53 protein-coding genes and 1 other RNA gene (2 of these 54 cut by a window edge) are annotated in these 57,029 nt (G+C 64.5%); 27 read left to right on the forward strand and 27 right to left on the reverse strand.

The features are described from left to right. The 4 genes from cysW to HV711_RS08705 all read left to right on the forward strand — a co-directional run. Positions 1-951, forward strand: the 3' portion of a protein-coding gene (gene cysW / locus HV711_RS08690) for a sulfate ABC transporter permease subunit CysW (protein ID WP_035482428.1). 72 nt of this gene lie to the left of the window's left edge; the window shows 951 of its 1,023 coding nt (coding positions 73-1,023); its start codon lies off the left edge, out of view; it ends in the stop codon at positions 949-951. Next, on the forward strand, positions 951-2,009 hold the full coding sequence (locus HV711_RS08695; RefSeq protein WP_035482431.1) for a sulfate/molybdate ABC transporter ATP-binding protein: 1,059 nt from the start codon (positions 951-953) through the stop codon (positions 2,007-2,009). The genes cysW and HV711_RS08695 overlap by 1 nt, the downstream gene beginning before the upstream one ends. Positions 2,010-2,092: 83 nt before the next feature. After that, positions 2,093-3,019, forward strand: coding sequence for a CysB family HTH-type transcriptional regulator (locus HV711_RS08700; protein WP_028363247.1), 927 nt, complete (start codon positions 2,093-2,095; stop codon positions 3,017-3,019). An 84-nt stretch (positions 3,020-3,103) separates the two neighbouring features. Beyond that, positions 3,104-4,135, forward strand: coding sequence for an asparaginase (locus HV711_RS08705; RefSeq protein WP_035482432.1), 1,032 nt, complete (start codon positions 3,104-3,106; stop codon positions 4,133-4,135). Positions 4,136-4,271: 136 nt separating this feature from the next. Here HV711_RS08705 and lysM read toward each other — a convergent pair whose 3' ends face one another. The 4 genes from lysM to gcl all read right to left on the reverse strand — a co-directional run bounded on the left by lysM (position 4,272) and on the right by gcl (position 9,072). After that, complete coding sequence (lysM, locus tag HV711_RS08710) at positions 4,272-4,769, reverse strand: peptidoglycan-binding protein LysM (protein ID WP_013588511.1); 498 nt, start codon at positions 4,767-4,769, stop codon at positions 4,272-4,274. 606 nt (positions 4,770-5,375) lie between these two features. Next, the gene (locus tag HV711_RS08715; protein ID WP_013588510.1) at positions 5,376-6,284 is read right to left on the reverse strand and encodes a 2-hydroxy-3-oxopropionate reductase; all 909 of its coding nucleotides are present in this window, start codon (positions 6,282-6,284) and stop codon (positions 5,376-5,378) included. 96 nt (positions 6,285-6,380) lie between these two features. Continuing rightward, positions 6,381-7,190 (reverse strand): hydroxypyruvate isomerase, encoded by an 810-nt coding sequence (gene hyi, locus HV711_RS08720; protein WP_035482434.1) that lies wholly within the window; start codon positions 7,188-7,190, stop codon positions 6,381-6,383. A gap of 106 nt (positions 7,191-7,296) precedes the next feature. After that, positions 7,297-9,072: a glyoxylate carboligase gene (gene gcl, locus HV711_RS08725; RefSeq protein WP_035482436.1), complete on the reverse strand. Its 1,776-nt coding sequence runs from the start codon at positions 9,070-9,072 to the stop codon at positions 7,297-7,299. A 165-nt stretch (positions 9,073-9,237) separates the two neighbouring features. Between gcl and HV711_RS08730 the strand changes: the two genes are divergently transcribed. The 10 genes from HV711_RS08730 (at position 9,238) to HV711_RS08775 (ending at position 17,693) form a co-directional block, all read left to right on the forward strand. Continuing rightward, positions 9,238-10,152 carry a LysR family transcriptional regulator gene (locus HV711_RS08730; protein WP_013588507.1) on the forward strand — a complete coding sequence of 305 codons (915 nt, stop codon included), beginning with the start codon at positions 9,238-9,240 and terminating at the stop codon, positions 10,150-10,152. A 135-nt stretch (positions 10,153-10,287) separates the two neighbouring features. Continuing rightward, positions 10,288-11,133, forward strand: coding sequence for an RNA polymerase sigma factor (locus HV711_RS08735; protein ID WP_035482437.1), 846 nt, complete (start codon positions 10,288-10,290; stop codon positions 11,131-11,133). Continuing rightward, positions 11,123-12,313 carry an anti-sigma factor family protein gene (locus tag HV711_RS08740; protein ID WP_035482439.1) on the forward strand — a complete coding sequence of 397 codons (1,191 nt, stop codon included), beginning with the start codon at positions 11,123-11,125 and terminating at the stop codon, positions 12,311-12,313. Before HV711_RS08735 ends, HV711_RS08740 begins: the two co-directional genes overlap by 11 nt. A gap of 191 nt (positions 12,314-12,504) precedes the next feature. Further along, on the forward strand, positions 12,505-12,879 hold the full coding sequence (gene rpsF / locus HV711_RS08745) for a 30S ribosomal protein S6 (protein ID WP_006048823.1): 375 nt from the start codon (positions 12,505-12,507) through the stop codon (positions 12,877-12,879). 62 nt (positions 12,880-12,941) lie between these two features. Beyond that, complete coding sequence (gene priB / locus HV711_RS08750; protein ID WP_035482440.1) at positions 12,942-13,241, forward strand: primosomal replication protein N; 300 nt, start codon at positions 12,942-12,944, stop codon at positions 13,239-13,241. Between the two features lie 2 nt (positions 13,242-13,243). Beyond that, positions 13,244-13,519, forward strand: a complete 276-nt coding sequence (gene rpsR, locus HV711_RS08755; RefSeq protein WP_013588504.1) for a 30S ribosomal protein S18 — start codon at positions 13,244-13,246, stop codon at positions 13,517-13,519. A 27-nt stretch (positions 13,520-13,546) separates the two neighbouring features. Continuing rightward, positions 13,547-13,999 (forward strand): 50S ribosomal protein L9, encoded by a 453-nt coding sequence (gene rplI, locus HV711_RS08760; protein ID WP_013339085.1) that lies wholly within the window; start codon positions 13,547-13,549, stop codon positions 13,997-13,999. Between the two features lie 144 nt (positions 14,000-14,143). After that, positions 14,144-15,529 carry a replicative DNA helicase gene (locus HV711_RS08765; RefSeq protein WP_013339086.1) on the forward strand — a complete coding sequence of 462 codons (1,386 nt, stop codon included), beginning with the start codon at positions 14,144-14,146 and terminating at the stop codon, positions 15,527-15,529. Between the two features lie 527 nt (positions 15,530-16,056). Continuing rightward, entirely contained in the window at positions 16,057-16,683 is a 627-nt protein-coding gene (locus HV711_RS08770) for a DUF47 domain-containing protein (protein WP_013588503.1), read from the forward strand. Then, entirely contained in the window at positions 16,683-17,693 is a 1,011-nt protein-coding gene (locus HV711_RS08775; RefSeq protein WP_013588502.1) for an inorganic phosphate transporter, read from the forward strand. Before HV711_RS08770 ends, HV711_RS08775 begins: the two co-directional genes overlap by 1 nt. Before the next feature lie 121 nt (positions 17,694-17,814). Here HV711_RS08775 and HV711_RS08780 read toward each other — a convergent pair whose 3' ends face one another. After that, positions 17,815-18,621, reverse strand: a complete 807-nt coding sequence (locus HV711_RS08780; protein ID WP_035482441.1) for an SDR family oxidoreductase — start codon at positions 18,619-18,621, stop codon at positions 17,815-17,817. Positions 18,622-18,911: 290 nt separating this feature from the next. On the opposite strand from HV711_RS08780, the gene rfaE1 reads away from it, so the two are divergent. After that, a complete protein-coding gene (rfaE1, locus tag HV711_RS08785; protein ID WP_013588500.1) occupies positions 18,912-19,838 on the forward strand; it encodes a D-glycero-beta-D-manno-heptose-7-phosphate kinase in 927 nt (308 codons plus the stop codon). 70 nt (positions 19,839-19,908) lie between these two features. Here rfaE1 and HV711_RS08790 read toward each other — a convergent pair whose 3' ends face one another. The 11 genes from HV711_RS08790 to HV711_RS08840 all read right to left on the reverse strand — a co-directional run bounded on the left by HV711_RS08790 (position 19,909) and on the right by HV711_RS08840 (position 32,267). Then, positions 19,909-21,147, reverse strand: a complete 1,239-nt coding sequence (locus HV711_RS08790; protein ID WP_035482443.1) for an NlpC/P60 family protein — start codon at positions 21,145-21,147, stop codon at positions 19,909-19,911. A gap of 214 nt (positions 21,148-21,361) precedes the next feature. Then, positions 21,362-23,227, reverse strand: a complete 1,866-nt coding sequence (locus HV711_RS08795) for a PhoH family protein (protein ID WP_035482445.1) — start codon at positions 23,225-23,227, stop codon at positions 21,362-21,364. A gap of 355 nt (positions 23,228-23,582) precedes the next feature. Then, positions 23,583-24,044 (reverse strand): peroxiredoxin, encoded by a 462-nt coding sequence (locus tag HV711_RS08800; RefSeq protein ID WP_035482448.1) that lies wholly within the window; start codon positions 24,042-24,044, stop codon positions 23,583-23,585. Positions 24,045-24,232: 188 nt separating this feature from the next. After that, positions 24,233-25,126 (reverse strand): polysaccharide deacetylase family protein, encoded by an 894-nt coding sequence (locus HV711_RS08805; protein ID WP_035482450.1) that lies wholly within the window; start codon positions 25,124-25,126, stop codon positions 24,233-24,235. 10 nt (positions 25,127-25,136) lie between these two features. After that, positions 25,137-26,183 carry a bifunctional UDP-4-keto-pentose/UDP-xylose synthase gene (locus HV711_RS08810; RefSeq protein ID WP_013588495.1) on the reverse strand — a complete coding sequence of 349 codons (1,047 nt, stop codon included), beginning with the start codon at positions 26,181-26,183 and terminating at the stop codon, positions 25,137-25,139. Next, entirely contained in the window at positions 26,180-27,115 is a 936-nt protein-coding gene (locus HV711_RS08815; protein ID WP_035482453.1) for a formyltransferase, read from the reverse strand. The genes HV711_RS08810 and HV711_RS08815 overlap by 4 nt, the downstream gene beginning before the upstream one ends. Continuing rightward, positions 27,112-28,164 carry a glycosyltransferase gene (locus HV711_RS08820; protein WP_035482456.1) on the reverse strand — a complete coding sequence of 351 codons (1,053 nt, stop codon included), beginning with the start codon at positions 28,162-28,164 and terminating at the stop codon, positions 27,112-27,114. Before HV711_RS08820 ends, HV711_RS08815 begins: the two co-directional genes overlap by 4 nt. A gap of 6 nt (positions 28,165-28,170) precedes the next feature. Then, on the reverse strand, positions 28,171-29,331 hold the full coding sequence (locus tag HV711_RS08825) for a DegT/DnrJ/EryC1/StrS family aminotransferase (RefSeq protein WP_035482459.1): 1,161 nt from the start codon (positions 29,329-29,331) through the stop codon (positions 28,171-28,173). Between the two features lie 186 nt (positions 29,332-29,517). Next, a complete protein-coding gene (locus HV711_RS08830) occupies positions 29,518-29,889 on the reverse strand; it encodes an SMR family transporter (protein WP_013588491.1) in 372 nt (123 codons plus the stop codon). A 25-nt stretch (positions 29,890-29,914) separates the two neighbouring features. Continuing rightward, positions 29,915-31,708, reverse strand: a complete 1,794-nt coding sequence (locus tag HV711_RS08835) for an ArnT family glycosyltransferase (RefSeq protein ID WP_035482461.1) — start codon at positions 31,706-31,708, stop codon at positions 29,915-29,917. 184 nt (positions 31,709-31,892) lie between these two features. After that, a complete protein-coding gene (locus HV711_RS08840; protein ID WP_013588489.1) occupies positions 31,893-32,267 on the reverse strand; it encodes an Mth938-like domain-containing protein in 375 nt (124 codons plus the stop codon). 420 nt (positions 32,268-32,687) lie between these two features. Here HV711_RS08840 and HV711_RS08845 point away from each other — a divergent pair, with 420 nt between their 5' ends. The 6 genes from HV711_RS08845 (at position 32,688) to moaE (ending at position 39,157) form a co-directional block, all read left to right on the forward strand. Next, on the forward strand, positions 32,688-33,956 hold the full coding sequence (locus HV711_RS08845) for a pyridoxal phosphate-dependent aminotransferase (RefSeq protein WP_013588488.1): 1,269 nt from the start codon (positions 32,688-32,690) through the stop codon (positions 33,954-33,956). 95 nt (positions 33,957-34,051) lie between these two features. Beyond that, positions 34,052-35,383 (forward strand): homoserine dehydrogenase, encoded by a 1,332-nt coding sequence (locus tag HV711_RS08850; RefSeq protein WP_013588487.1) that lies wholly within the window; start codon positions 34,052-34,054, stop codon positions 35,381-35,383. Positions 35,384-35,391: 8 nt separating this feature from the next. Then, on the forward strand, positions 35,392-36,843 hold the full coding sequence (gene thrC, locus HV711_RS08855; protein WP_035482463.1) for a threonine synthase: 1,452 nt from the start codon (positions 35,392-35,394) through the stop codon (positions 36,841-36,843). A 267-nt stretch (positions 36,844-37,110) separates the two neighbouring features. Then, positions 37,111-38,355, forward strand: coding sequence for a molybdopterin molybdotransferase MoeA (locus HV711_RS08860; RefSeq protein ID WP_028363230.1), 1,245 nt, complete (start codon positions 37,111-37,113; stop codon positions 38,353-38,355). Between the two features lie 23 nt (positions 38,356-38,378). Then, a complete protein-coding gene (moaD, locus tag HV711_RS08865) occupies positions 38,379-38,636 on the forward strand; it encodes a molybdopterin converting factor subunit 1 (RefSeq protein ID WP_013588483.1) in 258 nt (85 codons plus the stop codon). A 44-nt stretch (positions 38,637-38,680) separates the two neighbouring features. Then, complete coding sequence (gene moaE, locus HV711_RS08870; RefSeq protein WP_028363229.1) at positions 38,681-39,157, forward strand: molybdopterin synthase catalytic subunit MoaE; 477 nt, start codon at positions 38,681-38,683, stop codon at positions 39,155-39,157. Positions 39,158-39,215: 58 nt separating this feature from the next. Here moaE and HV711_RS08875 read toward each other — a convergent pair whose 3' ends face one another. Beyond that, positions 39,216-39,758 carry a group III truncated hemoglobin gene (locus HV711_RS08875; RefSeq protein WP_035482465.1) on the reverse strand — a complete coding sequence of 181 codons (543 nt, stop codon included), beginning with the start codon at positions 39,756-39,758 and terminating at the stop codon, positions 39,216-39,218. 302 nt (positions 39,759-40,060) lie between these two features. Between HV711_RS08875 and HV711_RS08880 the strand changes: the two genes are divergently transcribed. Together HV711_RS08880 and clpB are read left to right on the forward strand one after the other, a co-directional pair. After that, entirely contained in the window at positions 40,061-40,561 is a 501-nt protein-coding gene (locus tag HV711_RS08880) for an Rrf2 family transcriptional regulator (protein ID WP_028363227.1), read from the forward strand. A gap of 132 nt (positions 40,562-40,693) precedes the next feature. Then, a complete protein-coding gene (gene clpB, locus HV711_RS08885) occupies positions 40,694-43,291 on the forward strand; it encodes an ATP-dependent chaperone ClpB (protein ID WP_013588479.1) in 2,598 nt (865 codons plus the stop codon). A gap of 124 nt (positions 43,292-43,415) precedes the next feature. Here clpB and HV711_RS08890 read toward each other — a convergent pair whose 3' ends face one another. Beyond that, on the reverse strand, positions 43,416-43,844 hold the full coding sequence (locus HV711_RS08890; RefSeq protein WP_035482467.1) for a YidB family protein: 429 nt from the start codon (positions 43,842-43,844) through the stop codon (positions 43,416-43,418). 220 nt (positions 43,845-44,064) lie between these two features. Continuing rightward, positions 44,065-44,670: a ComEA family DNA-binding protein gene (locus HV711_RS08895; RefSeq protein ID WP_035482468.1), complete on the reverse strand. Its 606-nt coding sequence runs from the start codon at positions 44,668-44,670 to the stop codon at positions 44,065-44,067. Between the two features lie 294 nt (positions 44,671-44,964). Here HV711_RS08895 and HV711_RS08900 point away from each other — a divergent pair, with 294 nt between their 5' ends. Together HV711_RS08900 and HV711_RS08905 are read left to right on the forward strand one after the other, a co-directional pair. Beyond that, complete coding sequence (locus HV711_RS08900; RefSeq protein WP_175145052.1) at positions 44,965-45,495, forward strand: MerR family transcriptional regulator; 531 nt, start codon at positions 44,965-44,967, stop codon at positions 45,493-45,495. Further along, positions 45,447-45,884 (forward strand): carboxymuconolactone decarboxylase family protein, encoded by a 438-nt coding sequence (locus HV711_RS08905; protein ID WP_028363224.1) that lies wholly within the window; start codon positions 45,447-45,449, stop codon positions 45,882-45,884. Before HV711_RS08900 ends, HV711_RS08905 begins: the two co-directional genes overlap by 49 nt. A 134-nt stretch (positions 45,885-46,018) precedes the next feature. On the opposite strand, the gene HV711_RS08910 is transcribed toward HV711_RS08905, so the two are convergent. From HV711_RS08910 to trxA, 8 genes are all read right to left on the reverse strand, one after another. Beyond that, positions 46,019-47,398: an MATE family efflux transporter gene (locus HV711_RS08910; protein WP_035485459.1), complete on the reverse strand. Its 1,380-nt coding sequence runs from the start codon at positions 47,396-47,398 to the stop codon at positions 46,019-46,021. A 6-nt stretch (positions 47,399-47,404) separates the two neighbouring features. Continuing rightward, the gene (locus HV711_RS08915) at positions 47,405-49,162 is read right to left on the reverse strand and encodes an ArnT family glycosyltransferase (RefSeq protein WP_035485456.1); all 1,758 of its coding nucleotides are present in this window, start codon (positions 49,160-49,162) and stop codon (positions 47,405-47,407) included. Positions 49,163-49,438: 276 nt separating this feature from the next. Beyond that, positions 49,439-49,705, reverse strand: coding sequence for a type B 50S ribosomal protein L31 (locus HV711_RS08920; RefSeq protein WP_013588472.1), 267 nt, complete (start codon positions 49,703-49,705; stop codon positions 49,439-49,441). 114 nt (positions 49,706-49,819) lie between these two features. Beyond that, complete coding sequence (locus HV711_RS08925; RefSeq protein ID WP_035485453.1) at positions 49,820-50,665, reverse strand: M90 family metallopeptidase; 846 nt, start codon at positions 50,663-50,665, stop codon at positions 49,820-49,822. Between the two features lie 14 nt (positions 50,666-50,679). Then, entirely contained in the window at positions 50,680-52,236 is a 1,557-nt protein-coding gene (locus tag HV711_RS08930; RefSeq protein ID WP_035485452.1) for an MFS transporter, read from the reverse strand. Continuing rightward, positions 52,233-52,727 carry a MerR family transcriptional regulator gene (locus HV711_RS08935; RefSeq protein WP_082201609.1) on the reverse strand — a complete coding sequence of 165 codons (495 nt, stop codon included), beginning with the start codon at positions 52,725-52,727 and terminating at the stop codon, positions 52,233-52,235. The genes HV711_RS08930 and HV711_RS08935 overlap by 4 nt, the downstream gene beginning before the upstream one ends. Before the next feature lie 181 nt (positions 52,728-52,908). Next, a complete protein-coding gene (gene rho, locus HV711_RS08940) occupies positions 52,909-54,177 on the reverse strand; it encodes a transcription termination factor Rho (protein ID WP_006048863.1) in 1,269 nt (422 codons plus the stop codon). A 270-nt stretch (positions 54,178-54,447) separates the two neighbouring features. Beyond that, positions 54,448-54,774 carry a thioredoxin TrxA gene (gene trxA, locus HV711_RS08945; protein ID WP_006048864.1) on the reverse strand — a complete coding sequence of 109 codons (327 nt, stop codon included), beginning with the start codon at positions 54,772-54,774 and terminating at the stop codon, positions 54,448-54,450. A gap of 441 nt (positions 54,775-55,215) precedes the next feature. On the opposite strand from trxA, the gene ffs reads away from it, so the two are divergent. Beyond that, positions 55,216-55,314: signal recognition particle sRNA small type (gene ffs, locus HV711_RS08950), an RNA gene on the forward strand. Positions 55,315-55,647: 333 nt separating this feature from the next. Next, the coding region annotated (dnaX, locus tag HV711_RS08955) for a DNA polymerase III subunit gamma/tau (protein WP_175145054.1) crosses the window boundary (this coding region is incomplete at its 3' end): on the forward strand, positions 55,648-57,029 show 1,382 of its 2,063 nt. The annotated region continues 681 nt past the right edge of the window.

The following is a 57,029-nucleotide window of genomic DNA, read 5'->3' on the forward strand; positions in this document are numbered from 1 at the left end:
CCGCTCAATGCCGCTCGCCGCCCGGATCCGGTCAGCGAGCCGCCCGCGGTGCGCTGGATCCTGACCGGCGTCGCGCTGCTGTTTCTCGCGCTGTTTCTGGTGGTGCCGCTCGTCGCCGTGTTTTATCAGGCGCTCAGCAAGGGGCTCGGTTTCTACCTGGAGTCGCTCGCGGACCCGGACGCGCTCGCCGCCATCAAGCTCACGGCGACCACGGCGGCGATCGCGGTGCCGCTCAACCTCGGTTTCGGGCTCGCGGCTTCGTGGTGCATCGCCAAGTTCGAGTTTCGCGGCAAGGCTTTGCTGACCACGCTGATCGACCTGCCGTTTTCGGTGTCGCCGGTGATCTCGGGCCTCATCTACGTGTTGATGTTCGGCGCGCAAGGCTGGTTCGGGCCGTGGCTGCAGGCGCATAACGTGCAGATCATTTTTGCGGTGCCGGGCATCGTGCTCGCCACCATCTTCGTGACGTTTCCGTTCGTCGCGCGGGAGCTGATTCCGTTGATGCAGGCGCAAGGCAACGACGAAGAAGAGGCCGCGCACGTGCTCGGCGCGTCCGGCTGGCAGATTTTTCGCCGCGTCACGCTGCCCAACGTCAAATGGGGGCTGCTGTACGGCGTGATTCTGTGCAACGCACGGGCGATGGGCGAGTTCGGCGCGGTGTCCGTGGTGTCGGGCCATATTCGCGGGCAGACCGACACCATGCCGCTGCACGTCGAGATTCTCTATAACGAATACAACTTCTCGGCGGCATTCGCCGTGGCCTCGGTGCTGGCCTTGCTGGCACTCGTGACGCTCGCGCTCAAGCTGCTCGCCGAGCGCCACCTGTCGGCGGAACTGTCGGACGCGCACGCCGTGCCCGCGCACGCCGGTCCGGCAGCGCTGCCCACCGCGGCACTGCCGCTTAACACACCGGTCTCGCAGCAACACCCGCTCAAGCAAGGAGAGCTGTAATGGGTATCACCGTACGTAACCTGCAAAAGCGCTTCGGCGATTTCGTCGCGCTCGACAACGTCTCGCTCGATTTTCCGCCGGGCGAACTGGTTGCGCTGCTCGGGCCCTCGGGTTGTGGCAAGACCACTTTGCTGCGCGTGATCGCAGGCCTCGAATACGCGGACGGCGGCCAGGTCGTGCTGCAAGGCCAGGACGTGGCGACGGTGGGCGCGCGCGAGCGCGAAGTTGGCTTCGTGTTCCAGCACTACGCGCTGTTCCGCCATATGACGGTGTTCGAGAACGTGGCGTTCGGGCTGCGCGTGAAGCCGCGAAAGGAGCGGCCCTCGGAAGCCGTGATCCGCGAGAAAGTGCACGAGTTGCTGAAGCTCGTGCAACTCGACTGGCTCGCGCAACGCTATCCGTCTGAATTGTCGGGCGGCCAGCGCCAGCGTATCGCGCTCGCACGCGCGCTCGCCGTCGAGCCGAAAGTGCTGCTGCTCGACGAACCGTTCGGCGCGCTCGACGCCAAGGTGCGCAAGGAGCTGCGCAGCTGGCTGCGGCGCCTGCACGACGACCTGCATATCTCGACGATCTTCGTCACGCACGACCAGGAAGAGGCGCTCGAGGTCGCGGATCGCATCGTCGTGCTCAACCGCGGACACGTGGAGCAGGTCGGCAGTCCGCAGGACGTGTACGACCATCCGCAAACGTCGTTCGTGTATGAGTTTCTCGGCGCGGCGAACCGTCTGCACGGCAAGGTGGACGCTAGCGGTTTCGTGGTGGACGGCGCGGCGTTGCCGGTGGCGATCAGCAGCGATTTCAGCGGCCCCGCTTTCGCCTATGTGCGGCCGCACGACCTGCAGCTGTATCCGCAGTCGGCGGGACGCCGCGAGGGTATCGTCGTCGATGTGCGGCGTGTCGTCACGCTCGGCGGCTCGGTGCGCGTCGAACTGGCGGGCCGCGAGGGCAATCTGCTCGAAGCCGAACTCGATCGCGAAGCATGGCGCGAGCTGCAGCTTGCAGTCGGCGACGGCGCGACTGCCGTGCCGCGCGCGCTGCGCGTGTTTCCGGCGCAGTGACCGCGCAAGCGGCAGACGCGCGCGCTTCGATCCCACGCGACCTATTCCAATAATTCAACTTTCGCTGAACCGGACACTTCAAGATGAATTTCCAGCAATTGCGCTTTGTGCGCGAGGCCGTGCGTCAGAACATGAACCTGACCGAAGTGGCGAACGTGCTGTACACATCGCAGTCGGGCGTGTCGAAACAGATCAAGGACCTCGAAGACGAACTCGGCGTCGACATCTTCATTCGACGCGGCAAGCGGCTCACGGGCCTCACGGAGCCGGGCAAGGCGGTGCATCAGCTGATCGAGCGGATGCTGCTCGATGCTGAGAATCTGCGCCGCGTCGCGCGTCAGTTCGCGGATCAGGACAGCGGCCACCTGGTGGTCGCGACGACGCACACGCAGGCCCGCTATGCGCTGCCCAAGGTGATCCGCCAGTTCACCGAAGTGTTCCCGAAGGTGCACCTCGCGCTGCGCCAGGGCAGCCCGCAGCAGATCGCGCAGATGATCATCAACGGCGAGGCGGATATCGGCATTTCCACCGAAGCGCTCGACCGCTTCCCGGACATCGTCACCTTCCCGTGCTATTCGTGGCATCACGTCGTGGTGGTGCCGAAGAATCATCCGCTCGTCGGCCGGCCGAATCTGACGCTCGACGAAATCGCCGAATTCCCGATTGTCACGTATGACCAGGACTTCACGGGCCGCTCGCACATCGACCAGGCCTTCGCGAAAGCCGGCGCCTTGCCCGACGTGGTGCTGACCGCGATCGACGCCGACGTGATCAAAACCTACGTCGAGCTCGGCATGGGCATCGGCGTGGTGGCGGCGATGGCCTACGACCCCAAGCGCGACAGCGAACTCGTCGCGCTCGACACGCAGCATCTGTTCGAGGCGAGCACCACGCGGGTCGGCTTGCGCAAAGGCGCGTTTCTGCGCGCGTATGCGTACCGTCTGATCGAGATGTTCGCGCCGCAATTGACCGAGGCGGAAATCGCCGCGCAGCTGCGCGAAGCCGTGTAAGGGCTTGACGGTCGGAACAGACGAGGGTTTGTGGGGAGCGCCAGGGCGCGCGACGGCGGGGCGTCATCGCTTACAATCGCCGCCATGAACACACAGACTTCCTTTTCCTCCTCCCGCGCGGCGGCGCCGCTGCCGCGCATCGCCGTGCTCGCGACCGGCGGCACGATTGCCGGCGCGGCTGCCGATGCCACCAACACCGCCGGCTATCAGGCCGGCGTGGTCGGCGTCGAACAATTGCTGTCGGTCGTGCCGGCCTTGTCCACGGTGGCGCACGTCGTGCCCGAGCAGACTGCGAGTATCGACAGCAAAGACATGTCGATGCCGCTGTGGACCACGCTCGCGCGACGCGTCAACGCGCTCGTTGCCGCCGACGACATCGACGGCGTCGTCATCACGCACGGCACGGACACGCTCGAAGAAACCGCCTATCTGCTGCATCTGACCGTCAAGTCGGACAAACCGATCGTGCTGACGGCCGCCATGCGCCCGGCGTCGGCGTTGTCGGCGGACGGTCCGCTGAATCTGCTGAACGCGGTCACGGTGGCGGCAAATGCGGCGGCGCGCGGGCAGGGCGTGCTGGTCGCGTTCAACAACAAGATTCACAGCGCGCGCGATGTCGTCAAGACGAGCACGTACGCCGTCGATGCGTTCCAGTCGCCGGAAATCGGCGCGCTTGGCTGGGTGCAGGACGGGCGGGTGGAGTTCCAGCGCAGCGTCGTGCGTGCGCACACGCGCGCGACCGAGTTCGTGATCGGCGCGAACTGGCCGCATGTGGAAATCGTGGCGAGCTATGCGGGGGTGTCGCGCATCGCCGTCGATGCGCTCGTGACGGCCGGCGTGCGCGGCATTGTCGTGGCGGGCACGGGCAACGGTTCGATTCACGCGTCGCTCGGGCAGGCATTGGCGGACGCGGCGTCGCAGGGCGTCGCCGTGGTGCGTTCGTCACGCGTGGGTTCAGGGCATGTGATGCGCAACGGCGCGGCCGCCGACGATGCGCTCGGCTTTGTCAGCGCCGGCTCGCTGAACCCGTACAAGGCGCGCGTGCTGCTGATGCTCGCCCTGGCCGCGGGCGCTACAGGGCCGGTCGCGCTGCAAAGGGCGTTCGATATGTATTGACGCTGTGCAGCGTCGACACATGCATTGAATAAAAAACGCGGCGCCCGAGTGAGTGACTCGGGCGCCGCGTTGTCGTTTGGCACCGTCTATGCGTACGCGCGCCGCAAGCGCCCGCAAAAGCAGCGCCTGCAATCGCTCATTGCACCGGCGGAATCACCAGCACCTGGCCCGGATAGATCTTGTCCGGGCTCTTGAGCATCGGCGTGTTGGCCTCAAAAATGACGCCGTTCTTCGCGCCGCTGCCGTAGTACTTCTCGGCGATCTTCCACAGATTGTCGCCCGCCACGACCGTATGAAACTGCGTGGGCGCCGCGGCGGGCGCGGTGACGCTCAGTTGATCGTCGACCTTGTCGACGTTCTGCACATTGCCCGCTGCGACGAGAATCCTGTCCTTGGTCGGCTGATCCGCAGCTTCGCCGGAGACGGTCACGGTGTGGCTCGCGCCGTCGTACGAGACTTGCAGGTTCGTTGCCTCGAGACCCTGGCTGCGGATGTACGTGGCAATCGCATCGCCCGCAGTTTTGTTGAGCGCGGCAAGATCGGGCGCCGCCGGCGCCGCCTCGGCGTTGGCGGGCGTGGACGCCGCGCTGAACAGTTTTTCGCCGGCTTCCTTGATGAAGCTGAGAATACCCATCGATCACACTCCTCGTGTTGGTACGCAAGCATGCTGTGCGTACGGTTAAGCAGTCGTCGTTGCTCGCGCGCAAAAGAAGGGCGCACGCATGCAACGGACTCACGAGTGTAGGAGAAACCAGTCCGGCGAACTGTCAAGAAAGGTTGGGAAACGGGCACGAAGTTGCAAGCAAATGCAAACGGGCGTGCAAACCGGCGGTGTAGGGGGAAGCCACACAGAAAGCCGCTGAGGAGGCTGCCGGGAATGCTGCCGCGCATGAGCGAGCGGCATAAAAAGCGGATGATGAATCCGACAGACGGACACCCGACGACGACGTCTGACCGACCAAGGCTTCCCCGGCGCCGCCGGGTGCCGCTGCGGACCCCACTTTGCCGCTCTCAGCCCAGAGCGGCTCGATTTGCCCGATCCGCCGCGATGCCGCGCGACGAACCGGGCGCCCCACCTGCGATTGCCGTGACGTGCGCGAAGCGGCGTCAGCGGCAATCGGTGAACTGTCAGTGCGACTGCGCACGGGGCGCCTCTCGACGCATCGCGCCGATCCTCACGCCCACCACCGTGCCCCGGCAGGCGCTGCGAATCCGCGAGCCGCGAAGAAGCGCCGCCGCCTCACGCTGCTTTCGCTTCGCTCCCGGGCGCCTGCGCGACTTCGTAGTTCGCCATGATTTCGAGCGCGCGGACCATTGCCGAGTGATCCCATGCCTTGCCGCCGTTCGCCGCGCACACGCTGAACAATTGCTGCGCGCTCGCGGTATGCGGCAGCGCGATGCCGAGCTTGCGGGCGCCGTCGAGTGCGAGGTTCAGATCCTTCTGATGCAACTCGATACGGAAGCCCGGATTGAACGTGCGCTTCGTCATCCGCTCGCCGTGCACTTCCAGAATGCGCGACGACGCGAAGCCGCCCATCAACGCCTTGCGCACACGTTCGGGGTCGGCGCCCGAGCGCGAGGCGAACAGCAGCGCCTCGGCTACCGCCTCGATATTCAGCGCGACGATGATCTGGTTCGCGACCTTGCAGGTCTGACCCGCGCCGTTCTCGCCGATCAGCGAGATGTTCTTGCCCATCAGTTCGAAGAGCGGCTTCGCTTCTGCGAAGGCTTTTTCGGGGCCGCCCACCATGATCGTGAGCGTGGCCTCGCGCGCGCCGACTTCGCCGCCGGACACCGGCGCATCGAGATAGTCGACGCCGAGCGCGTTGATCTTCTTCGCGAACGCCTGCGTGTCGAGCGGCGAGATCGAGCTCATGTCGATCACGAGCTTGCCCGCGCTGAGGCCGGCCGCGACGCCGTCGTCGGCGAACAGAACGTTGGCCACGTCAGGCGTGTCCGGCACCATGATGATGACGATATCGGCGGCTTGCGCGACGGCGGTCGAATCGGCTACCACGTTCGTGCTCTTGCCCAGGTCTTCCGGCACCGGATACGCGCCGTTCACGAACAGTGTGTGGCCGCCCTTGAGGAGGTTGCGCGCCATGTGCGCACCCATGATGCCGAGCCCGATGAAACCGATCTTTGCCATGTGTCTGAATCTCCAGTGTTGTTTGCGGTCCCGCGAGGGACGTGGTTCGCAGGCGCATTGCGCCCGCTTCGAGCGACGTGCTGCCGGGCGCCTCGCTCAGGCCGCCGCGTGCGCGGCGCCGCGCGTTTGCCCGGCCACGCTTTGCACCCACACGAGTCCGGCCGTGGTGGTGGTGCGCGGCTTGTATTCGCAGCCGACCCAGCCGTCGTAACCGATCGAGTCGAGCAGATCGAACAGGAACGGGTAGTTGATTTCACCGGTGCCGGGTTCGTTGCGCCCCGGGTTGTCGGCGAGTTGAATGTGGGCGATCTGCGGCAGATGCTTTTTGATCGTCGCGGCGAGTTCGCCTTCCATCCGTTGCATGTGATAGATGTCGTACTGCAGGAACAGGTTGTCCGAACCCACCGCGCGGATCACGTCGAGGCCCTCGCTCGAACGGTTCAGCGCGAAGCCGGGAATGTCGTAGGCATTGCACGGCTCGACGAGCAGGCGGATGCCGGCCTTCTTCAACTCGGCGGCCGCAAAACGCAGGTTATCGACGATGGTCGAGCGGGCCTCGTCCGCGTCCACGCCGGCAGTCGGAATGCCGACGAGGCAGTTCAGTTGCGGCACCTTCAGCGCGCTCGCATATTCGATCGCACGGCCGACGCCTTCCTGGAACTCGGTGACGCGATCGGGCAGGCACGCAATGCCGCGCTCGCCGGCTTCCCAGTTGCCCGCGGGCAGGTTGTGCAGCACCAGCTTGAGCCGGTTTTGCTGAAGACGCTCGCTCAACTCGGCGACCTTGTACGGATACGGAAACATGAATTCGACGGCATGAAAGCCCGCGTCCGCCGCCGCCGCAAAGCGGTCGAGGAACGGGACTTCGTTAAAGAGCATGGTGAGATTCGCTGCGAATTTCGGCATGGTGCGTAGGTCTCGCTGGTCGGTCAGTGAATTGGCGTGTGCCCGTCACGCGTGCGCCACGCGGCTGCGGGGCGTAGTCGCGTGACCGCGGTCGTCGGGTCAGTCCTCAGTCGGCGATGCTGATCGCGGTCGGCGCGTCCTCGCGCGTCACAGCCAGTTCCTCGAACTCATTGATCGCGTCGATTTCCGTGCCCATCGAAATATTGGTGACGCGCTCCAGAATCACCTCGACGATCACGGGCACGTTGAACTCGGAAAGCATCGACTGCGCTTGTTGCAGCGCCGGCTTGAGCTCCTCCGGCTTGAACACGCGAATCGCCTTGCAGCCGAGACCTTCGGCCACCGCGACGTGGTCCACGCCGTAGCCGTTGGTTTCCGGCGAATTGATGTTCTCGAAGCCGAGCTGCACGCAAAAGTCCATGTCGAAGGCGCGCTGTGCCTGGCGGATCAGGCCGAGATACGAGTTGTTCACGACCACATGCACGTACGGCAGCTTGAATTGCGCGCCGGCCGCGAGTTCCTCGATCATGAACTGGAAGTCGTAGTCGCCCGAGAGTGCGACGATGGGCCGCTGAGGATCAGCCGCGCGCACGCCGAGCGCCGCCGGAATCGTCCAGCCGAGCGGGCCCGCCTGGCCGCAGTTGATCCAGTTGCGCGCCTTGTAGACGTGCAGGAATTGCGCGCCGGCGATCTGCGACAAACCGATGGTGCTCACGTAGCACGTGTCGCGGCCGAAGACCTGATTCATCTCTTCGTATACGCGCTGCGGCTTCATCGGCACGTTGTCGAAGTGCGTCTTGCGATGCAGCGTCTGCTTGCGCTGCTGGCAATCGGCGACCCAGGCGCTGCGGTCCTTCAGCTTGCCGGCGGCTTTCCATTCGCTCGCGACTTCCACGAAGAGTTCGAGCGCGGCCTTCGCGTCCGACACGATGCCGAGGTCCGGGCCGAATACGCGGCCGATCTGCGTGGGCTCGATGTCGACGTGCACGAACTTGCGGCCCTTCGTATAGACGTCGATGCTGCCCGTGTGACGGTTTGCCCAGCGGTTGCCGATGCCGAGCACGAAGTCGGACGCGAGCATCGTCGCGTTGCCGTAGCGGTGCGAGGTTTGCAGACCGACCATGCCGGCCATCAGCGGATGGTCGTCGGGGATCGCGCCCCACGACATGAGCGTCGGGATCACCGGCACGCCGACCGTCTCGGCGAACCTGACGAGCAGGTCCTCGGCGGCGGCATTCAGGACACCGCCGCCGGAGACGATCAGCGGCTTCTCAGATTCATTGAGCAGCGCGATTGCGGCCTCGATCTGCTTGCGGGTTGCCTTCGGCTTGTAGACGGGCAGCGGTTCGTAGGTGTCGATATCGAATTCGATTTCGGCGACCTGCACGTCGATCGGCAGATCGACCAGCACCGGACCCGGGCGGCCCGAGCGCATCAGGTGAAAGGCCTGCTGGAAGACGCGCGGCACGAGCGCAGGCTCGCGCACCGTCACCGCCCACTTGGTGACCGGCTTCGCGATCGACTCGATGTCGACCGCCTGGAAGTCTTCCTTGTAGAGGCGCGCGCGCGGCGCCTGCCCCGTGATAGCGAGAATAGGAATCGAATCGGCCTGGGCGGAGTACAAACCGGTGATCATGTCGGTGCCGGCGGGACCGGACGTCCCGATGCACACGCCGATATTGCCGGGCTGCGCCCGCGTGTAGCCCTCGGCCATATGCGAGGCGCCTTCGACGTGGCGCGCGAGCACGTGGCTGATGTTGCCGGCCTTGCGCATTGCCGAGTAAAACGGGTTGATGGCGGCGCCGGGCACGCCGAACGCGGTGTCGATCCCTTCTTTTTCGAGCACCAGCACGGCGGCGTCGACGGCTCTCATCTTGGGCATGAATGTCTCCTCAATGTCCTGAAATTGGCAAATAAAGGCTGTTGAACGCACTTTAGGCTTGACCTAAAGGTTTGATAAGATCAGTCCGCGTCGCTTATTTCGAAACAAAAAGTATGGAATGCCGGAGCAAAGGGCGGCGCCGGTGGAAACCAGGAGGAGACAGGCATGGACCGCTTCAAGCAGATCGAAACCTTCGTGCGTGTCGCGGACGCGGGCAGCCTCGCGGCTGCAGCGCTCGAGGAGGGCGTCTCGCCGGTGATTCTCGGGCGGCGCATCGACGCGCTCGAAAAGCGTCTCGGCGTGAAGCTCATGTACCGCTCGACGCGGCGGCTCGTGGTCAGCGAGGACGGCGCCGCGTTTCTCGAGCGCTGCCGGGGCTTGCTGACCGAATGGGACCAGGCGGAGAACGAACTGAGTGCCGGGCGCCGGGCGGTGAACGGTCACCTGATCGTCTCGGCGCCGGCCGCGTTCGGCCGCAAGCACGTCGCGCCGCTCGCGCCCGCGTTTCTCGCCGACAAGCCGGAATTGCAGGTGTCCTTCAACCTGACCGACCGGGTCGTCGATCTGGTGCGCGAGGGCTATGACCTGTCGATTCGCATCGGCGGCGCGGTCGATCCCAACTTCGTCGCCGTGAAACTGGCCTCGAACCGCCGTGTGGTCTGCGGCACACCCGAGTATTTCCGCCAGCACGGCAAGCCGAAAACGCTCGAAGACCTGCCGCGGCACAACTGCCTCGCGTTTAACCTGCAAGGCGGCCAGAACCGCGGCTGGTATTTCCGCCGCAACGGCAAGCTCGTCACGGTGCGGGTGGGCGGCACGCTCGACTGCAACGACGGCGAGCTGCTGCACCGCTGGGTGTCCGAGGGGCTCGGGCTCGGCTGGCGCTCCACGTGGGAGATCCAGCAGCAGCTCGCGCGCGGCGAACTGGAAACGGTGCTCGACGAGTTCGCGCTGCCCGACTACGACATCCTCGCCGTCTATCCACAGCAGCGTTACGTGCCGGCCAAGGTGCGCTATTTCATCGACTATCTGAAGGAAATTTACGCGAGCGAAGACTATTGGAACCAGCCTGCGTATTAGCGCGCGGGCCGTTGCCGGGCTTTTTTTGCAAACGGCGCGCGGCGGCGGGAATAAACTCGGCGCATGGCCGGTTATGCGAGGTGAAGCCTGACGACGAACCGCGCTGCATAGCCGCACATGCCCTGGAGGGCCGAGGTGGTCCAGACCGATAGAGACGCCGATTCCGACGCTGCGCGAAGCCGCCGCTTCCAGCAGCTCGCGCTGCCGCATCTCGACGCGGCCTACAACCTCGCGCGCTGGCTGTGCGGCAATCCGAACGATGCCGACGATGTCGTGCAGGAAGCGTTTATGCGCGCATTCCGCTTTTTCGACACCTTCCGCGGCGATTCGGCGCGGCCGTGGCTGCTCGCGATCGTGCGCCGGACCTGGTACACCGAATGGCGGCGGCGGGCGTCGTCGCATGAAACCGTGGAGTTCGACGACACGATGGACGACGCGACCTTCGACGGCTGGAGCGCGGGCGGCGCCGACCCGCAGGCGCTGCTCATCCGCGACGAGGACACGAAGCGGGTGCACGAGGCGCTTGCGCTGCTGCCTGTCGAGTATCGCGAAGTGCTGATCCTGCGCGAGCTGGAAGAGATGGGCTATCGCGAAATCGCTCAGGTGGCGGATGTGCCGATCGGCACGGTCATGTCCCGGCTCGCCCGCGGGCGCCGCAAGCTGGCAGCCTTGCTGACGGACTCCGGCGACGGTCTGGCGGAAGCGGCGCGGGATCCGGCGTACCGGGGCATGGCTGCGAAGTTCTCGCCTCAATCGGGCGGTGCGGGCGCCGGCTTGCCGGGCGCCGCGTCCATGCCGGCCTCCGGGGCGGCCGCCGGCCCAAGTTCTTCAGACGACGAAAACGGCGCCGCGCAGGCATGCCGTTGCGCTACGCCGACGGCTTCCGTGACGCCGCTGCGGGCCGTCGCCAACGCCCGTTCGTTGACCCACCGCGGCGGTGCAACCGCCGGCAACGCTCAGGAGACGCCAGATGGACTGTAACGAAGCGCGGCCGCTCCTCGATGCGAACGCCGATCACGAATTGCCCGCGCCGGATGCGCGGCGCGTAGAGCAGCATATCGAGCGCTGCGCGGCCTGCCGGCGCGAAAGCGACACGCTTCGGACGATGAGCCGCGCGCTGCGGGCGGCGCCTTATCATCGCGCGCCGGAGTCGTTGCGCTTGCGCATTCTGGCGGGTTTGCCGCAGACACAAGGCGCGGCGCGGGAGGCGCCGGAGGCCGTGCCGGCGAGCGCGCGGGCGGGCGTCGACGGAGCCGCAGCGCAGACTGCTTCAGACGCAGCGGCGGGCATGGGAATGCGGGCAGGCGTCGAGGAAGGCGCGGCGCAGACGGCGTCGGATGCAGTGACGAGTGCGCGAGAAGGCGAGGGCGCCGACGCGGCTCGCGTGCGAGCTGCGGCATCGCAGGCCGAGGCTCCGGCCGCAGCCGTTGCTGCTGCGGCGCAAGAGCCCGGCCGTAACGCACGACTGTCCTCGCATAGGCGGCCGGGCTGGTTTCGCGGCTGGGTCGATCGCCTGTTCGGCGGCCGCGCGGCGCACGTCGGGCACGGCGGGCAAGGCGGGCAAGGCGGCCTTGCCGCGCCTTCGGCAGGCGGCGGGACGGGCGCGCCGCCCGCCTCGGGCTGGCTCGCGCCGCTCGTCGTCGCGCTGTGCGCGGTGGGCGTCGCGCTCACGCTGAATCTGCGGCGGCCGGCGGAGTTCGCGCCATTCGCCGACGAACTCGTGGCGAGCCACGTGCGCGCCCAGGTGTCCGGGCGCGACATCGACGTGATTTCGACGGACCGGCATACCGTCAAGCCGTGGTTCAACGGCCGGCTCGACTATTCGCCGCCCGTCGAGGATCTGGCGGCGAGCGGCTTCGCGCTCGAAGGCGGCCGGCTCGACTACCTCGCGCATCGACGGGTCGCCGTGCTGGTTTACCGCTACCGCAAGCACGTGATCGACGTCTACGTGTTCCCGCAGACCGCGGGCAGCGCGGCGAACGGCGCGGACAGCGGCGCGCCGTCGACGCTCGCCCGGGAAGGCTACTCGCTCGCTCACTGGGACGCCGAGGGCATGACCTGGTGGGCGATCACGGACGCCGCGCCCGACGCGCTCAGCGGCCTCGAAGCCGCGCTGAAGGCGCGCCTCGCGGGCGCGAGCGGCCGCACCGAGAACGGCTGAGCCGTCGCGCGGAGCGCTCGCCGGCGGCGCTCCGCGTGCTAAATGATTGAAAACACGCCTGAATCGCCTGCCGGCGCGAGGTAATGCCTTGCAACCCGGCCCCAACCGGGCTACAATCTTCGGCTTCTCACTTGCCGCACCGGTTCGACGCCCGGGTGGCTTCTATCCAAAAGTCAGCACAAGGAGTGTGTATGCGTCATTATGAAATCGTCTTTATCGTGCACCCCGATCAGAGCGAGCAGGTGCCCGCCATGATCGAGCGTTACAAGAGCACGATCACGTCGCACGGTGGCCAGATCCACCGTATCGAAGACTGGGGCCGTCGCCAACTGGCCTACATGATCGAGAAACTCGCGAAGGCTCACTACGTCTGCATGAACATCGAATGCGACCAGACCACGCTCGACGAGCTGGAACATGCGTTCAAGTTCAACGACGCCGTTCTGCGTCACCTCATCGTCAAGATGAAGAAGGCCGAAACCGGCCCGTCGCCGATGATGAAGGAAGTGCAGCGCGAAGAAGCCAAGAAGTCGGCTGCTACGCAACCGTCCGAAGCGCAGGCTTAAGACACATTATTTAAGCTACCAGACCGAAGCGCGCCGCTTTTTGCCAACAGGTACAAGGCTACATGAACCGGCTGCAGCTCACGGCCAGCGTCGTCGAACGCGAACCGGTGCGGTACACACCCGCCGGCGTTCCGATTGCCGGCTGCACGTTGCAGCACCGCACGGAAGTCGTCGAAGCCGGTACTGCCCGGCAAGTCGAACTGACCATGCAGGCGGTAGCCGCAGGCGAGGCGAGCGGTAAGCTGGAAAGCTGTCCGATGGGCGTGGAAACGCTCTTCACAGGCTTTCTGGCGAAAAAGCACCGCAACGCGAGAACTCTGGTATTTCACATCACAGCATTGCAGGACATTGGAAAGGACTGAACATGCCCCGCCCGACTGGTAAGAAATTCGACAAGCGTCGTCAGCAACAAAATCCGCTCTTCAAGCGCAAGAAGTTCTGCCGTTTCACGGCCGCTGGCGTCGAGTACATCGACTACAAGGACATCGAAACGCTGAAGGACTTCATCGGCGAAAACGGCAAGATCACGCCAGCGCGTCTCACGGGTACGAAGGCGCACTATCAACGCCAGCTGGACACGGCTATCAAGCGCGCGCGTTTCCTCGCGCTGGTGCCGTACACCGACCAGCACAAGGCCTAACCCGACGACGCGATAAGGAGCATCCGAATGCAAATCATTCTTCTGGAAAAAGTCGTCAATCTGGGTAACCTGGGCGACATCGTGAAGGTCAAGGACGGTTACGCACGTAACTTCCTGATCCCGAACAAGCAGGCTCGCCGTGCCACGAAGGAAGCGCTGGCTGAATTCGAAGTCCGCCGCGCCGAACTCGAAAAGATCGCCGCTGAAAAGCTGGCGGCCGCTCAGGCTCAAGGCGAAAAGCTGGCAGGCTCGACGGTTCAGATCGGCCAGAAGGCCGGCGTCGACGGCCGTCTGTTCGGCTCCGTCACGAACGCTGACATCGCTGAAGCACTGGGCAAGCAAGGCTTCGCAGTGGAAAAGGCGCAAGTGCGTCTGCCGGAAGGCCCGCTGAAGATGGTCGGCGACCACCCGGTTCAGGTTTCGCTGCACACCGACGTCGTTGTCGACGTGACGGTGTCGGTGCTGGGCGAGCACGTTTAAGCGGCTGCGTCGAGCATCCGATAATATCGGCCAGGAAGGTGCTGGCTGGAGGCAGGGGCCGGGCAACCGGCCCCTGTTTTTTTGTGTCCGTCAATGGGTTTTCCCGCTCGCCCTGGCCGCCCGATTACCCGATAATTCGTTTCCATGAACGCACCGTCCAAAGATCCCCAACTCGAGTCGCTGAAAGTCCCGCCGCATTCGATCGAGGCCGAGCAATCGGTGCTGGGCGGCCTGCTGCTGGACAATGCCGCGTGGGACCGCATCGCCGACTTTCTGTCGCAAAGCGACTTCTATCGCTACGATCACCGCATCATCTTCGAACACATCGGCAAGCTGATCGCGGCCACCCGTCCTGCCGACGTCATCACCGTGTACGAAGCGCTCGGCACCTCGGGCAAAGCGGAAGAGGTGGGCGGCCTGGCGTATCTGAACGCGCTCGCGCAAAACACACCGAGCGCGGCGAACATCCGGCGTTATGCCGAAATCGTGCGCGACCGCGCCGTGCTGCGCCGGCTGGTGTCTGTCGCCGATGAAATTTCCGCGGACGCCTTCAACCCGCAAGGCAAGGAAGTCCGGCAACTGCTGGACGAAGCGGAGTCGAAGGTGTTTTCGATTGCGGAAGACGGCGCGCGCGGCACGCAAGGTTTTCTCGAAATCGGGCCGCTGCTCACGGAAGTGGTGGAGCGGATCGATACGCTTTACCACACGGCCAATCCGAGCGACGTGACGGGCACGCCGACGGGCTTCGTCGATCTCGACCGCATGACTTCGGGCATGCACGGCGGCGAGCTGATTATCGTGGCAGGGCGTCCGTCGATGGGTAAGACAGCGTTCTCGATGAATATCGGCGAATACGTTGCGGTCGAGTATGGGCTGCCGGTCGCGGTGTTTTCCATGGAAATGCCGGGCTCCCAGCTCACCATGCGTATGCTCGGCTCTGTCGGGCGCCTCGATCAACACCGCATGCGAACCGGGCGGCTGACCGACGAGGATTGGCCGAAGCTCACGCACGCGGTGCAGAAAATGAGCGAGGCGCAGATTTTCATCGACGAAACCGGCGGTCTCAATCCGATGGAATTGCGCTCGCGCGCGCGGCGGCTCTCGCGCCAGTGCGGCAAGCTCGGGCTCATCATCATCGACTATTTGCAGCTGATGAGCGGCTCGTCGGCGGGCGAAAACCGGGCCACCGAAATTTCGGAAATCTCGCGTTCGCTCAAAGGTCTCGCGAAGGAACTGGACGTGCCGGTCATTGCCCTGTCGCAGCTGAATCGCGGCCTCGAGCAACGTCCGAACAAGCGCCCGATCATGTCGGACCTGCGCGAATCCGGCGCTATCGAGCAGGATGCCGACGTCATTCTCTTTATTTACCGCGACGAAGTGTATAACCCCGACAGCCCGGACAAAGGCACGGCGGAAATTATCATCGGCAAGCAGCGGAATGGTCCGATCGGACCGGTTCGGCTCACGTTCCACGGCCAATATACGAAGTTCGACAACTTCGCCGGCGCGCAGAATTTCTACGGCGAGTGACGCCGGTTTGACGGAACCGGCGTCTTGAGCGCGCTTCATTTCAGAGACGACATCCTCCAATTTTGCCGTCGGGCCATGCAAATGCAGTCCGCGCAACTTCAGAACCTTGCCTGAGGTGAGGGCCCATGCGCCAAAGTAACAGCCGCTTTCGCGCGTGGAGTTGAACGAACCGCGCACGCGGTCCTAAAAGAGGATCGAGGCGTTCGTGCGGAAAAGCGTAGCTGAACAGCCCAGTCACGGCAACGAGCGGCCCTCGTGCCGAACGCGAAGCCGCGACGATAGGCGCACGGTCCATCGCTCAGCGCCGCCATCTGCGTGCGGGCGGTGTTCGATCAACAACACTGGCCCGCTCGCACGGCCATTTCCGATAGAATCGCGGCTTGTCACAAAGGCGTCACGGTGACGTTGGCCATCGATCCAGTATGCCGGCAGCTTTCTCGCTGCCCGGTTGCTGCCTGATCGGCGGTCTCGCGAAGATTCCGTAAACGATTGATTTTGCTGCAAACATGCAGCGTATCGGAAACCATATGTTCGGTCGATTCATGCCCACCGAGGGCAAGTTTTTTGATATTTTCAACGCGCACGCACAGTGCATCGTCTCGGCGAGCCGCGAACTTGAGCTGCTGATCGACAATCTGCACGACGCAGAGACCCACAAGCAAAACGTGCAAAAGGCCGAAAAGGCTGCAGACAAGCTCACGCACGAAACCATCGACCTGCTGCACAAGACCTTCATCACGCCGCTCGACCGCGACGAAATCCACAAGCTGATCACCACGATGGACGACATCCTCGATCTGATGGAGGACGTCGCCACGGCCATTTCCCTTTACGACGTCCAGTCGGTGACCTCCGAGGCAAGCCAGCTCGCGCACATCTGCACGGCCACCTGCGAACGCGTGCAGTTTGCCGTCAGCCTGCTGTCCGACATGAAGCAGGCGAGCCAGATCCTCAAGGCCTGCGAGGAAATCGACCGGCTCGAATCCGAAGCAGACCGCGTGCTGCGCGCGGCCATGTCCAAGCTGTTTCGCGAGGAGGACAACGTCAAGACTCTCATCAAGCTGAAAGCGATTTACGAATTGCTCGAAACGATCACGGACAAGTGTGAAGACGTAGCGAACATCATCGAAGGCATCGTGCTGGAAAACGCATAATGCAATCGATACAACTTGCTATCTGGGTGGTCGCGGGTCTCGTCGCCGTCGCGCTGATTTTCGACTTCATGAACGGCTTTCACGACGCGGCCAACTCGATCGCGACCGTGGTGTCGACGGGCGTGCTGAAGCCGCAACAGGCCGTGGCGTTCGCGGCGGCGTTCAACGTGATCGCGTACTTCGTGTTTCACCTGAAGGTGGCCGCGACGGTGGGCAAGGGCACGATCGACCCCGGAATTGTCGACCACTACGTGATTTTCGGCGCGCTGGTGGGCGCGATCGGCTGGAATGTCATCACGTGGCATTACGGCATTCCGTCGAGTTCGTCGCACGCGCTGATCGGCGGGCTGGTCGGCTCGGCGCTCGCCAAGTCGGGCTGGGGCTCCCTCAATTTCGACGGGCTGATGAAGACGGTCACCTTCATTTTCGTCTCGCCGCTGCTCGGTTTCGTGCTCGGCTCGTTTTTCATGCTCGCCGTGTCGTGGATCTATTTCCGCACGCCGCCGAGCAAGGTGGACCGGCGCTTCAGGCGCCTGCAGCTGCTGTCCGCCGGTCTGTACAGTCTGGGCCACGGCGGCAACGACGCGCAGAAAACCATCGGCATTATCTGGATGCTGCTGATCGCAACGGGCTATGCGTCGTCGATCGCTGACGCGCCGCCGCTGTGGGTTATTGGTGGCTGCTATCTGTCGATGGGGGTCGGAACTTTGTTCGGCGGCTGGCGAATCGTCCGCACCATGGGTCAGAAAATTACCAAGCTGAAGCCGGTCGGCGGTTTTTGTGCGGAATCGGGCGGGGCGATCACGCTTTTCACCGCTTCCTGGCTCGGCATTCCAGTGTCGACCACCCATACGATCACCGGTGCGATCGTCGGCGTCGGCGCGACGCAGAAGCTGAGCGCCGTTCGCTGGGGCGTGGCGGGCAACATCGTGTGGGCCTGGATTCTGACGATCCCGGCGTCTGCGGCGCTCGCCGCTGCCGCCTGGTGGCTGGGCCACCGTTTCCTGTAATTTGCTGTAGGTCTCGCGGGTTTTACTTAGGCACCCCATGCCGGGCGGACGGTAAGGATCACCGTCCGCCGCGCCGATGCAACGCCCGTACCCGCGCCGTGGCGTCAAGCCGGCCAGCGCGCTAGATCAACGGCGCGCTCCCGCCATCCATTGGGATGATCGCGCCGGTCACATAGCTCGCGCGGCGGCTCGCCAGAAACAGCGCGACATTCGCAATCTCGTCCGGATCGGCGTAACGCCCGAGCGGCACCTTGGCCTGCCCGCGCGCCAGCGCCTCTGCACGCTCGATGCCTTGCTGCGCGGCCTCGAGCCCGACCGCTTCTTCGACGCGCTCGGTCAGCGTCGCGCCCGGATTGATCGCGTTGATCCGGATGCCGTAACGCGCGTAGTAGTGCGCAAGCCCGACTGTGGCGAGCATCAGCGCGGCATTTGCGGCGCCGCCGGCAATATGGATATCGCTCGCCACCTTGCCGCCCATGCCGATGATATTCACGATCGTGCCCGGCTCGCCGCCGTCGCCTCGTTTGGCGCGCTCGGCCATGCGGCGCAGCACTTCCTGCTGCGGGTAGATGTACGGGAAATACTTGGCTTCCATCGTGGCGCGAAAGGCGTCGGCATCGAGCGTTTCCGGATCGTAGCGGCGCGCGGCGCCGGCGCTGTTGATGAGCACGTCGATCGGACCCACCGCTGAACTGACTTCCTCCACGATGTCGGCGGCGCTGTGCGGCTCATGCAGGTCGGCGCGCGTGCGATGCACGTGCAGATCCTCCTGCTTCAGCTGTTCGTAAGCACGCGCGAGGTTTGCCGGATCGCGCGAGACGATCGCAACCTTTGCCCCCTCCAGCGCGAAAGCCCGGGCGCACGCAAAGCCAATGCCCTTGCTGCCGCCCGTGATCAGCACCACTTTTTCTTTCAGCCCGAGATCCATTGTCGTCACCCGCTTCGGAAGAATACCGGTGACGATAGCAGATCGGCGGCGCCCGCGTCATGGACGAGCTGCGCTTCCACGGATCATTCGTAGACACGTCAATCGGACGAATCCAATTGGTTGCCGATCGTTGCGCCAGAACGTCAACCGGCGTCCAGGGCGCCATCTCATTTGTGACAATGTGTGCGCTTTTCGCTGTCAGATTTATCAGTATGACGAAGTAATTTTGCGACGCGGTCGTCGCGGATATTTCTGTAGCGCCAACACCCCTTTCCTGAAGGAGTCGCAAATTGAGTCTGGACTGCTCATCGGCGTCGGTCATCGTTGCAGGTGACGTGATGCTGGATCGCTACTGGTTTGGAGACAGCACGCGCATTTCGCCCGAGGCGCCGGTGCCTGTGGTTCGCGTCCAGCGTACCGGGGATGTGGCGGGCGGCGCGGCCAATGTGGCCATCAACGCGGTGAACCTGGGCGCGCACGTGTCGCTGCTGTCGGTAGTCGGCGACGATCAGGACGGCCGCGCCTTGCAGGCATTGCTCGAGTCGCGCAACGTTCGCTGCACGTTTTTGCGCGATGCGGCGCTGCAGACCACCGTCAAGCTGCGAGTCATTTCGCGCAACCAGCAGATCGTGCGCGCCGATTTCGAACAGCGGCCGAACCACGAGTTGCTGTTTCCGCTCGTCGCCCAGTTCCGCGAGAAGTTGAAAGCCTGCAAGACCGTGGTGTTTTCGGATTACGGCAAGGGCGGTCTCGCGCATCTGCGGCTGATGATGTCCGACGCAACTTCGGCCGGGGCGGCCATTCTGGTCGATCCCAAAGGACCGGACTACTCGATCTATCGCGGCGCAACCGTGGTAACGCCGAACCGCGACGAATTTGCGCAGGCGGCTGGCAAGTGGACCAGCGAGGCCGACTTCGAGCGCCGGGCGTTCGGGCTGCGCGACAGGTTCGAACTGGCCGCCTTGCTCGTCACGCGCTCTGAGGAGGGCATGAGCCTTTTTGTCGAACATCGGCATATCCGCATTGCCGCACAGGCACGCGAAGTCTACGACGTGTCTGGGGCCGGCGACACCGTGATCGCCACCATGGCGTCCGCGCTGGCGGCGGGCCACGACGTCGAAAGCGCCGCGCGGCTTGCCAACGTGGCGGCCGGTATCGTGGTCGGGAAAATCGGCACGGCGCCTATTACGCTGGATGAGCTCAACCAGCGCGTCTGAATGGCTCGACTGCGACGGCAAGATGCCGCTTACTAATGCGTCGAGGCGTACCGGCCGTTTCAACGCGTGCCTAGAAGTTGCCGTTGGCGAAACGGGCGATCGGGTCGTCGGTGGTCTGGGAGGGGGCGGGCATGCCTCGCGAGGCCGTCGAGGCGCGCATGATCTGCACCGCGCCGTCGTCGGCGCGGGCCGCGTCCGCCTGCTGTGTCTGTTGCGCTTGTTGCGCAAGCCGTGCCTGGCGGGCGGCGACGGAAGCGGGAGGCGGCGGCTCGAAAGCATCGGCGGCTGCGTCGATCGGGTCGGGCGAGGCGGCGCCTGCTGCTTGCGGGGCGACGCGCGCTGTCGAAGCGGCTTGCGGCGCAGCAGAAGCGCCACTGTCATAGGAATTCGACCGGGCGGCGACCATTGGCGTCGGCGAAACCGCGCCCGCTGCGCGCGCCTGTAGCTGCGCCGCGCTCATGCCAGGCGGTGGCGGTTCGAAGGGATCGGCTTGCGGCGCCCGCGGCGCGGGCGTGGCTGCGAGAGTTGAATCGCTGCTCGCCGCCGCAGCCGACGACGCGCGTGGCTCCGTCGCTGCCGCAACCCGGCTCGGATTTTGTGAGGGCAACGGATTCGCGGCATAGCCCGAAGCCGTCCTGCTCGTGCCCGCGGGTGCACCCGGCGACGCCCCTTGAGCGCCGCCGTACGCAGCCGCCGCGAGTCCCGTCGCGTGCTCCGGCTGCGGCGCCGCCGCCTGATAGCTGGGCGCGTCGAACGGCGCGGGCTTCGCGGCCGGCCCCGCCACGCGACGGATGCCGTCGAAGCGCTTCGCCCAGTACGGGTTGGTCAGATAGTCGAGCCGCACCGTGCCGCCCGTCGACGGCGCATTGACAAAGCGCAGTTTGCCCACGTAGATGCCCACGTGCGAATGCGGCCGGCCCGTCGTATTGAAAAAGATCAGATCGCCGGGCGCGATTTCGTCCGGTTCGACCGATTCGCCGCGTCCGCTCATATCGGCGGTCGTGCGCGGGAGGTTCACCGACGCCGCGCGCGCCACCACGTAGCGAACGAGGCCGCTGCAATCGAAGCCGCTGTCGGGCGTGTTGCCGCCCCAGCGGTAGGGCACGCCGACGAGGCTCATCGCCTGAATGGAGATTTCCTCGCGGCCAATGCTATGGTCCACGAAGTTGGGAAAGCCCGGAGGCGGCGCCCGATACGCGCCGTTTGCCACGACGACGCCGCTTCCCGAGCCGCGCGAGGACTTCTGCGGCGCGCCGGCACAGGCGGCGAGCAGCAGGACGGTCAGCAGCGAAAAGGCGAGTCGACGCATGAAAGGGACAGCGGTAAACGTTCGTTTAAAGGCGGACGATGTCCGGATGGTAGCCGGTGAAACGCGCAAGCGGCAAGAATTCTTGACAAATTACTTGAAGTTCGTGCGCTAAGTGTTGCCGTGGAAAGACGCCGCGGGCATAAAAAAGCCGCGCCCCGAAAACTCGGGGCGCGGCTCGAAGTTCAGCCGGCCATGATCGCCAAAGACCTGATTCTTAAAGGATTTCCGACGCGTAGTCGGCGAGGCGCGAACGCTCGCCACGCGCGAGGGTCACGTGCCCGCTGTGCGCCCAGCCCTTGAAGCGATCCACCACGTACGTCAGACCGGAACTGCCTTCTGTCAGATAAGGCGTGTCGATCTGCGCGATATTGCCAAGACAGATGATCTTCGTGCCCGGGCCCGCGCGCGTGACCAGCGTCTTCATCTGCTTGGGCGTCAGGTTTTGCGCCTCGTCGATGATCAGATACTTGTCCACGAACGTACGGCCGCGCATGAAGTTCATGCTCTTGATTTTCAGGCGCGAGCGGATCAGTTCCTGGGTCGCGGCGCGGCCCCATTCGCCGGCGGCGTCGTCGGTTTTTTGCAGGACCTCGAGGTTGTCGTCGAATGCACCCATCCACGGCTGCATTTTTTCCTCTTCCGTGCCCGGCAGAAAGCCGATGTCTTCGCCGACCGGCACCGTCGCGCGCGTCACGATGATCTCGTTATAGCGCTTGTCGTCGAGCACCTGCGCGAGCCCGGCCGCGAGCGCCACCAGCGTTTTGCCGGTACCGGCCTGGCCGAGCAGCGTCACGAAGTCGATCTCCGGATTCATCAACAGATTCAGCGCGAAATTCTGCTCGCGGTTGCGCGCGGTGATGCCCCACACGTTGTTCTTGTGGTGGCCGTAGTCGCGCAGCGTCTGCAGGAGCGCCGTCTTGCCGTTCAGCTCGCGCACCAGCGCGTGAAACGCGGGCTCGCCGTTCTGCGGCTCCAGATACACGAATTCGTTGACGAGCATGGACGGACACAGCGGGCCGGTCACACGGTAATACGTGGTGCCGGTTTTGGTGTCCTGCCAGCTCTCCATGCCCTTCGCGTGCCGCGTCCAGAAGTCCTGCGGCAGCGCGCGAATGCCCGAATACAGCAGGTCGCTGTCTTCGAGCACCTGGTCGTTAAAGTAGTCTTCGGCGGGCAGGCCGAGCGCATGTGCCTTGATGCGCATGTTGATGTCTTTCGACACCAGCACGACCTGGCGATCCGAACGGTCGCGCTGCAATGCGCGCACCACGCCGAGAATCTGATTGTCGGCTTTGCCTTCCGGCAGGCCTTCGACCGGCTCGATCGCGGTCAGCTTCGTCTGGAAGTAGAGACGCCCCGACGCCTCGCGGCTGCCGAGACGCGCGAGTGAAATGCCGTCCGAGATATTGCCAGCGTTCGCCACCAGCGCGTCGAGCGTGCGGCTCACCTGGCGGGCGTTACGCGCGACTTCCGACATGCCTTTCTTGTGGTTGTCGAGTTCTTCCAACGTCATCATGGGCAGATAGACGTCGTGTTCCTCGAAACGGAACAGGCAGCTCGGGTCGTGCATCAGCACGTTCGTATCGAGCACGAAGAGCTTCTGCATCTCGACCGGCTGCGCGGCCGTGCCGCGCTTTTTGCTTGTGCCGCGCGCAGTGGGCACGGCGGCGGCCGTGGCGGCCGGGGGCGTTTTCGTGCCCGGCTTGCGCGCGACGACCGGCTGCGATTCGGCAACGGGCTCGGCTTGCGGCCGGGTGGCGGGGACCGGCTGCAGCAGTGCAGCGGTTTGCCTCGTCTTGCGCGCGGAGCCCGACGCGCCGCGTGCCTGAGCGGCCGCGCCACCGGCGGCGGACGCCGTGGCGGAAGCCGACGATGCCGGCACCGGTCGCAAGGTGGTCGCGGCATTGGCGGCATGCGCCATGGGCGTGGCGACGTTCGCGCGGCCGTAGTCGGCCGGCTCCGCGGATTCTCCGTCGGCCTGTTTCTTCGCGGCGGAGCGCGCCGGCGTGGCGGCCTTGGCCTTGTATTCGTCAGGGGGCAGGAGATTGCCGAGCTTGCTCGGGGGGGTAGGCAAAGGCATGGTTTCCCTCGGAATAATCGGGTCACATATCGTGCGCCGCCTGTCGCATTCTGCCGGTGCCGATGTTGCGCACGCAGTTTGCGCCCGGAGGCGCGCATTCGGTCTAGAGATGCCGGTTCGCCTGGTCTTCGATCGGCTCCTTAGCGGAAGGCGCGAGCCGAGTGAACGAACGGCTGCGCGCAATTAAAAAAGCCGCCGCCCCGTCGTACGGGGCAAGCGGCTCGCCTACGGTGTTCGTGTTGCGCCTGACGATTTTGACGGACCGGATACCACGACCGACACGACCGTCAGGTCTTGCGCAGCGACGAAAAATTTGGGGTGGACAGGCACTCATTGCAACCCAATATAACGCGCCTCAAAGCGCTTGTACAGCCTCCAGAATTTCGTCCACATGGCCCGGCACCTTGACGCCTCGCCACTGTGCGCGCAGCACGCCGTCGGCGTCGATGAGGAAGGTGGAGCGTTCGATCCCCCGTACTTCTTTGCCATACATTTTCTTCATTTTGATGACGCCGAAGAGGGCGCACAGTTTTTCTTCCGGATCCGAAATCAGCGGAAAGGGCAATTCGAGCTTTGCCTTGAAGTTGTCATGCGAGCGCAGGCTGTCGCGCGACACGCCGAGAATCTCCGCGCCAGCTTTCCTGAACTTCGGATACAGATCGCGGAACTGCAGGCCTTCGGTCGTGCAGCCCGGCGTGTTGTCCTTCGGATAAAAATACAGCACCACCTTCTTACCCCGCAGGTTGGACAGCGTGATCTCGCCTCCGGTAGCGGGAGCGGTGAAGTCGGGGATGGGTTGGTCGACTGCGATGGGCACGAGGTTCTCCGGTTGTTATGGTCGGCGCCGCCGTCTGAATTCGTCGCGGCGGCGCGGGCCTGGCATCGAGACTTGTTGGGGAGGGGCTGCCGGTGCGCGCACGGGCTCGCGCGGCGGCTGGGTCGTCAGGGCCGTTTGCCGGACAGCAAGCCAATGGCCAGCGTCGACCCGGCATGCCGGCCGCCACGTCAGGGTTGGACGATGAGCTCGCCGGAGCGCCCTGGAATTTCGCCCCACGTAACAGGGTACGATGGCAGCGCGCTGCGGTCCAGCGCCGCGTAATAGTCGCCCATGGTTGCGAACGTATGGCCCTGTGCGCGCCAGCCTTGCAGCAACTGTTCGAAGATGGGCGCGAGCTTCTGCCCCTCGAGCTCCGCGTGCAGCGTGAACACCTGATCGTGCGGATTGTTCCCCGTGTGCCTGAGCATGAACGCCGCCACGTTGTGTTCGTCCACACCGTTCACGCCGAGCACTTCGTCGAGCGTGGGGAGCGTCGTCGGAATCTGCACGTGCGCAAGCGTCCTGCCCTCGACGACCGGCAGATACGGCGAATGACCGCGGCCGTCGGACGCGTAGTGCATGCCCCAGGCGTCGATCTGCTCGAACGCGTGGCCGTTCATCTGCCAGCCCGCCGCACCGTGCGTGACGGGCGGCGCGCCGAAAATCTCGACGAAACGGGCATAGCTTTTCTGCATTTGCGCGGCGGTCCACGCGCGGTCTTTCGAGCGCACGTTGTCCTGCCAGTACACGTGGTCCCACGTATGGATGCCGCATTCGAAGCCGGCCTCGTGGATCGCGCGCATTTCCGCCGACGCCTTTGCGCCGATGTCCGGCCCCGGCAGCAGCACGCCGTACATCAGCTGCCTGATCCCATAGTGTTCGACCACGGAGGTGCGCGACACCTTCTTGAGGAAGCCCGGCCGCAGCACACGGCGCATGGCCCAGCCGGTGTGGTCGGGCCCGAGGCTGAAGAGGAAGGTGGCGCGCGCCTTGAAGCGGTCGAAGATGCGCGCGAGATTCGGCACGCCTTCGCGGGTGCCGCGCAGCGTGTCGACGTCGATCTTCAGGACGATACGGGCCAAGGATCAGCCCTTATTGCTGTTCGACGAGCGCGCGCGCTTCCGCGACGTGGCCGCGATACGCTTCGAAGATCTTGCGCAGCGCTTCGTCGAAGGTCGACTTCGGCGCCCAGCCGAGTTCCTGCATCGTGTTGTCGATCTTCGGCACGCGGTTCTGCACGTCCTGATAGCCCGTGCCGTAGTACGCGCCGGAGGACGTCTCGACGAGCTGCACTTTCTTCGCGCTGTCGGCGTATTCGGGGAATTCCGCGGCGAGCGCGAGCATCTTGTGCGCCAGTTCGCGCACCGAGAAGTTGTTCGTCGGATTGCCGATGTTGTAGATCTTGCCCGTTGCGACGCCGTTCTTGTTCTCGATGATCTTCATCAGCGCGCCGATGCCGTCGTCGATGTCCGTGAATGCGCGCTTTTGCGCGCCGCCGTCGACGAGGCTGATGTTCTCGCCGCGCACGATATGGCCGAGGAATTGCGTGACCACGCGCGAGCTGCCTTCCTTCGGCGTATAGATGGAGTCGAGGCCCGGGCCGATCCAGTTAAACGGCCGGAACAGCGTGAAGTTCAGGCCTTCCATGCCGTAGCCCCAGATCACGCGGTCCATCAGTTGCTTCGAGCACGCGTAGATCCAGCGCGGCTTGTTGATCGGGCCGTACGACAGCTGCGATTCTTCCGGATCGAACTGTTCGTCCGTGCACATGCCGTAGACCTCGGAAGTCGACGGAAACACGAGGTGCTTGCCGTACTTCACGGCCGAACGCACGATCGGCAGGTTCGCCTCGAAGTCGAGCTCGAACACGCGCAGCGGCTGCTTGACGTAGGTAGCCGGCGTGGCGATCGCGACCAGCGGCAGGATCACATCGCACTTCCGGATGTGATATTCGACCCACTCCTTGTTGATCGTGATGTCGCCTTCGAAGAAGTGCATCCGCTCGTGGTTGACGAGATCGCCCAGACGTTCCGTCTGCATGTCCATCCCGAAGACTTCCCAGTCGGTCGTTTCGAGAATGCGTTTGGACAGGTGATGGCCGATGAAGCCGTTCACACCCAGGATCAGGACTTTCTTCATAAATGTCGGGGAGTTTGGAGGAACTGGGCGAATTCGGCCGGCGTGACGACGGTTTCGCTGCCGTCGTGCTGATGCCGCAATTCGTGGATCGCGATTGCGCGGCCGTCGCCGCATATCGCAAAAACGGCATTATCGCTTACGTGCAGGCCCGGCGGCAAATCCGAGCGAAGCGCGCCCGGTGTCGCGAGGCGCGCGCGCGCCACCACGAAACGCCGCCCGCCGATGTCGGTAAACGCGCCGGGATAGGGCGGCGCGACTGCGCGAATGAGGTTATAGACCTGTTGCGCCGGCTGCGTCCAGTCGATGCGGCCGTCTTCGGGCTTGCGGCCGCCGTAATAGCTGCCGTGCGACAGATCGTTCGGCAGATGCGGCGCCTCGCCCGCCAGCAGCGCGGGGAGCACGCGCCAGAGCGTCTGCTCGGCGGCCACCGTGACCTTGTCGAATACTTGCGCGGCGGTGTCGTCGGGCAGAATCGGCACCGGCGTTTGCGCGATGATCGCGCCCGCGTCGGGCTTCGCGGCCATTTCATGCAAGGTGGCGCCGGTTTCGGTTTCGCCGTGCAGCACCGCCCAGTTGGTCGGCACGCGGCCGCGGTACTTCGGCAGCAGCGAGCCGTGCATGTTGTAGGCGCCGCGCGCGGCGAGCGCAAGCAGATCGACCGGCAACATGTGACGGTAGTAGAACGAGAAGATGAAGTCCGGGCGCGCCGCGCTGACGGCCGCGCGCAAGTCCGGGCTCGTCGGGTCGGCGGGCGTCACGACGGGAATGCCGTGCTCGGCCGCGACGCTCGCGACGCTGCCGAACCAGATGTTCTCGGTTGGACTGTCTTCGTGCGTGACGACGAGCGCCACGTCCACGCCGCGCGCGAGCAGCACCTGCAGGCAGCGCACGCCGACATTGTGATAGGCGAATACGACGGCACGCGGTTTCATCGGCTGGGTCCTTCGTCGCGCTGATCGGCAACCGGCGCGGGCTGCACCGGCTGCACGACGCTCTGGCGCGGCACGTCGGCCACCGCAGTGCCGTTGCGCTCTTCGAGGATGGTCTGCACCAGATAGCGCGGACGCGCGCGCACCTGCTGATAGATCCGGCCGATATATTCGCCGAGCAGCCCGAGCGCGAAAATGATCACGCCGAGCAGGAAGAACGTAATGGCGAAGAGGGTGAACACACCCTGAACTTCCGCCCCGATGATGAAGCGCCGAATCAGCAGCAGCACGAAGAGCGCCGCCGAACCGAGCGACAGGATCACGCCGATGAACGACAGCCACTGCAGCGGCACGACCGAAAAGCCCGTCACGAGGTCGAAATTCAGGCGGATCAGCGAATAGAGCGAGTACTTCGATTCGCCGGCAAAGCGCTCTTCATGAGCGACCTCGATCTCGACCGGATTCTGCGCGAACGTGTAGGCGAGCGCTGGAATGAAAGTGTTGATCTCGCCGCAGCGGTTGATCGTGTCGATGATGTGCCGGCTGTACGCGCGCAGCATGCAGCCCTGGTCGGTCATCTTGATGCGGGTGATGCGCTCGCGCAGCCGGTTCATCGCGCGCGACGCCTTGCGGCGCCACAGGCTGTCCTGGCGTTGCAGGCGGATCGTGCCGACGTAGTCGAAGCCTTCGCGCATCTTGTTGACCAGCTTGCCGATCTCTTCCGGCGGATTCTGCAGGTCGGCGTCGAGCGTAATGACGATTTCGCCGCGCGACTGCTCGAAGCCCGCGAGAATCGCCATGTGCTGCCCATAGTTGCCGTTCAGCAGAATCACGCGCGTCGTGTCGGGGCGCGCGCGGAACTGCTTGGCGAGCAGCGCGGCGGACTTGTCGCGGCTGCCGTCGTTGATGAAGATCACTTCATAAGACGTGCCGAGCGCGTCGAGCGCCGGGTAAAGACGCGCGAAAAGCGCTGCCAGCCCGGCTTCCTCGTTGTACACCGGAATGATGATCGACACTTCCGGCGTGACGGCGCGTTGTTCCGTATAAATCATTTCCGCTTATTTTCCGTATTGTTCGCAAATTTCATTGACCGCACGGCATACGCGCGCAACGTCGCCTTCGTTCATCAGCGTGAAGAGCGGCAGCGTGACGTTGGTCGCGCCGAAACGCTCCGCATGCGGGAACATGCCTTCCATGAAGCCGCGCGCGCGATACAGCGAGAACAGATGGATGGCCGGGTAGTGCACGCCGGAGCCGATGCCGCGTTCCTTCAGCTGCCCCATAAAACCCGCGCGGTCGATGGAAAGCTTCTCGAGCGGCAGCGTGATCTGGAACATGTGCCAGTTGCTGTTTTCGAAGTCGGCAAACGGCAGGCCGACGCCCAGCTTCACCGCCGCGCCGCCCTCGAGGCCCGCGAAGTACGCGCGCACGAGCTTGCGGCGTTGCGCGAGAAAGCGTTCCAGATGCGGCAGCTGGCCAAGGCCGACGCGTGCGGCGACGTCCGTCAGGTTGTACTTGCCGCCGAGCACGTCGCAGTCCATGCCGTCGAAACCCGTGCGCGTGATGCCTTGCAGCCGGTATTTCTGCGCGAGCACGGCCTCGTCCTCGTTGTTGAGCACGAGTGCGCCGCCTTCGATCGACGTGAGGTTCTTGTTCGCGTGGAAGCTGAACGAGACCATGTCGCCGATCGCGCCGATGCGCTTGCCGTTCCACGTCGAGCCGAAAGCCTGGGCGGCGTCTTCCACCACGCGCAGCTTGTGCGCCCGGGCGATCGCGTAGAGGCGGTCCATGTCCACCGGCAGGCCGGACAGATAAACCGGGATCAGCGCCTTGGTGCGCGGCGTGATCGCCTGCTCGAGCTTGTCGAGGTCGATGTTGCGCGTGACGGGGTCGATGTCCGCGAACACCGGCGTCGCGCCCACTTCGTAGATCACGTTGCTCGTCGCGACCCATGAGGCGGGCGTGGTAATGACCTCGTCGCCGGGACCGACGCCCGCAATGCGCAGACCGATTTCGAGCGTCGCCGTGCCGGAATTGAACGTGCGCACCGGACGGCCGCCGCAGAATTCGGAGAGCGCCGCCTCGAACTTCTGGTTTTGCGGGCCGGTGGTGATCCAGCCGGAGCGCAGCACGTCGGCTACGCCCTGAATCGTTTCTTCATCGATTTCCGGTTTTACGAACGGCAGGAACGGCAGAGGCGGAACGGTTGACTGGGTCATGAATGCTTCGCTCGATCGAAAGAGCTGGGTTCGGAGGCACAGTCGGCACAGCTTGCGCGCCATTCCGTACCACGGCTAAAAAAGGGTGCAACCGCGGAGCATACCGCGATCAACCTTACGTTTTGCTTGGCCGGCGGTTCGCGCCGGCTTACGTTGTCTTGCCGCGGCGCAGCGGCCGCAAAATGCCTAGCTGCGCGCGAGTATCACCACGCCCACCAGAATCACGCCGATGCCGACGAGCTTGTGCAGCGACAGCACTTCGCCGAACAGATACCACGCGGCGAAAGCGTTGACGATATAGCCGAGCGACAGCATCGGATACGCAATCGACACGTCCACGCGCGACAATCCGACGATCCACACCGCGACGCTGATCACATAACAGGCCAATCCGCCGATGATCGGCGGTTGCGTCGCAAGACGAAACGCGATCGGCAGGATGTTCGCACGGGTGAATTCGAAGTGTCCAACGGCATTCGTTCCGGCTTTGAGCAGCAGCTGCGCGCCGGCGTTCAACGAGACGCCGGCGAGAATGCAAAAAAGGGAAATCGGGTTCATCGGGTGTTCAGATCCTGATATGGGGTCACGATTGCGGTTTTTCCACCGGCGCGACTGGCGCGGCCGACGTCGCCATCCGCGGCTGTTGCGCCGCTGCGGTCGGGGCGCCGGGACCGGACGGCGTGGGCGTTTGTCCCGCCGCGAGCGGCTTCATCACGACAACGCGGCGCGAGTCGCGGGCGACCATCTGCATCGGCAGACCTTCCTTCAGGAGCCGCTCGTAAGTGGGCGGCGGCAGCAGCGCCAGCGCATAGCGGTCGGCCTTCCAGCGCTCGACCCATGCCTGAACCGAAGGCAGCCATTTCTGCGGTTCCACGGATACGCCGAACGCGAGTTCGTCGGGATGCTCGACCATCGTCATCGTGTGATCGATGTAGAACGGCAGCGTGTGATCGAGCACGCCGACCGAGTAGAACGGCGTGTCGGCCGGCAATTTCGCCAGCTGTGCCTTGATGGCGGCCGCGAGCGGCGCGCCGGAGCTCAGGCGGCCGAACACGTCGTGGCCGGTGCCCGCGATGGTGCCGAGCAGCAGCCATGCGGCGCCGAAGCTGGCGACGGCCCCGAGACTGCCGGCGCGGCCGCGTCGATTGATCCACAGCGCGGCGAGCGTCAGCACGAAGGCGACGGCCAACGCCGCCAGCACCCACACGCGGTATTCGACATAGAGCTCGGTCGGATTGCGGGCGGAGCCGAAGCGCGGCAAAAACAGCGCGGCAAACGCAGCGACGACGAGAAACAGTGCATAGCCGGTCAGATGGCGGCGCAGCTGCTCGCGCGTGAGGAGCGGCAGATAGCGGCCGATCAGGAGCGCGATGGCCGGCGCGATCGGCAGCGTGTACGACAGCAGCTTCGAGTGCGACGCGCTGAAGAAGAGGAAGATGAAGCCGATCCAGACCAGCATCAGCGTGATGGGCGCAAAGCCGTTCGGCTGGCGCGGCAGGCGCCACGCGTGGCGCACACTTTGCACAGTCACCGAAAGCCACGGCAGGAAGCCGACGATCAGCACCGGCACGAAGTAATAGAACGGCCCGGGGCGGTTCTGCTCGGGCGTCAGGTAGCGCTTGAACTGCTGGACGATGAAGAAGAAATTGAGGAATTCCGGGTTGCGCTGCTGCACCAGCACGAACCAGGGCGTGACGATGGCGAAGAACAGGATCAGCCCGCCGATCAGGTGCAGGCGCTTCCACACGGCCCAGTCGCGCGCGATCAGCGTGTAGAGCACCAGCACGGCCCCCGGCAGGATGACGCCGACAAGCCCCTTGGACAGGACCGCGAGCGCCATCGACGCCCAGCACAGCCACATCCAGCCGCGCACGCACGAGGTTTTCAGATCGGGGCGCTGCGCCAGCAGCAGCGCGCACAGCGTGAGCTCCATCCAGAACGACAGGCCCATGTCGAGCGTGTTGAAGTGGCCCATCAGGTTCCAGTAGGGCGAGGTGGCCAGCACGAGCGCCGCGAATACGCCGGTCGCCGCGTTGAACACGCGCGCGCCGGTGTAGCCGATCAGCAGCACGCCGGCAAAGCCGGTCAGCGCGGTGTAGAGCCGCGCCTGCCATTCGCCGATGCCGAACCACGCGAACGTGAGCGCGTTCGCCCAGGTTTGCAGCGGGGGCTTCTCGAAGTACTTGTAGCCGTTGTAGCGCGGCGTGATCCAGTCGCCGGTGACGAACATTTCGCGGGCCATTTCGGCATAGCGGCCTTCGTCGCTCGGCAGCAGATGGCGCCAGCCGAGCGGCACGAACCAGATGACGGCAAGGGCCAGCACCAGCAGCAGAATCGCGGTGCGGTTGAGCGGTAGCCTCGAAGGCGTATCGTTCATGGATTTAAACCTTTCTGGCGACGCCGCTTGCGCGGCGCTGCATTGTTATTCGAGATGGCGGAGGCGACCGGCCTCGCGCGGATGGCGCGCAGTGTACGTGATCGTGCGTGACGCGGCGAGCGCGCCGGTGGCCGCCGCGCCCGCGAACCCGCGGCATGCGCGGCTCGCGCGCCAAGCCGCCGCGCTACGCTTCGATCAGCAGGGCGGCCGCGACCTTGCGGCCCTCGGCCATCAGAATGTTGTAGGTGCGGCAGGCGGCCTTGAAGTCCATGGTTTCGACGCCGATGCGCTTCGCCGTCAGCGCGGCGGTCAGGCGCGGGTGCGGAAAACGCAGCCGCTCGCCGCTGCCGAACACCACCACCTCGGGCGCGGGACCGACCAGCATCGAAAAAAGCTCAGGGGTCAATTGCTCGAAAGACGTGACGGGCCAGGAGATGACAGGCGCGTCCGGCAGCACGAGAAGGCTGCCCGCGTGGCGCACCAGATTGATTTCGACATAGCCGGCGCCGTAACCGGTGACGGTATTCAGAGCGCCGCTGGAATCCTGATGTAATTTCAAATTCGTTTTCCGAAGTCGTCGCGAGACATCATAGGTGTTGAAGGCCTGACGCGGCAGGCGCGAGCAGGGCGGTTCCACACGATTGGGACAGGGAAGGGCTCAAAAGGCTCCCGTTGCGCCTGGTGCATTGCGGAAGTCGGCCAAAATCCGCTAAATTATAACTTTTTAGCCGCCCGGCGGCGTCCCCGCTCATGCGCCGCCACAAGCGGCACCGACGGTCCGGGGTGCGGTCCGTCGGCTACCTACCTGGTTCTGCCCGACCGGTTCACCCGTTTAGTCCGCCGTGGCGCCCCTACTGGGCGGTCCATACTGGGCGATCCATACAGGGCTGCCCCCTGAGGGCGGCCCTGCGGCCCCGCCGCACCACGAATGTTGCAATCGGCGAGCCTGCCCGGCGCGCCCGACTGTTCAAAGCCCTCAATGTCCATTAACCAGGATGAAGTGCCCGCCGTGAAACCGATTCTCAAGTCCAACAAGTTATTGAATGTCTGCTACGACATTCGCGGGCCCGTCCTCGAACATGCGAAACGGCTCGAAGAAGAAGGCCACCGCATCATCAAGCTGAATATCGGCAACCTGGCGCCGTTCGGCTTTGAAGCGCCGGACGAAATCATCCAGGACATGATCCTGAACCTGCCGGGTTCCTCGGGCTACTCGGACTCGAAGGGCGTGTTCGCCGCGCGCAAGGCGATCATGCATTACACGCAGCAAAAGGGCGTACATGGCGTCGAGCTGGACGACATCTACATCGGCAACGGCGCGTCGGAGCTGATCGTCATGGCGCTCCAGGGGCTTCTGAACGACGGCGACGAAGTGCTGCTGCCCGCGCCGGACTATCCGCTGTGGACGGCCGGCGTGAGCCTCGCGGGTGGCACGCCCGTGCACTACATCTGCGACGAGTCCAACCGCTGGATGCCCGACCTCGACGACATCCGCGCCAAAATCACGCCGAACACGCGCGCGCTCGTGGTCATCAATCCGAACAATCCGACGGGCGCGCTGTATTCCGACGAACTGCTGCTCGGCCTCATCGAAATCGCGCGCCAGCACGGCCTCGTGATTTTCGCCGACGAGGTGTACGACAAGATCGTCTACGACGGCAAGAAGCACACGTCGATGGCCGCGCTGTCCGAAGACGTGCTGACCGTCACGTTCAACAGCTTGTCGAAGAGCTACCGCTCGTGCGGCTACCGCGCCGGCTGGATGTTCATCTCGGGCCTGACGGGCGAAAACCGCCGCAGCGCGAAAGATTATTTCGAAGGCCTCGGCATTCTCGCGTCCATGCGCCTGTGTCCGAACGTGCCCGGCCAGTACGCGATCCAGACCGCGCTCGGCGGCTATCAGAGCATCAACGACCTGATCGTGCCGAGCGGGCGCCTTTACAAGCAGCGCGAGCTCGCGTACGACATGCTGACCGCCATCCCCGGCGTGAGCTGCGTGAAGCCGGAGGCGGCGCTCTACATGTTCCCGCGCCTCGACCCGAAGATTTATCCCATCGAAAACGATCAGCAGTTCATTCTCGACCTCCTGCTCGAAGAGCGTGTGCTGCTCGTGCAGGGCACCGGCTTCAACTGGAAGACGCCGGATCACTTCCGCGTCGTGTTCCTGCCGAACGTGGACGATCTGGCCGATTCGATCAACCGGATCGCGCGCTTCCTCGACGGTTATCGCAAACGTCACACGGCGTAGCGCACAATACGGGGCGCGAGGCGTGAATTGTCCGCCGCGCGCACCCGGCCACCGGCACCCCGAATTCCTTTAATCACTACTCGACACCACGCTGCATGGAACCGATCAAAGTTGGACTGCTGGGCTTCGGCACGGTAGGCAGCGGCACCTTCACGGTACTGCGCCGCAATCAGGAAGAAATCAAACGTCGCGCGGGCCGCGGCATCGAGATTGCGCGCATTGCCGTGCGCAATCCGGCCAAGGCGACGGCGGCGCTCGGCGCGCAAGCCGCGAGCGTGGCGCTCACCGATGATTTCAACGCGGTGGTGGATGATCCGTCTATCGACATCGTCGCCGAAATGATCGGCGGCACCGGCGTGGCGCGCGACCTGGTGCTGCGCGCCATCCGCAACGGCAAGCACGTGGTCACGGCCAACAAGGCGCTGCTTGCCGTGCACGGCACGGAAATCTTCGAGGCGGCGCGCGCACGAGGTGTGATGGTCGCGTTCGAGGCCGCGGTGGCGGGCGGCATTCCGATCATCAAGGCGCTGCGCGAAGGCTTGACGGCCAACCAGATCCAGTACATCGCGGGCATCATCAACGGCACGACGAACTACATTCTTTCCGAAATGCGCGACCGCGGGCTCGACTTCGCGACCGCGCTGAAAGCCGCCCAGGAACTGGGCTACGCCGAGGCAGATCCGACTTTCGACATCGAAGGGGTGGACGCGGCGCACAAGGCGACGATCATGAGCGCAATCGCGTTCGGCGTGCCGGTGCAGTTCGACCGTGCGTATGTGGAAGGCATCAGCAAGCTCGCCGCGATCGACATCCGATACGCGGAGGAACTCGGCTACCGCATCAAGCTCCTCGGCATTGCGCGCCGCACTGAGAAAGGCATCGAATTGCGCGTGCATCCCACGCTGATTCCGGCCAAGCGCCTGCTCGCGAATGTGGAAGGCGCGATGAACGCGGTCGTCGTGCACGGCGACGCGGTCGGCACCACCTTGTATTACGGCAAGGGCGCGGGTGCCGAGCCCACGGCGTCGGCGGTAGTGGCCGATCTCGTCGACGTGACGCGCCTGCATACGGCCGACCCCGAGCATCGCGTACCGCATCTGGCGTTCCAGCCGGATCGTCTGTCGAACACGCCGATCCTGCCTATCGAGGAAGTGACGAGCGGCTACTACCTGCGTCTGCGTGTCGCGGACGTGACGGGCGTGCTGGCCGACATCACGCGTATTCTCGCTGACACCGGCATCTCGATCGACGCGCTCCTGCAGAAGGAGTCGGAACAGGTCGACGCCAACGGCAAGGGCGAGACCGACATCATCCTGATCACGCACGAAACGGTCGAAAAGAACGTCAATGCCGCGATCAAGTCGATCGAGGCGTTGCAGACCGTCGTCTCGCAAGTCACGAAGCTGCGCATGGAAGCGCTGAACTAGGCCGAACTATGAACTATCTCTCCACGCGCGGCGCCGGAGCCGGCGAGCGCCACACCTTCTCGGACATTCTGCTCGGCGGTCTCGCGAAAGACGGCGGCCTGTATCTGCCGGCCGAATACCCGCGTGTCAGCGCCGACGAACTCGCGCGCTGGCGCACGCTGCCGTACGCCGACCTCGCCTTCGAGATCCTGTCGAAATTCAGCGACGACGTTCCGGCTGAAGATTTGCGCGCCCTCACGCGCAAGACCTACACGGCGTCCACGTACTGCAACGTGCGCGACGACGAAAGCGCCGCGCAGATCACGCCGCTCAAGACGCTCGGCGTGGAGAACGGCGCGCCGCTGTCGCTGCTCGAACTGTCGAACGGTCCGACGCTCGCCTTCAAGGACATGGCGATGCAGCTGATCGGCAACCTGTTCGAGTACGCGCTCGCCAAACACGGCGAAACGCTGAACATTCTCGGCGCGACCTCCGGCGACACCGGCAGCGCCGCCGAATACGCGATGCGCGGCAAGCAGGGCATTCGCGTGTTCATGCTGTCGCCGCACAAGAAAATGAGCGCGTTCCAGACCGCGCAGATGTACAGCCTCCAGGACCCGAACATTTTCAACCTCGCGGTCGAAGGCGTGTTCGACGACTGCCAGGACATCGTCAAAGCCGTCTCGAACGATCACGCGTTCAAGGCGAAGTACAAGATCGGCACGGTCAATTCGATCAACTGGGCGCGTGTGGTCGCGCAGGTCGTCTATTACTTCAAGGGCTACTTCGCTGCCACGAAGAGCAACGACGAGCACGTGTCGTTCACTGTGCCGTCGGGCAATTTCGGCAATGTGTGTGCGGGTCACATCGCGCGCATGATGGGTCTGCCGATCGAAAAGCTCGTGGTCGCCACCAACGAAAACGACGTGCTCGACGAGTTCTTCCGCACCGGCATCTACCGCGTACGCAAGGCGGCCGAGACGTATCACACGAGCAGCCCGAGCATGGATATTTCGAAGGCGTCGAACTTCGAGCGCTTCGTGTTCGATCTGCTGGGCCGCGACCCGGCGCGCGTGCTGCAACTGTTCCGCGACGTCGAGGAAAAAGGCGGGTTCGATCTCGCGGCGAGCGGCGACTTTGCTCGCGTGAAGGAATTCGGCTTCGTGTCGGGCCGCAGCAGCCACGACGATCGCGTCGAAGCGATCCGCGACGTGTTCCAGCGCTACGACACCATGATCGACACGCATACCGCCGACGGCCTGAAGGTCGCGCGCGAACATCTGCAGCTGGGCATTCCGATGATCGTGCTGGAAACGGCGCAGCCCATCAAGTTCGGCGAGACGATTCGCGAGGCGCTGCTGCGCGAACCGGAGCGCCCGGCGGCGTTCGCCGGACTGGAGTCGCTGCCGCAGCGCTTCGAAGTCGTGCCCGCGGACGCTCAGCGCGTGAAGGACTTCATCGCGGCCAACACGGGCGTCTGATCCACGTGAAGCGCGGGCCGAGCCGTTATCGCGCGGTGCAGGGGGGCGCAATGGCGGCCCGGCGAGCCGGGGGAGCGCCTGTCGTCCTGCCGTTGCTGGGCGAACCGGCGGGTCCGGCAAAAACCGCGGCAAAACCCGAAAGCCTGAAAAAGCAGAAAACCCCTCCATAAACGCGGCCCCGACAAGGCGCGGCCTTCGACCGCTACAATGTTCTTTTCGATCAGCGGCTCCGAACCCGAGATGTCCACACCCACGCCCCGCGCTCCGATGCTCGCCACTGCCGACGCATTGGCGACTCTGCTTGACGCCGCGCGCCCCGTGACCGGCAGCGAATCCGTGCCGACGCTCGAAGCAGCCGGTCGCGTGTTGTCGGCCGACGTCGTGTCGCCGCTCGACGTCCCGCCGATGAACACCAGTGCCATGGACGGCTACGCGATCCGCGCCGCCGACATCACGACTCACGGCAAGCGCCGCCTGCCTGTGTCGCAGCGCATTCCCGCGGGTCACGCGCCCAAGCCGCTCATGTCCGGCACGGCGGCGCGCATCTTCACCGGCGCCACGGTGCCGCCCGGCGCGGACGCCATCGTCATGCAGGAGCAGACGGAAGCTGCCGGCGACGAGGTCACCATCCTGCACAGCCCGCGACCCGGCGAGTGGATTACTGCACAAGGCGCGGACATCCGCAGCGGTTCGGTCATTCTGCCGGCCGGCACGCGGCTGACGCCGCAGGCGCTGGGTCTCGCCGCATCGGTGGGTTGCGCGGAACTGCAAGTGCGCCGCCGCGTCAAGGTCGCCGTGTTCTTCACCGGCGACGAGCTGACCATGCCTGGCGAGCCGCTCAAGCCCGGCGCGATCTACAACTCCAATCGCTTCACGCTGCGCGGTTTGCTGGAGAACCTCGGCTGCGAGGTGAGCGATTTCGGTATCGTCGCCGACAATCTGGATGCAACGCGGACCACGCTGCGCGAGGCGGCTCAGGCGCACGATCTCATCCTGACCTGCGGCGGCGTGTCGGTCGGCGAGGAAGATCATGTGAAACCCGCCGTCGAGGCGGAAGGCCGCCTTGCCATGTGGCAGATCGCGATGAAGCCCGGCAAGCCGCTCGCATTCGGCGCCGTGCGGCGGGGGGCGGACCGCCATCCGGCAGCAGAACCGTCCGCGCCGTCCGCCGAGACCTTTTTTATCGGCCTGCCGGGCAATCCCGTATCGAGCTTCGTCACCTTTCTACTGTTCGTGCGTCCGTTCGTGCTGCGGCTCGCCGGCGTGCAGGCGGTCGCGCCGCACGCGCTGTCGCTGCGCGCGGACTTCACGCAGGGCAAGGCGGATCGCCGCAACGAGTTCCTGCGGGCCCGCGTCAATGCGGCTGGCGGTCTCGATCTGTTCCCGAACCAGAGTTCGGCCGTGCTGACGTCCACGGTGTGGGGCGACGGTTTGATCGACAATCCACCCAATCATGCGATCAGTGCCGGCGAAACCGTGCGCTTCATTCCCTTTTCCGAGTTGCTGAATTGAGGCCGGCTGCGCCGGCAGCATCTATGAAGATTCAATTGCGATATTTCGCGAGCGTGCGTGAAGCGCTCGATCGAGCAGACGAAACCGTCGAGTTGCCCGAGGGCGTTGCCACCGTCGGCGACGTGCGCGCGTGGCTGCGCGTGCGCGGCGGCATCTGGGCGGACACGCTCGCCGAGGGGCGGGCGCTGCGCATGGCCTGCAATCACGTGATGACCGACGCCGGCACGCGTGTCACCGAAGGCTGCGAGGTGGCCTTCTTCCCGCCCGTCACGGGCGGCTGAACCGCTCGAACCGGTTCAACCGGTTGAACCATCAGGAGCCGGCCATGCCCGTTCGTGTCCAGACCGAAGATTTCGACCTCACCGCGGAGGTCGCCGCGCTGCGCGCCCGCAATCCGAAGATCGGCGCGGTGGCGTGCTTTGTCGGCACCGTGCGCGACCTGAACGACGGCAGTCAGGTAGAGACCATGGAGCTCGAGCACTATCCGGGCATGACGGAGAAGTCGCTGGAGGCGATTATCGTAAGTGCGCGCGAGCGCTGGCCGGGCATCGAGGTGCTGATCGTGCACCGCGTCGGCAAACTGTATCCGCTCGATCAGATCGTGCTGGTCGCGACGACGGCCGCCCATCGAGGCGAGGCCTTCGCGTCGTGCGAATTCGTGATGGATTATCTGAAGACCCAGGCGCCGTTCTGGAAGAAGGAAAAAACCGAGGCTGGCGAGCGCTGGGTCGACGCCCGCGTGACCGACGACGCCGCACTCGCGCGCTGGGGCGTCGAGTCGGGCAACGGCGCGCGGGAATAAGCATCTGGGCGCTGCGGCCTGCGGGGCGCTGCTCTGGCCGCTCAAGCTGCGCCTTCCCTCATTCGTCGCGCGATTTGCCGATGATGTGCGCCGGAAACGGCTCCCCCGCGGGCCGCTCCGGAAGATGCGGCTCGTCGTCCGGGCGAGGCCGTTTGGGCGCCACGCGTTCCAGCAAAGCCTGCTGTTCCGGCGGGATCCTGTAGTCCCAGCCGAAGCGGCTTAACTGCAAGCTCTGCGCGATACGCAGCGCCGGTTCCATGAAGCGCACGGCGGCGGCCGGCTCGTAGTGGGATTCCACCGTATCCAGAAAGAGATACAGCCAGCGGCTGAAATGCTGCGGCTCGACGCCCTCGAGCGGCTGATGCGCCTGCTGCACATTGCCGCGGTACTGCTTCGCGCCCAGCACGAGGCTCGCCCAGAACGTGCACATCTTCGGCAGATGGTCGTCCCACCGGCCGGCAAGCGTCGCCTCGAAGACCGGGCCGAGCAGCGGGTCGGCGCGCACGCGGTCGTAAAACGCGTAGACCAGCTCGCGGATGTTCGCCTCGGTAGGCTCGGCGGCGCGCTCGACGACCGGCGCGGTGGGAAAAGAGGGTTTCATGCGGATTCCAGAAATATGCGACGATGCGTCTGCGGCGCGCCACACTTGGCCACAAATATGCCGGAACTGCCACAAAAAGGTCCAGCTCGGCGGAAGTGAGCTCAAAAACAGTGCACTTTTCAGGTGAATAGGCGCGGCGCGAAACGTTACCATTAGCATCGCAGGTCCGGCTTCACCGATGCAGCATAAATAAATATGTACCAACTCTGCATCTTATGGCGAAGCCGCGGCCACCGGCAACCCTTGCATCGACGCGGTTATCCCACGGATCGCGGCTTGCGCTCATCGTGATACGGGAACCCATGAGACTAACCGACTACACCGACTATTCGCTGCGCGTCCTTCTGTACCTTGCTGTGCGCGGCGAGGGCTTGTCGACCATTCAGGACATTTCCGAGGCGTACGGCATTTCCAAGAATCATCTGATGAAGGTGGTGCAGCGGCTGAGCGAGCTCGGCTGGGTGGAGACCGTGCGCGGCCGCAACGGCGGCCTGCGGCTTGCGGAGCGTAGCCGCACGCTGACGGTCGGCGAGATCGTGCGCGCAACGGAAAACGACTTCGCGCTGGTGGCCTGTCTGCCGGATCAGGACGGCCAACGCCGTCCCTGCGTCATTACGCCCCATTGCCGGCTGCGCAACGTGCTCGAGGCGGCGCGCCACGCGTTTCTCGCGGAGCTCGACCGCCACACCATCGAGGAAGTCTCCGGGCCACAAGGGCCGCTCGCCGCGTTGCTGGGCATACGGCCGGTGATTCCGCTCGTGCCGGTCGAGCCGCCGGGCGACAGCCCCGTGCCGATCGCCTGAGCGCGGCTCGCGTAAGGCGCCGCGCATTTTGTTCGCATCAGATCTTCAAAAACTCCCCGTGGACAGCAGAAAAGCGCTTGAATCCTGAATAAATCGCCTCATTTTGGTGGTAATCGAAATTGGAGGTCTCGAATGAGAATCGACAAACTCACCACTAAATTCCAGGAAGCGCTGGCGGACGCGCAGAGTCTCGCGGTCGGCCATGACAATCAATATATCGAGCCGGTTCACGTCCTCGCGGCGCTCGTCGCGCAGCAGGACGGTTCGGCGCGTTCGCTGCTTTCGCGCGCCGGCGTGCACGTGCAGGCGCTGCAAACCGCGCTCGACGACGCCATCACGCGCTTGCCGCAAGTTCAGGGCACCGACGGCAATGTGCAGATCGGCCGCGAGCTGACCGGTCTTCTGAACCAGGCCGACAAGGAAGCACAAAAGCTCAACGACACGTTCATCGCGAGCGAAATGTTTCTGCTCGCCATTGCGGACGACAAAGGCGAGGCCGGCCGTCTCGCGCGTCAGCACGGCTTGTCGCGCAAGTCGCTCGAAAGCGCGATTGCCGCCGTGCGCGGCGGCTCACAGGTGCACAGCCAGGACGCCGAAAGCCAGCGCGAGGCGCTCAAGAAATACACCATCGACCTGACCGAGCGCGCGCGGGCCGGCAAGCTCGACCCGGTGATCGGCCGCGACGACGAAATCCGTCGTTCCATTCAGATTCTTCAGCGTCGCACGAAGAACAATCCGGTGCTGATCGGCGAACCGGGTGTCGGGAAAACGGCGATTGTCGAAGGTCTCGCGCAGCGCATCGTCAACGGCGAGGTGCCGGAGACGCTCAAGGGCAAGCGCGTGTTGTCGCTCGACATGGCCGCGCTGCTCGCGGGCGCGAAATACCGCGGCGAGTTCGAAGAGCGTCTGAAGGCCGTCCTGAACGACATCGCGAAGGACGAAGGGCAGACCATCGTCTTTATCGACGAAATTCATACGATGGTCGGCGCCGGCAAAGCCGAGGGCGCCATGGACGCGGGCAACATGCTAAAGCCGGCGCTTTCGCGCGGCGAACTGCATTGCGTCGGCGCGACCACGCTCGACGAATATCGCAAGTACATCGAAAAGGACGCCGCGCTCGAGCGCCGCTTCCAGAAGGTGCTCGTCGACGAACCGACGGTCGAGGCCACCATCGCGATCCTGCGCGGCTTGCAGGAGAAGTACGAGCTGCACCATGGCGTGGACATCACCGACCCGGCCATCGTCGCGGCGGCGGAGCTGTCGCATCGCTACATCACGGACCGCTTCCTGCCGGACAAGGCGATCGATCTGATCGACGAAGCCGCCTCCAAAATCAAGATGGAGATCGATTCGAAGCCCGAGGAGATGGACCGGCTCGACCGTCGCCTGATCCAGCTGAAGATCGAACGCGAGGCCGTCAAGAAGGAGAAGGACGAAGCGTCGCAAAAGCGTCTGCAACTGATCGAAGAGGAAATCGAGCGTCTGGATCGCGAATATTCGGACCTCGAGGAAATCTGGACCGCGGAAAAAGCGGCGGTGCAGGGCAGCGCACAACTGAAGGAAGAGATCGACCGGACGCGCGCGGAAATCACCCGCTTGCAGCGCGAAGGCAAGCTCGAAAAGGTCGCGGAGCTGCAATACGGCAAGCTGCCGGGGCTCGAGGCGCAACTGAAGGAAGTCACGCAGGCCGAGGCGAAAGAGCAGAACAATCCGACGCGTCCGCGCCTCTTGCGCACGCAGGTCGGTGCGGAGGAAATCGCCGAAGTGGTGTCGCGCGCAACCGGCATTCCGGTCTCGCGCATGATGCAGGGCGAGCGCGAGAAGCTGTTGCAGATCGAAGAAAAACTGCATGAGCGCGTGATCGGCCAGGACGAGGCGATCAACGCGGTGGCCGACGCGATCCGCCGCTCGCGCGCGGGTTTGTCCGATCCGAACCGTCCGTACGGTTCGTTCCTGTTCCTCGGGCCGACCGGCGTGGGCAAGACGGAGCTGTGCAAGGCGCTGGCTGCGTTCCTGTTCGATTCGGAAGATCATCTGATCCGCATCGACATGAGCGAATTCATGGAGAAGCACAGCGTCGCGCGTCTGATCGGCGCGCCGCCGGGATATGTCGGCTACGAAGAGGGCGGCTATCTGACGGAAGCCGTGCGTCGCAAGCCGTATAGCGTGATTCTGCTCGACGAAATCGAGAAAGCGCATCCGGACGTGTTCAACGTACTGCTGCAAGTGCTCGACGACGGCCGCATGACCGATGGCCAGGGGCGCACCGTGGACTTCAAGAACACGGTGATCGTGATGACGTCGAACCTCGGTTCGCAGGTCATCCAGGCGATGGTCGGGGAGCCGCAGGAAGCGGTGAAGGACGCGGTGTGGGCCGAGGTGAAGCTGCACTTCCGCCCGGAGTTCCTGAACCGGATCGACGACGTCGTCGTGTTCCATGCGCTCGACCGCTCGAACGTGCAGTCCATCGCGCGCATCCAGTTGCAGCGTCTGCACGAGCGGCTCGCGAAGCTCGACATGCAGCTGGTGGTGTCGGACGAGGCGCTCGAGCACGTGGGCAAGGTCGGCTACGATCCGCTCTTCGGCGCCCGGCCGTTGAAGCGCGCGATCCAGCAGGAAATCGAGAACCCGGTCGCCAAGCTGATTCTGGCGGGCAAGTTCGGACCGAAGGATGTGATTCCGGTCGAACTGGAAGACGGCAACCTCGTCTTCGAGCGCGTGGTGCATTAAGCGCCTCTACCGGCTGACGCGTCAGGTGCGAACCGACGCGTAGATGGTAAAGCGGCAACGAATTTTCTTCGTTGCCGCTTTTTTTTGTCTGCCCGGTTGCTGGTTCATCCGGGCGAGGATCGCCTCAAGCCGTGCCCTTGCCGAACAATGCCGACAAACCGCCGAGCGCGCCGAGCACGGTCGTCGCGTTCAGCTTGCCTTCGGCCGGGACTTCGCCTTCCGGCGTTGCCGCGTTGACCACGTGCGGCAGGATCTGCGAAAGGAGGCCCGTGACCTGGTCCGGTTGCACGCCGGCTTTCGCGGCGAGGCTGGAGACGGCTTCCGAGCCGAGTACGCTATGCAGCGCGTCCGGCGCAATCGGTTGATTCTCGCCGTTGCTGACCCACGACGATACGACGTCGCCGAGCCCCTTTTCCTGAAAGCGTTGGATCAGGCCGTTCAGGCCGCCTGGCTGGTTGTTGACGAATTCGAGTGCGGGTGCGATCAGCGCTTGCTGGCCGCCGCCTTCGGGCGACTTGCCGACCAGGGATCCGAGGGTATCGAGTAGGCTCATGATGGGTCTCTCTTGAATGCCGGCGCGTGGACGACGGCCGGCGGGTGAGGCGCCGCGCGGCTGCGCGGCGTCGAGGGAAGGAAGGGTGCTGCGAGGCGCTGCCGCCGTGCACGACGCGCGTGATGCGTGCGATGGTGGCTCGGTGGCAGGCAGCCTCGCGGCGGACGCTGCCTTGGTTGTTGAATCAGTCTCTGACGCGCGAGGCGCCCGACTAGTTTCGCTAGGCGCCGCCCGAAGCCGCCGCGGCGGACGCCGCCTTGCTCTTCTTCGCCTTTTTCTTCGACGCCTTGGCGCCGGAAGCGTCGGCGGGGGCGCTCGCGGCAGCGGATGTGGCCGCGGTGGCGGCCGGCGCGGACGCAGCTGCTGCGGCCTCCTTGGCTTTTTTCGACGACTTCGAGGACTTCGACGCCTTCGCGCCCGAAGCGTCCGCCGGCGCAGCCGGGGCCGCCGTGGCGGCAGTCGTGGCCGGCGTGGTTTCGGCGGCCGGCGCGGCCTTCGTCGCCGTCGACTTCGCGGGCGCGGACGTCGTCGCCGATTTCGCACCTGTGGGCGGCGCCGACGAGCCGTTGATCTTCAAGCCCGCCGCTTCCAGATTCACAACCGATTTATTGCCGATGCCCTTGACGCGCGCAGCGAGATCGTCGGCGTTTTTGAACGGGCCGTTCTTCGTACGCTCTTCGATGATCGCCTTCGCATGCGCGGGGCCAATGCCCTTGACGGATTCGAGCGCTGCCTGATCGGCGGAATTCACTTCGACCGCCGCCGCCAATCCGGCCGACAGCGACAACGCGAGGGCAACGCAAAGCATCACGAGCTTTTTCAGCATGGCAGGCACTCCATCGAGAGCAAAAGTTAGCCGGGAACGGGCGACGCATTCTGTCAGCGGGCGCTGCGCTTAAGCATAGGACAAATGCGCGCCCTTATTTGCGAACGCCGACGATTTATACCGGCCGATTGATGGCAAGTAAATCGCAATGAACAATCTTTAACTCTTTTGCCTCGCGATTAGGCGGTTGTGCGCCGATTGCTCGCATCGCCTGCACGCGCGAGGCCGTGCTCACGATGACAGCGCGGCGCACTTGACTTAGAGTGCACTCGAAGTCCTAACCTGAGTCCTGTCATGTCGAAAACGTCGAACGCACTCACCATCGGGCAGGTCGCCGAACTCATCGGCGTATCCACGCACACGCTGCGCTATTACGAGCAGGCCGGCCTGATACGCGAGGTCGGCCGCACGCAGGCGGGGCATCGCCTGTATTCGCCCGCCGACCTCGACTGGCTGCGGTTCGTAATGCGCCTGAAGGCGACCGGCATGCCGATCGCCGGCATGCAGGCTTTCGCGGCGCTGCGAGCCGAAGGTCCGCAGACGATGGGCGCGCGCCGCGACCTGCTCGCTGGGCATCGCGACGCGGTTCTTGCGCGGATCGCCGAATTGCAGACGAACCTCGGCGCGATCATCGACAAGATCGCGTATTACGAAGGCGAGGCGCACGAAGGCGAAGCGCGCGAAGCCAAAGCGGCCGGCAAGGCGCCCGCGGCGGGAAGCCGGACTCGACGGATCGACAAGACGTCATCGTTCTCACACCCGGAAAAGGACTCACCATGGACCACGCACAAACCGACCGCTACACGCAAGGCTGGAACAAGCTGAGGGAAATCGACGGCCAGGCCGGCGAACAGGTCATCGCCGCACTCGCGCCGATTGCGCCGGACTTCGGACGTCTTCTGATCGAATTCGGTTTCGGCGATATTTACAGCCGGCCGCAGCTCGATTTGCGCTCGCGTGAAATCGCCACGATCGCGTCGCTCGCCACGCTCGGTTGCGCGACGCCGCAGTTGAAGGTGCATATCGAAGCCGCGCTGAACGTCGGCTGTACGCGCGAGGAAATCGTCGAGGTGTTCATGCAGATGGCGCTCTACGCGGGCTTTCCGGCGGCGCTGAACGCACTTTTCGCTGCGCGCGACATTTTCGAGCGTCACGATCGGGTCGCGGCGGAAGGCGGATTGCCGGCTGCGGTGGAGGCGGAGCAGGAGGGTTAAGTGCGGCTTGGCCGTTCTGATCGATGCGAGCCGCCCGCGCTGCCAGTGCAGCGGCGCCGCGGTTGCATTTCAGCGCGGGTGTCGCCATCGAGCCGGAGATCGACGGCGTCGAACTTCGGCGCCGCTCCGCCGAGTCAGACGCCCGCGTCGGTGCGCAGCGCGACGGCCGCGCGCACATGCCGTCTGCTCACCACGCGCCAGTAGAGCAGCAAGCCGACCCCGGCAATCGCAAGGCTCGCCGTATTGGCTACCCAGAAGCCGCGCGCGCCGGTCAACCATGGCGGAATCGTCCCGCTCACATTGAAGCCGAGCAGATAACCGCCGCCGAGCCCCACGCCCCACAGCGCGACCGCGTAGATCATGGTCGGCACGACGGCGACCTTGTAGGCGCGCAGCACGAACGCCGTGGTGATCTGCAAGGCGTCGAAGAGGTGATAGCAGACGACGATCAGCACGAGCGGCATCGCCGCCGCCACGACCTGCGGATTCGGCGTATAGCCCTGGATCACGTAGGGACGCAGCGCCAGCACGACGACGCCGTAACAGCACGCGATCGCGACGGCCATCATGATGCCGTGACGCGACAGCGTGCGCGCCGCTTCCGGCCGATGGGCGCCGAGCGCCTGGGCGACGAGCGTCGACGAAGCAATGCCGATGGCAAGCGGCGTCATGTACAGCACCGCGCCGATATTGCCCGCGATCTGGTGGCCGGCGAGCGTCGTGGTCCCGAAGCGCGCGATGAAGAGCGCCATGAAGGTGTACGACGTGACTTCGATCAGATAGGAGAGCCCCATCGGGATGCCGAGCCGCAACTGCGCCGCCTGACGCCGCCAGACCGGCCAGCAGAAGCGCCTGAAGATCCCGAACGGCGTGAAGACGTCGACGCGCGTGAGCAGCACCATGCCGACGAGTGCAAGCGCCCAGTTGATCAGGCTGCTGGCGAGCGCGCAGCCCGGACCGCCGAGCGCGGGCACGCCGAGTCCGCCGAAAATGAACCAGGTATTGAGCGGCACCTTCAGCAACAATCCGCCGATCTGCAGAATCATGACGAGCCGCGGCTTGCCGACCGCATTGCTGATCGAACCATAGACGCGAAACGCAAGTCCTGCAGGCAGGCCGAACGCGAGTATCCGCAGATACGACACCGTGCGCTCGTGCAGCGCGTCGGGCACGCGCGCGAGCTGCAGCAGATGACCGGGGAAGAACAGAATCAGAAAGCCGATCACCGTCAGCGCGAGCGCGAGCCACAGCGCCTGCCGGACTTCCTCGCCGATCTCGTCGTAGCGCCGCGCGCCGTACAGTTGCGCGGTGATCGGTTGCAGCGCCGTGAGAATGCCCGTCAAGCCGATGTAGACCGATATGTAGATCGATGAACCGAGGCCGAGCGCCGCCAGATCGACCGCCGAGTAGCGGCCGACCATGGCCGTGTCGATCACGCCGAACGCGATGATCGCCAGTTGGCCGATCAGCACCGGCCACGCGAGTCCCGCGATTTTCCGTAGGTCGGCGAGCATCTTCGGTCAGTCTGTCTTTTTATGCCAGCTGCGCCGTTTGACGACGGGCGGCTTCGGCCGGTCGATCCGCACATACAGCCGGAAGCGTTCGTCGCGGTCGGCCACGCGGCGGCCTTCCCACACGAGCTTCCACACGAAGTCCGACATGGCGCTCGGCTCGCCGTACTCCTGCGTGTCCTGACGCAGGATGACGTCGCAATCCTGATTGAACGCGAAATGCATGTCGCCGAAATAGGCAAACGTCGCGATCTGCGCATTGCCGAGACGCACGGGGGCGATGCACGTGTAGTCCTCGGGCAGATGGCTCGCGATCTGTTCGGCGACGTCCTTGTAGGTCCGGCTGTAGTTGACGACCGGCAGCCACAAGGTCATGAGCAGCACCCACATCAGCGTGGTGCCGGCGCTCGAGAGCACCACGCTGCGCCACAGCACCTTCGGATGGCGGGCAAGGCGCCATTGCACCAGCACGAACCAGCAGAGCGTCACCGCGACCGCGCAGACGAACGACAGAATCTTGAACTGCGGCGCGAAGCCGGGCGCGAGACGCGCGAGGTTGCGGGCGAGCGGATGCGGAAAACCGGTCAAACCCGCGACGTACACGAGCCAGACGAAGCTGCCGAGTATCGTGAAGCTCAGCAACGCAAACCAGTCGATCGCGTTAATGGCGCCGCGCTTGAGCGTGGGTAGCGCAAAAGTGGCCAGCACGGCGAGCGGCGGCAGCAGCAGCATATACAGCCGGTTTGACTGATGGCTTTGCAGCACAACCAGCACGAGGAGCGGCCCGATCACCGAAAGCGGAATCGCCACGTGCGGCGCGCGGCGCAGCCCCGCCCAGCTGAACCACGCCCACAGCGCGAGTGGCCACGCGGGCCAGGTGAAGAGCGGCAGATTCTTGAGCGCGTAACCCGCGACCGAGCCGGGCGGGCCGGCGAACGAGCTCAGACTTACGTGCACCCATTGGTTCAGGTACCAGACGGCGTCGACAGGAAAGGCGGCCAGCGCCGCAATCGGCCATGCGACCGACAGCGCGAGCGCGATCGGCAGGCCGGCCAGCAGAAGCCAGCGCGAACGCGTTTCGCGCACGACCACGGTCATCGCGAGCGTGCCGAAGAGCAGCGCGCCGACCAGCACCGGACTGCTCGCCAGCGTGACGAGGCCGACGGCGGCGCCCCAGATCGATGCGCCCTGAATCGGCTTGTCGATCATTCGCACGAGCCCATACACGAGCATTGCGATGCCGACGAATTGCGCCAGCTGCGGCGTCGTCTCGTGACCGCGCTCGGCGAGGCCGAAGCAGGCGAGCAGAATCAGCAGCGCGCCGTCGGCGAGCGTGCGGCCGTAGTCGCGTGGCTCCGGCTCGCCGCCGAACGCGTACTTGAACGGCTGCACCTCGGCGCGCCGGCCGAGCAGGTAGGCCGCGTACCAGACGAAGGCGCAGCCCGTGCAGAAGAGCAGGCCCGTGAAGACGCGCGAGGCGTTGCTTGCGTCGACCCACGGCGCGAGCGCGCGGATGGCGGTTGCGCCGAGCCAGTAGCCGAGCGGACCGTCTTCAGTGAGATATTTGCCGACCAGATTGGGCAGGAGCCAGTCGTGCCCCGTGCCGTTCGCCATGGTCCACATCACGCCGAAGCCGGCTGCGTCTTCGTTCTTCCACGGATCGCGGCCGAACAGGCCGAACGACGCGTACACGATGCAGATGGTCAGCAGCAGCCAGCGTGGCAGCGCACTGGTCGCGGAGGCAGTGAGGCGAACGACAGGTCTCATGCGGTTTGGGATAGTGGATAAGCGATAGCCGCTGGCAAAGGGCGGGTCCGGCTGGATCGGCCTGATTGGAGCATCCGGCATTGTAGTCGGGCGGGACTGCGCGCGTCACGGCCGGTAATGGCGGGCAACGGGCGCCGCGCGCAGGCGAGGGCAGCGCGGTAGGCGTAGCGACCCGCGCGCGCCCGACGGCGGGCGACAAAAAAGGGCAGCTCGCGCTGCCCTTCCTGTTTGCTGCATCGCTGCCAGCCTGAGCTGGTGCAGCGGTGATGAAGCGTATTACTTCGCTGCTGCCTTGCCGGTAGCGCGTGCGCCGAACTTGTTGCGGAACTTCTCGACGCGGCCTGCTGTGTCCATGATCTTTTGCTGGCCGGTATAGAACGGATGCGATTCCGACGACACTTCGATCTTGGCGAGCGGGTACGTCTTGCCGTTGAATTCAGCGGTTTCACGCGTCTGGATCGTGGAGCGCGTCACAAACTTGAAGTCGTTCGACACGTCGACGAACAGCACTTCGCGGTAATCCGGGTGAATGCCTTCTTTCATGGTCTTTCCTTTAATCTGGCGGTAGCCAACCCGCGTGCAGCCGCTGTGTGCGCGGACCGCATCTAGGCGCGAGCCACTTGCCTATGGTCGAAAAACGGCGATTATGCCAGAAAATCAGTCGCTTGACGAATTCTTCGCGAACGCAAGGCCGACGCGCGCCGGGTCCTGACGGTAATAGCGCGCGAGGAGCCGGTAGAGCTCCGGATACTCCGCCTCGAACGCATGCGGCTTGACGAAGAGCGCCTCGCTGCACACCGCAAAAAATTCGGACGGATGGTCGGCCGCGTACGGATCGATCAGCGATTCGTGCTCGAAGCGCGTCCAGCGGCGCGCCGGCACCGCGTCGACGCGGGCGCAGAACTGGTCGTAGGCGGAATCGAACACGTCCGCCCAGGCGTCGGAGTCGAGCGGCGCGTGCCAGCGGCGCACGAGCGGCGGATGGCCGTCCGCCTCGCCGTTCAGCATGTCGATCTTGTGCGCGAATTCGTGGATCACCACGTTGTACGCGTCGGCGCCGTCCGTCATCTGCGCGTCTTCCCACGAGAGGATCACCGGGCCGCCTTCCCAGGCTTCGCCGCTCGCGTCCTGCTCGACTTCGTGGACGACGCCGTCTTCGTCCTCGACCGTCTTGCGAATCACGAATTCGCCGGGGTAGACAATCACGCCGACCCATCCGCGATACAGGTCGAGGCTCAGATTCAGCACCGGCAGGCACGCCTGGGCCGCAATCGCGACGGTCATCGCGTCGTTCAGCTCGAGCTCGTGCGCGGTCGAGAATTCCTTTTGCGCGATGAACAGGCTGCTCATTTCGCGCAGGCGCGCGAGGTCCGGCGCATCCAGGTACGCAAGGAACGGCAGGCCGTCGAGCGTGGCTTGCCACAGCGCGTCGTCGATCGCGTAGTCGCGCAGCGCGCGCTCGCGCCGGCGGGCGCCGAGCCATTGAGTGAGTTTCGAAAGCATGGTGGATGAAACCGTTAGTCGATCTGTCTTTGCCAGGCGGCAAACATCCCGCCGCATACCGCGATGCCGATCAGGAAATAGAAGCCGTCGAGCGAACTCAGAAAGCTGGCCTGCCGCGCCACTGCCCGGCTGATTTCGACGACGGCCAGCGCATGCGCGTCCGCGACCGGCCGCCCGGCGGCGGAAAACGCCTGCGTCAGCGCGGCAAGCGAGTTCTGGAACACCGGATTGTACGGATTGACGAACTCCGCGAGGCGCGCCTGATGCAATGCCTGCCGATGCTGCTCGACGATGATGACCGAGGCCGTCGCGAACGAGATCGTCAGTTGCCGCACGATGTTCTTCAGCCGGTAGCCGTGCGCGAATTCCTCTATCGCGAATAGTCTGAAGGTGAGATTGGCGACTGGCAGGACGACGAAGAGCACTAGCAGGCCGCGCAGCAGCAGCGGTCCGACGAGCGCGGCCTCGCCCGCGCCCGGCGACATGCGCGTCATCCACGCGGCCGAGAGCGCCGCGATCGCGAAGCCGGGCACGATGATCGCCTTCTTGCGCGTCAAAAGTTTGGCATACCGAAGGTAGATAAAGAGCGCGCTCGCCGAAATGAGCGAGGTGGTGCCGACGAGTTGGCCCGTGTTCTCGACCGGATAGCCGAGACCGCCTTCGAGGAAACGCGAAATCAGATAGCTGAACGCCGTCGACAGATAGTAATAGAACATATAGAGCACGAGCCCCGTCTGGAACACTTTCTCACGCAACGCATGAAGACGCATGAGCGGGGCGGGGTGATGCCACTGGTGATACGCGAACCAGCCGAGCGCGGCGATGCCTGCGGCCGTCAGCAGAATGAGGCCGGGCGACGCGCCGAACACCTGAAAGCGCACTTGCTGCATGACGATTTGCAGCGAGCCCTGCGCAAAGGCAAACACGAGGTAGGGCCAGACATGCGCGGAACCGCGCTCCTCGGGCAAACGGTGGCCGACGTCGGGCAGCGCGAGCCGTGCGAGCACGGCGAAAAGCAGGCCTATTGGCGCGGTGCACGCGAACAGCGCGTGCCAGCCGAACCAGGCGATCAACTGAGCGCCGACGAGCGATGCAAGCGCGCTGCCCAGCACGATCAGTATGAGAAACGCGCGCGTTGCCGCGGGGCGCTCCCTGGGCGTGAAGCTCATCTGGATGAGAATGCGGCAGGTGCCCATCATCGGGCCGATGAAATAGCCCTGAAAGCCCCGCGCGAACGCCAGTTCCACCGACGATTCGCTGAGCGCCGCCGCCGCCGCGCCCGCCGCATACAGCAGCATGCAACCGGCCACATAGCGCCGGTAGCCGAGGCGCTCGACCCACCATTCCTGCTGCAGGATGCCGAGCACCGCGGCCACCGCGTACGCGCTCGACGCCCACACGAGCTCATCCGGCGAAGCGTTGACGCCGCCGGCGATATAGCTCGCAAAAAAGGAGAAAACCGAATTGTCGAAGTAGTCGAGGCCGGTGACGACCGCGAGCACCCACGGGAAAAAATCCCCGCGCAGTGCGTCCGCGCTGAACCAGCCGGCGCGATGCCGCGCGGTGCTCATGACCGCTCGCGCGCCTTACCGCCTTTCGCCCGTGCACCGCGACGCTGCTCGAGCAGGGCGTCAGCGTTCTCGCCCGCCAGACGGCGCTTCAGATAGTCGAGATCCGGGCTGAGTTCGTCGCGCAGCTTTTGCGCTTCCTTCAGCTCCCGGCGCATGGCTTGTATGCGCACGTCTAGCGCGTCGACCTGAGCGGCGATGGCGTCGTGAATCTGCCGCAGCGATTCGGTCGAAAAACGCTGTTTGCCCTCGACCGATTCGAGCGGACGCTTCAGCATTTCGGTGATGCCTTGCAGGGAAAAGCCGAGCGAACGCAAACGCAGGATGCGCCCGAAACGCTGCAGATCCTGCTCGTCGTAGAGCCGGTAGCGGCCTTCGCTGCGCGCGGGCGAGACAAGTCCGCGCTCCTCGTAGTATTTCAACGTGCGCGGCGTAACACCGAGGCGCTCGGCGGCGTCGCGTACAGTCAGAAGAGCAGGCGAGTCGGTCGACATGGGCGGTGGCATCCACAGTGAATTGCGGTTCGGATTGTACTACAACGTGTACGTTCACGTATAGGTAGCCGTTGCGGCAGCCATGCTGCGAGATCTGCGCCGACGCAAAACCGCGGGACGAAAAAAAAACCGCTCGTCGGCGACGAGCGGTTTTCGGATGAAGCGTAAATTGACGCGCAGCTTAACTGCCGCCGCCGCGACGCATCATGTCGAAGAATTCGGAGTTGCTCTTGGTCTGGCGGATCTTGTCGAGCAGGAATTCCATCGACTCGACTTCGTCCATGTCGTGAATGAACTTGCGCAGCACCCAGATTTTTTGCAGCACTTCGGGCTTGATGAGCAGTTCTTCGCGGCGGGTGCCCGACTTGTTCAGATTGATGGACGGATACACGCGCTTCTCGGCGAGACGACGCTCGAGGTGCACTTCCATGTTGCCGGTGCCCTTGAACTCTTCGTAGATCACGTCGTCCATGCGGCTGCCGGTTTCGATCAGCGCCGTGCCGATGATGGTGAGCGAGCCGCCTTCCTCGATATTGCGCGCGGCACCGAAGAAGCGCTTCGGACGTTGCAGCGCGTTCGCGTCCACACCGCCGGTCAGCACCTTGCCCGAAGCCGGCACGACCGTGTTGTACGCGCGCGCGAGACGCGTGATCGAGTCGAGCAGAATGACTACGTCGTTCTTCATTTCGACAAGGCGCTTGGCTTTTTCGATCACCATTTCGGCGACCTGCACGTGACGCGCGGCGGGTTCGTCGAACGTGGAGGCGATCACTTCGCCCGCCACCGAGCGCTGCATTTCCGTCACTTCTTCCGGGCGCTCGTCGATCAGCAGAACGAACAGTACGACGTCGGGATGATTCTGCTTGATGGCATGCGCGATGTGCTGAAGCATCACCGTCTTGCCCGACTTCGGCGAGGCGACGAGCAGGCCGCGTTGACCCTTGCCGATCGGCGCGATCATGTCGATGATGCGGCCCGTCACATTCTCTTCGCCACGCATTTCACGTTCGAGCAGCAGCACCTTGTTCGGGTGCAGCGGCGTGAGGTTTTCGAACATGATCTTGTGCTTCGAGGCCTCCGGCGGCTGGCCGTTGACCTTGTCCACCTTCACCAGCGCAAAATAGCGCTCGCCGTCTTTCGGCGTGCGCACTTCGCCTTCGATCGTGTCACCCGTATGCAGGTTGAAGCGGCGGATTTGCGACGGGCTGATGTAGATGTCATCCGTGCTGGCGAGGTAGGAGGTTTCCGGCGAACGCAGGAAGCCGAAGCCGTCCGGCAGCACTTCAAGCGTGCCGTCGCCGAAGATCGTGTCGCCCGTTTTGGCTCGTTTTTTTAGAATGGCGAACATCAATTCCTGCTTGCGCAGGCGGTTCGCACTTTCGATCTCGAGGCCATTGGCCATCTCGATCAATTCGGAGACGTGCAGAGTCTTAAGCTCGGATAAATGCATACGGAGAACCCGCAGGAGAAGGTGCGACGAAATGAAGTCTGGGAGGAGAAGTGAGCGGAACCGCTCAAGGACTTACACGTCTTTTCGACGTTTTGCGGATTCTAGCATAGCACACGCCAGTTTCCGCCAGTGGGCCGGCACGGCATCTTTCTGAAGAGAAACGTTGCCGGCTGACAACAAAAGCCAATATAGGACAGCAATTAAGACAGCAATGCGCTGCGGGCGCGAGGCAGGTCCGGGTGGACCGCGCGGCGCGCCCGCGCGAGCGCTTTACAGGTTGCCGTCGAGGAATGCGGTGAGTTGCGACTTCGACAATGCACCGACCTTTTGCGCGGCGACCGCGCCGTTCTTGAAGAGGATCAGCGTGGGGATGCCGCGCACGCCGAACTTGACCGGCGTCGATTGATGTTCGTCGACGTTGATCTTGGCGATTTGCAGGCGATCGGCGTAATCCTTGGCGACTTCGTCGAGGATCGGCGCGATCATCTTGCACGGACCGCACCACTCGGCCCAGAAGTCGAGCAGCACGGGTTTATCGGATTTCACGACGTCCTGTTCGAACGATGCGTCGCTGATATGCTTGATTTGTTCGCTCATTGTATGAATACCTCTATCGGTTCGAGGCCCGCCTGAATTGCTCGCCACGATACGTCAAAACCTAGGGAAACTTCCGTTCGCTTAGCCGCACTCGCCAATCCTCGCCGCCTACGCGCAAAAGGTCCGAGACCGTTCGGCAGGGGTGGAAGGCTCGCGCTTGCGGGTCATCCGTACGGCAGTTTAGCTTAATTCGCTATGCGTTGCCGGGGGCGATAGTAGTCATCAGGGCAGCGGGGCCGACGGCTGCCGATGAAGTGCCACCGTGTTTCATCAACTGCGACGTAACCTATGTGGAGGCTCGGCGCACAAACTCAAGTGAGCGGCGCGCGCGGGTGGGACAGGCCTCTAGATGGGCGATCCAGCGCATGTTTTGCGCCTTGCTCGCCGCTTTGCGCCTGCTGACACTCGCGCAAAGCGCGCGGCAATGATAGAATGTTTCGTGACGGGCCTCCTCGCATGGAGGGATGGTCAACCTGGTCAGGTCGGGAACGAAGCAGCCACAGCCGTTTTCCACCAGTGCCGAGGGTCGGGCTCGTCACCTTCCTCTTTCTGTTCTTGCTGTCGCGTTTCCTGTTTTTTCTCCAGCTTCCCCGCTTTTTCCTGTTTCTTCCGTCGTCTTTTCCTTGAGTGTCGTCAGATAGCGTCGGCTTCGGATGCGGGTTTCGCTGCGCCTGTCAGCTGACGGGCCGGGTTCTCCGTGTTTCCGCGCTGCGGGCGTACAGGCGCTGTCGGACAACGGCGCAGAACGCCCAACGCCTGACGCGACTATTTTTTTCTATCGATCCATTAGCCGGCTTCAATCGGCGCCGGCCGCACGTTCGCGCGGGCGCCCGAATCGGTTTTGCGCGCCATTGTTACTGATACAATTTCCGGATGACCTATCAAGTTCTCGCACGCAAATGGCGGCCGAAGGATTTCGCGTCGCTCGTCGGACAGGAGCACGTGGTGCGCGCGCTCACGCACGCGCTCGATGGCGGCCGTCTGCACCACGCCTATCTGTTTACCGGCACGCGGGGCGTCGGCAAGACGACGCTGTCGCGCATCTTCTCGAAGGCGCTGAATTGCGAAACTGGCGTGAGTTCCACGCCGTGCGGCGTGTGTCGCGCGTGCCGGGAGATCGACGAGGGGCGCTTTGTCGACTATGTCGAGATGGACGCGGCGAGCAACCGCGGCGTCGACGAAATGGCGGCACTGCTCGAACGGGCGGTCTATGCGCCGGTCGACGCCCGCTTCAAGGTCTACATGATCGACGAAGTGCACATGCTCACGAACCACGCCTTCAACGCCATGCTGAAGACGCTGGAAGAGCCGCCGCCGCACGTCAAATTCATTCTCGCCACCACCGACCCGCAGAAAATTCCGGTCACGGTGCTGTCGCGCTGTCTGCAATTCAATCTGAAGCAGATGCCGGCGGGGCATATCGTCTCGCACCTAGAACACATTCTCGGCGAGGAGAAAGTGCCGTACGAGGCGCAAGCATTGCGCCTCCTCGCACGCGCCGCCGACGGCTCGATGCGCGATGCGCTTTCGCTGACCGACCAGGCCATCGCCTATTCGGCCAATCAGGTCAATGAAGAGGCGGTGCGCGGCATGCTCGGCGCGCTCGATCAGAGCTACCTGATTCGCCTGCTCGACGCGCTCGCGCAAGGCGACGGCGCGGCGGTGTTGTCGGTCGCCGACGAAATGGCGCTGCGCAGCCTGTCGTTCTCCACCGCGCTGCAGGATCTCGCGAGCCTGCTGCACCGCATTGCGTGGGCGCAGTTTGCGCCGTCGTCGGTGCTCGACGAGTGGCCGGAGGCCGGCGACCTGCGGCGCTTCGCCGACATGCTCAGCGCCGAACAGGTGCAGTTGTTCTATCAGATCGCGACGATCGGGCGCAGCGAACTCGGCCTTGCGCCGGACGAATACGCCGGCTTTACGATGACGCTCTTGCGCATGCTGGCTTTCGAGCCGGCGCCCACAGGCGGCGGTGGCGGCGCGTCGGGTCCGGGCAGGGCGTCCGCGCAGGCCGGCGCGGGCGGAGCGCGGCAGACGGGCGCGCCCGCGGTGGCCGCGCAGCCACGGGCGTCGGCTTCGTCTGTGGCTTTGTCCGCTGGTTCGTCTGCTGCGTCGTCCGCTGCCGCTTCTATCACGGCGCCGGGCCGGGCGGGACCTACCCCTCCGGCGCGCGTTGCTCCGCCGATGCGAGATTTGCAAGAGACGGGCTCCGCCGTGGCATCCGAGAAGGTGACCACTGCTGCTGGGCCGACTCGCGA

This window comes from Paraburkholderia phenoliruptrix, assembly GCF_902859825.1.
Lineage (GTDB): Bacteria > Pseudomonadota > Gammaproteobacteria > Burkholderiales > Burkholderiaceae > Paraburkholderia > Paraburkholderia phenoliruptrix.

Excerpts from the sequence above, each read along its gene's own strand:
- HV711_RS08695 (WP_035482431.1), top strand. The coding sequence starts at position 951 with ATGGGTATCACCGTACGTAACCTGCAAAAGCGCTTCGGCGATTTCGTC.
- HV711_RS08700 (WP_028363247.1), top strand. The coding sequence starts at position 2,093 with ATGAATTTCCAGCAATTGCGCTTTGTGCGCGAGGCCGTGCGTCAGAAC.
- HV711_RS08705 (WP_035482432.1), top strand. The coding sequence starts at position 3,104 with ATGAACACACAGACTTCCTTTTCCTCCTCCCGCGCGGCGGCGCCGCTG.
- lysM (WP_013588511.1), bottom strand. The coding sequence starts at position 4,769 with ATGGGTATTCTCAGCTTCATCAAGGAAGCCGGCGAAAAACTGTTCAGC.
- HV711_RS08715 (WP_013588510.1), bottom strand. The coding sequence starts at position 6,284 with ATGGCAAAGATCGGTTTCATCGGGCTCGGCATCATGGGTGCGCACATG.
- hyi (WP_035482434.1), bottom strand. The coding sequence starts at position 7,190 with ATGCCGAAATTCGCAGCGAATCTCACCATGCTCTTTAACGAAGTCCCG.
- gcl (WP_035482436.1), bottom strand. The coding sequence starts at position 9,072 with ATGCCCAAGATGAGAGCCGTCGACGCCGCCGTGCTGGTGCTCGAAAAA.
- HV711_RS08730 (WP_013588507.1), top strand. The coding sequence starts at position 9,238 with ATGGACCGCTTCAAGCAGATCGAAACCTTCGTGCGTGTCGCGGACGCG.
- HV711_RS08740 (WP_035482439.1), top strand. The coding sequence starts at position 11,123 with ATGGACTGTAACGAAGCGCGGCCGCTCCTCGATGCGAACGCCGATCAC.
- rpsF (WP_006048823.1), top strand. The coding sequence starts at position 12,505 with ATGCGTCATTATGAAATCGTCTTTATCGTGCACCCCGATCAGAGCGAG.
- priB (WP_035482440.1), top strand. The coding sequence starts at position 12,942 with ATGAACCGGCTGCAGCTCACGGCCAGCGTCGTCGAACGCGAACCGGTG.
- rpsR (WP_013588504.1), top strand. The coding sequence starts at position 13,244 with ATGCCCCGCCCGACTGGTAAGAAATTCGACAAGCGTCGTCAGCAACAA.
- rplI (WP_013339085.1), top strand. The coding sequence starts at position 13,547 with ATGCAAATCATTCTTCTGGAAAAAGTCGTCAATCTGGGTAACCTGGGC.
- HV711_RS08765 (WP_013339086.1), top strand. The coding sequence starts at position 14,144 with ATGAACGCACCGTCCAAAGATCCCCAACTCGAGTCGCTGAAAGTCCCG.
- HV711_RS08770 (WP_013588503.1), top strand. The coding sequence starts at position 16,057 with ATGTTCGGTCGATTCATGCCCACCGAGGGCAAGTTTTTTGATATTTTC.
- HV711_RS08775 (WP_013588502.1), top strand. The coding sequence starts at position 16,683 with ATGCAATCGATACAACTTGCTATCTGGGTGGTCGCGGGTCTCGTCGCC.
- HV711_RS08780 (WP_035482441.1), bottom strand. The coding sequence starts at position 18,621 with ATGGATCTCGGGCTGAAAGAAAAAGTGGTGCTGATCACGGGCGGCAGC.
- HV711_RS08790 (WP_035482443.1), bottom strand. The coding sequence starts at position 21,147 with ATGCGTCGACTCGCCTTTTCGCTGCTGACCGTCCTGCTGCTCGCCGCC.
- HV711_RS08795 (WP_035482445.1), bottom strand. The coding sequence starts at position 23,227 with ATGCCTTTGCCTACCCCCCCGAGCAAGCTCGGCAATCTCCTGCCCCCT.
- HV711_RS08810 (WP_013588495.1), bottom strand. The coding sequence starts at position 26,183 with ATGAAGAAAGTCCTGATCCTGGGTGTGAACGGCTTCATCGGCCATCAC.
- HV711_RS08815 (WP_035482453.1), bottom strand. The coding sequence starts at position 27,115 with ATGAAACCGCGTGCCGTCGTATTCGCCTATCACAATGTCGGCGTGCGC.
- HV711_RS08820 (WP_035482456.1), bottom strand. The coding sequence starts at position 28,164 with ATGATTTATACGGAACAACGCGCCGTCACGCCGGAAGTGTCGATCATC.
- HV711_RS08825 (WP_035482459.1), bottom strand. The coding sequence starts at position 29,331 with ATGACCCAGTCAACCGTTCCGCCTCTGCCGTTCCTGCCGTTCGTAAAA.
- HV711_RS08830 (WP_013588491.1), bottom strand. The coding sequence starts at position 29,889 with ATGAACCCGATTTCCCTTTTTTGCATTCTCGCCGGCGTCTCGTTGAAC.
- HV711_RS08835 (WP_035482461.1), bottom strand. The coding sequence starts at position 31,708 with ATGAACGATACGCCTTCGAGGCTACCGCTCAACCGCACCGCGATTCTG.
- HV711_RS08845 (WP_013588488.1), top strand. The coding sequence starts at position 32,688 with ATGTCCATTAACCAGGATGAAGTGCCCGCCGTGAAACCGATTCTCAAG.
- HV711_RS08850 (WP_013588487.1), top strand. The coding sequence starts at position 34,052 with ATGGAACCGATCAAAGTTGGACTGCTGGGCTTCGGCACGGTAGGCAGC.
- thrC (WP_035482463.1), top strand. The coding sequence starts at position 35,392 with ATGAACTATCTCTCCACGCGCGGCGCCGGAGCCGGCGAGCGCCACACC.
- HV711_RS08860 (WP_028363230.1), top strand. The coding sequence starts at position 37,111 with ATGCTCGCCACTGCCGACGCATTGGCGACTCTGCTTGACGCCGCGCGC.
- moaD (WP_013588483.1), top strand. The coding sequence starts at position 38,379 with ATGAAGATTCAATTGCGATATTTCGCGAGCGTGCGTGAAGCGCTCGAT.
- moaE (WP_028363229.1), top strand. The coding sequence starts at position 38,681 with ATGCCCGTTCGTGTCCAGACCGAAGATTTCGACCTCACCGCGGAGGTC.
- HV711_RS08875 (WP_035482465.1), bottom strand. The coding sequence starts at position 39,758 with ATGAAACCCTCTTTTCCCACCGCGCCGGTCGTCGAGCGCGCCGCCGAG.
- HV711_RS08880 (WP_028363227.1), top strand. The coding sequence starts at position 40,061 with ATGAGACTAACCGACTACACCGACTATTCGCTGCGCGTCCTTCTGTAC.
- clpB (WP_013588479.1), top strand. The coding sequence starts at position 40,694 with ATGAGAATCGACAAACTCACCACTAAATTCCAGGAAGCGCTGGCGGAC.
- HV711_RS08890 (WP_035482467.1), bottom strand. The coding sequence starts at position 43,844 with ATGAGCCTACTCGATACCCTCGGATCCCTGGTCGGCAAGTCGCCCGAA.
- HV711_RS08895 (WP_035482468.1), bottom strand. The coding sequence starts at position 44,670 with ATGCTGAAAAAGCTCGTGATGCTTTGCGTTGCCCTCGCGTTGTCGCTG.
- HV711_RS08900 (WP_175145052.1), top strand. The coding sequence starts at position 44,965 with ATGTCGAAAACGTCGAACGCACTCACCATCGGGCAGGTCGCCGAACTC.
- HV711_RS08905 (WP_028363224.1), top strand. The coding sequence starts at position 45,447 with ATGGACCACGCACAAACCGACCGCTACACGCAAGGCTGGAACAAGCTG.
- HV711_RS08910 (WP_035485459.1), bottom strand. The coding sequence starts at position 47,398 with ATGCTCGCCGACCTACGGAAAATCGCGGGACTCGCGTGGCCGGTGCTG.
- HV711_RS08915 (WP_035485456.1), bottom strand. The coding sequence starts at position 49,162 with ATGAGACCTGTCGTTCGCCTCACTGCCTCCGCGACCAGTGCGCTGCCA.
- HV711_RS08920 (WP_013588472.1), bottom strand. The coding sequence starts at position 49,705 with ATGAAAGAAGGCATTCACCCGGATTACCGCGAAGTGCTGTTCGTCGAC.
- HV711_RS08925 (WP_035485453.1), bottom strand. The coding sequence starts at position 50,665 with ATGCTTTCGAAACTCACTCAATGGCTCGGCGCCCGCCGGCGCGAGCGC.
- HV711_RS08930 (WP_035485452.1), bottom strand. The coding sequence starts at position 52,236 with ATGAGCACCGCGCGGCATCGCGCCGGCTGGTTCAGCGCGGACGCACTG.
- HV711_RS08935 (WP_082201609.1), bottom strand. The coding sequence starts at position 52,727 with ATGTCGACCGACTCGCCTGCTCTTCTGACTGTACGCGACGCCGCCGAG.
- rho (WP_006048863.1), bottom strand. The coding sequence starts at position 54,177 with ATGCATTTATCCGAGCTTAAGACTCTGCACGTCTCCGAATTGATCGAG.
- trxA (WP_006048864.1), bottom strand. The coding sequence starts at position 54,774 with ATGAGCGAACAAATCAAGCATATCAGCGACGCATCGTTCGAACAGGAC.